At 62.3% G+C, this 55,662-nt stretch carries 54 protein-coding genes and 1 pseudogene (2 of these 55 only partly in view); 40 read left to right on the top strand and 15 right to left on the bottom strand.

Annotated features, from left to right (window positions below):
• The 6 genes from ssuE to NR164_RS04655 all read left to right on the top strand — a co-directional run.
• Positions 1–353: the 3' portion of an NADPH-dependent FMN reductase gene (ssuE, locus tag NR164_RS04680; RefSeq protein WP_017845090.1), read on the top strand. Its footprint begins 241 nt before the window's first position; the window shows 353 of its 594 coding nt (coding positions 242–594); its start codon lies off the left edge, out of view; its stop codon occupies positions 351–353.
• A gap of 93 nt (positions 354–446) precedes the next feature.
• On the top strand, positions 447–1,415 hold the full coding sequence (locus tag NR164_RS04675; RefSeq protein WP_079444896.1) for a sulfonate ABC transporter substrate-binding protein: 969 nt from the start codon (positions 447–449) through the stop codon (positions 1,413–1,415).
• Positions 1,416–1,440: 25 nt separating this feature from the next.
• On the top strand, positions 1,441–2,589 hold the full coding sequence (gene ssuD, locus NR164_RS04670) for an FMNH2-dependent alkanesulfonate monooxygenase (protein WP_046381712.1): 1,149 nt from the start codon (positions 1,441–1,443) through the stop codon (positions 2,587–2,589).
• A 9-nt stretch (positions 2,590–2,598) separates the two neighbouring features.
• On the top strand, positions 2,599–3,387 hold the full coding sequence (gene ssuC, locus NR164_RS04665) for an aliphatic sulfonate ABC transporter permease SsuC (RefSeq protein WP_046381713.1): 789 nt from the start codon (positions 2,599–2,601) through the stop codon (positions 3,385–3,387).
• Complete coding sequence (ssuB, locus tag NR164_RS04660) at positions 3,384–4,190, top strand: aliphatic sulfonates ABC transporter ATP-binding protein (protein ID WP_256822367.1); 807 nt, start codon at positions 3,384–3,386, stop codon at positions 4,188–4,190. Before ssuC ends, ssuB begins: the two co-directional genes overlap by 4 nt.
• A gap of 28 nt (positions 4,191–4,218) precedes the next feature.
• Positions 4,219–4,434 (top strand): molybdopterin-binding protein, encoded by a 216-nt coding sequence (locus NR164_RS04655; protein WP_017845085.1) that lies wholly within the window; start codon positions 4,219–4,221, stop codon positions 4,432–4,434.
• A gap of 238 nt (positions 4,435–4,672) precedes the next feature.
• Here the strand turns inward: NR164_RS04655 and NR164_RS04650 are convergent, their stop codons facing one another.
• Together NR164_RS04650 and NR164_RS04645 are read right to left on the bottom strand one after the other, a co-directional pair.
• Positions 4,673–5,314, bottom strand: a complete 642-nt coding sequence (locus NR164_RS04650) for a TetR/AcrR family transcriptional regulator (RefSeq protein WP_079444895.1) — start codon at positions 5,312–5,314, stop codon at positions 4,673–4,675.
• A 232-nt stretch (positions 5,315–5,546) separates the two neighbouring features.
• Positions 5,547–6,923 carry a glutamine synthetase family protein gene (locus NR164_RS04645; RefSeq protein ID WP_026139798.1) on the bottom strand — a complete coding sequence of 459 codons (1,377 nt, stop codon included), beginning with the start codon at positions 6,921–6,923 and terminating at the stop codon, positions 5,547–5,549.
• Positions 6,924–7,201: 278 nt separating this feature from the next.
• Here NR164_RS04645 and NR164_RS04640 point away from each other — a divergent pair, with 278 nt between their 5' ends.
• From NR164_RS04640 to NR164_RS04600, 9 genes and pseudogenes are all read left to right on the top strand, one after another.
• Complete coding sequence (locus tag NR164_RS04640; RefSeq protein WP_256822365.1) at positions 7,202–7,474, top strand: gamma-glutamyl-gamma-aminobutyrate hydrolase family protein; 273 nt, start codon at positions 7,202–7,204, stop codon at positions 7,472–7,474.
• A gap of 118 nt (positions 7,475–7,592) precedes the next feature.
• The gene (locus NR164_RS04635; RefSeq protein WP_017845082.1) at positions 7,593–8,951 is read left to right on the top strand and encodes a glutamine synthetase family protein; all 1,359 of its coding nucleotides are present in this window, start codon (positions 7,593–7,595) and stop codon (positions 8,949–8,951) included.
• A 58-nt stretch (positions 8,952–9,009) separates the two neighbouring features.
• Complete coding sequence (locus tag NR164_RS04630) at positions 9,010–10,374, top strand: aspartate aminotransferase family protein (protein WP_017845081.1); 1,365 nt, start codon at positions 9,010–9,012, stop codon at positions 10,372–10,374.
• 207 nt (positions 10,375–10,581) lie between these two features.
• The gene (locus tag NR164_RS04625; RefSeq protein ID WP_026139797.1) at positions 10,582–11,676 is read left to right on the top strand and encodes a polyamine ABC transporter substrate-binding protein; all 1,095 of its coding nucleotides are present in this window, start codon (positions 10,582–10,584) and stop codon (positions 11,674–11,676) included.
• Between the two features lie 239 nt (positions 11,677–11,915).
• The gene (locus tag NR164_RS04620; RefSeq protein ID WP_017845079.1) at positions 11,916–13,010 is read left to right on the top strand and encodes a polyamine ABC transporter substrate-binding protein; all 1,095 of its coding nucleotides are present in this window, start codon (positions 11,916–11,918) and stop codon (positions 13,008–13,010) included.
• Positions 13,011–13,076: 66 nt separating this feature from the next.
• Entirely contained in the window at positions 13,077–14,219 is a 1,143-nt protein-coding gene (locus NR164_RS04615; RefSeq protein ID WP_017845078.1) for an ABC transporter ATP-binding protein, read from the top strand.
• Positions 14,216–15,136, top strand: a complete 921-nt coding sequence (locus NR164_RS04610; RefSeq protein ID WP_046381716.1) for an ABC transporter permease subunit — start codon at positions 14,216–14,218, stop codon at positions 15,134–15,136. The genes NR164_RS04615 and NR164_RS04610 overlap by 4 nt, the downstream gene beginning before the upstream one ends.
• Positions 15,133–16,017 (top strand): ABC transporter permease subunit, encoded by an 885-nt coding sequence (locus NR164_RS04605; protein ID WP_046381717.1) that lies wholly within the window; start codon positions 15,133–15,135, stop codon positions 16,015–16,017. The genes NR164_RS04610 and NR164_RS04605 overlap by 4 nt, the downstream gene beginning before the upstream one ends.
• 136 nt (positions 16,018–16,153) lie before the next feature.
• Positions 16,154–16,255, top strand: a pseudogene (locus tag NR164_RS04600) (putrescine ABC transporter permease PotI); the annotation flags it as partial.
• 181 nt (positions 16,256–16,436) lie between these two features.
• On the opposite strand, the gene NR164_RS04595 reads toward NR164_RS04600, so the two are convergent.
• Positions 16,437–17,078 carry an HD domain-containing protein gene (locus NR164_RS04595; RefSeq protein WP_256822364.1) on the bottom strand — a complete coding sequence of 214 codons (642 nt, stop codon included), beginning with the start codon at positions 17,076–17,078 and terminating at the stop codon, positions 16,437–16,439.
• 250 nt (positions 17,079–17,328) lie between these two features.
• Between NR164_RS04595 and NR164_RS04590 the strand changes: the two genes are divergently transcribed.
• Positions 17,329–18,294 carry a GlxA family transcriptional regulator gene (locus NR164_RS04590; protein WP_108524848.1) on the top strand — a complete coding sequence of 322 codons (966 nt, stop codon included), beginning with the start codon at positions 17,329–17,331 and terminating at the stop codon, positions 18,292–18,294.
• Between the two features lie 54 nt (positions 18,295–18,348).
• Here the strand turns inward: NR164_RS04590 and NR164_RS04585 are convergent, their stop codons facing one another.
• Both NR164_RS04585 and NR164_RS04580 read right to left on the bottom strand, forming a co-directional pair.
• Positions 18,349–20,703, bottom strand: coding sequence for a penicillin acylase family protein (locus NR164_RS04585; protein WP_256822363.1), 2,355 nt, complete (start codon positions 20,701–20,703; stop codon positions 18,349–18,351).
• 31 nt (positions 20,704–20,734) lie between these two features.
• Positions 20,735–21,310: a DUF6436 domain-containing protein gene (locus NR164_RS04580; protein ID WP_046381720.1), complete on the bottom strand. Its 576-nt coding sequence runs from the start codon at positions 21,308–21,310 to the stop codon at positions 20,735–20,737.
• Between the two features lie 111 nt (positions 21,311–21,421).
• On the opposite strand from NR164_RS04580, the gene NR164_RS04575 reads away from it, so the two are divergent.
• Positions 21,422–22,363, top strand: a complete 942-nt coding sequence (locus NR164_RS04575; protein ID WP_256822362.1) for an alpha/beta hydrolase — start codon at positions 21,422–21,424, stop codon at positions 22,361–22,363.
• Positions 22,364–22,467: 104 nt separating this feature from the next.
• Here NR164_RS04575 and NR164_RS04570 read toward each other — a convergent pair whose 3' ends face one another.
• Complete coding sequence (locus NR164_RS04570) at positions 22,468–23,220, bottom strand: DUF2059 domain-containing protein (protein ID WP_017845071.1); 753 nt, start codon at positions 23,218–23,220, stop codon at positions 22,468–22,470.
• A gap of 131 nt (positions 23,221–23,351) precedes the next feature.
• Here NR164_RS04570 and NR164_RS04565 point away from each other — a divergent pair, with 131 nt between their 5' ends.
• Together NR164_RS04565 and NR164_RS04560 are read left to right on the top strand one after the other, a co-directional pair.
• Positions 23,352–23,984, top strand: coding sequence for a 2OG-Fe(II) oxygenase (locus tag NR164_RS04565; RefSeq protein ID WP_177031846.1), 633 nt, complete (start codon positions 23,352–23,354; stop codon positions 23,982–23,984).
• 2 nt (positions 23,985–23,986) lie between these two features.
• Positions 23,987–24,487, top strand: coding sequence for a DUF523 domain-containing protein (locus NR164_RS04560; RefSeq protein WP_079444887.1), 501 nt, complete (start codon positions 23,987–23,989; stop codon positions 24,485–24,487).
• A 1-nt stretch (position 24,488) separates the two neighbouring features.
• Here NR164_RS04560 and NR164_RS04555 read toward each other — a convergent pair whose 3' ends face one another.
• Positions 24,489–24,983 carry a transporter substrate-binding domain-containing protein gene (locus NR164_RS04555; protein WP_079444886.1) on the bottom strand — a complete coding sequence of 165 codons (495 nt, stop codon included), beginning with the start codon at positions 24,981–24,983 and terminating at the stop codon, positions 24,489–24,491.
• Between the two features lie 133 nt (positions 24,984–25,116).
• On the opposite strand from NR164_RS04555, the gene NR164_RS04550 reads away from it, so the two are divergent.
• Positions 25,117–25,557, top strand: a complete 441-nt coding sequence (locus tag NR164_RS04550; protein WP_046381724.1) for a DUF4399 domain-containing protein — start codon at positions 25,117–25,119, stop codon at positions 25,555–25,557.
• A gap of 67 nt (positions 25,558–25,624) precedes the next feature.
• Here the strand turns inward: NR164_RS04550 and serA are convergent, their stop codons facing one another.
• Complete coding sequence (serA, locus tag NR164_RS04545) at positions 25,625–26,854, bottom strand: phosphoglycerate dehydrogenase (RefSeq protein WP_017845066.1); 1,230 nt, start codon at positions 26,852–26,854, stop codon at positions 25,625–25,627.
• Positions 26,855–27,221: 367 nt separating this feature from the next.
• On the opposite strand from serA, the gene NR164_RS04540 reads away from it, so the two are divergent.
• The 4 genes from NR164_RS04540 (at position 27,222) to NR164_RS04525 (ending at position 31,435) form a co-directional block, all read left to right on the top strand.
• Complete coding sequence (locus NR164_RS04540) at positions 27,222–28,616, top strand: FAD-binding oxidoreductase (protein WP_046381725.1); 1,395 nt, start codon at positions 27,222–27,224, stop codon at positions 28,614–28,616.
• Between the two features lie 22 nt (positions 28,617–28,638).
• Entirely contained in the window at positions 28,639–29,304 is a 666-nt protein-coding gene (locus NR164_RS04535) for a fumarylacetoacetate hydrolase family protein (protein WP_017845064.1), read from the top strand.
• A 171-nt stretch (positions 29,305–29,475) separates the two neighbouring features.
• Positions 29,476–30,402, top strand: coding sequence for an SdiA-regulated domain-containing protein (locus NR164_RS04530; RefSeq protein WP_256822360.1), 927 nt, complete (start codon positions 29,476–29,478; stop codon positions 30,400–30,402).
• Between the two features lie 118 nt (positions 30,403–30,520).
• Complete coding sequence (locus NR164_RS04525; protein ID WP_046381727.1) at positions 30,521–31,435, top strand: SdiA-regulated domain-containing protein; 915 nt, start codon at positions 30,521–30,523, stop codon at positions 31,433–31,435.
• Between the two features lie 31 nt (positions 31,436–31,466).
• On the opposite strand, the gene rpiA is transcribed toward NR164_RS04525, so the two are convergent.
• Positions 31,467–32,138 (bottom strand): ribose-5-phosphate isomerase RpiA, encoded by a 672-nt coding sequence (rpiA, locus tag NR164_RS04520; protein ID WP_017845061.1) that lies wholly within the window; start codon positions 32,136–32,138, stop codon positions 31,467–31,469.
• 135 nt (positions 32,139–32,273) lie between these two features.
• On the opposite strand from rpiA, the gene ilvA reads away from it, so the two are divergent.
• Both ilvA and NR164_RS04510 read left to right on the top strand, forming a co-directional pair.
• Positions 32,274–33,788: a threonine ammonia-lyase, biosynthetic gene (gene ilvA / locus NR164_RS04515; protein ID WP_046381728.1), complete on the top strand. Its 1,515-nt coding sequence runs from the start codon at positions 32,274–32,276 to the stop codon at positions 33,786–33,788.
• A 41-nt stretch (positions 33,789–33,829) separates the two neighbouring features.
• A complete protein-coding gene (locus tag NR164_RS04510; protein WP_017845059.1) occupies positions 33,830–34,243 on the top strand; it encodes a DUF2269 family protein in 414 nt (137 codons plus the stop codon).
• A 111-nt stretch (positions 34,244–34,354) separates the two neighbouring features.
• Here NR164_RS04510 and NR164_RS04505 read toward each other — a convergent pair whose 3' ends face one another.
• On the bottom strand, positions 34,355–35,011 hold the full coding sequence (locus NR164_RS04505) for an HAD family phosphatase (protein WP_046381729.1): 657 nt from the start codon (positions 35,009–35,011) through the stop codon (positions 34,355–34,357).
• Positions 35,012–35,154: 143 nt separating this feature from the next.
• Here NR164_RS04505 and NR164_RS04500 point away from each other — a divergent pair, with 143 nt between their 5' ends.
• Positions 35,155–35,634, top strand: coding sequence for an RNA pyrophosphohydrolase (locus tag NR164_RS04500; RefSeq protein ID WP_026139795.1), 480 nt, complete (start codon positions 35,155–35,157; stop codon positions 35,632–35,634).
• Between the two features lie 22 nt (positions 35,635–35,656).
• Positions 35,657–37,936: a phosphoenolpyruvate--protein phosphotransferase gene (gene ptsP, locus NR164_RS04495; protein ID WP_017845056.1), complete on the top strand. Its 2,280-nt coding sequence runs from the start codon at positions 35,657–35,659 to the stop codon at positions 37,934–37,936.
• A gap of 168 nt (positions 37,937–38,104) precedes the next feature.
• Here the strand turns inward: ptsP and NR164_RS04490 are convergent, their stop codons facing one another.
• On the bottom strand, positions 38,105–38,851 hold the full coding sequence (locus tag NR164_RS04490; protein ID WP_256822357.1) for an NRDE family protein: 747 nt from the start codon (positions 38,849–38,851) through the stop codon (positions 38,105–38,107).
• Positions 38,852–38,972: 121 nt separating this feature from the next.
• On the opposite strand from NR164_RS04490, the gene NR164_RS04485 reads away from it, so the two are divergent.
• The 3 genes from NR164_RS04485 (at position 38,973) to NR164_RS04475 (ending at position 41,520) form a co-directional block, all read left to right on the top strand.
• The gene (locus NR164_RS04485; protein WP_017845054.1) at positions 38,973–39,755 is read left to right on the top strand and encodes a sulfite exporter TauE/SafE family protein; all 783 of its coding nucleotides are present in this window, start codon (positions 38,973–38,975) and stop codon (positions 39,753–39,755) included.
• Between the two features lie 66 nt (positions 39,756–39,821).
• Positions 39,822–40,634 carry a prolipoprotein diacylglyceryl transferase gene (gene lgt, locus NR164_RS04480; protein WP_057003970.1) on the top strand — a complete coding sequence of 271 codons (813 nt, stop codon included), beginning with the start codon at positions 39,822–39,824 and terminating at the stop codon, positions 40,632–40,634.
• A gap of 52 nt (positions 40,635–40,686) precedes the next feature.
• Positions 40,687–41,520, top strand: coding sequence for a thymidylate synthase (locus tag NR164_RS04475; protein WP_017845052.1), 834 nt, complete (start codon positions 40,687–40,689; stop codon positions 41,518–41,520).
• 82 nt (positions 41,521–41,602) lie between these two features.
• On the opposite strand, the gene cadR is transcribed toward NR164_RS04475, so the two are convergent.
• A complete protein-coding gene (gene cadR / locus NR164_RS04470; RefSeq protein ID WP_079444882.1) occupies positions 41,603–42,052 on the bottom strand; it encodes a Cd(II)/Pb(II)-responsive transcriptional regulator in 450 nt (149 codons plus the stop codon).
• 84 nt (positions 42,053–42,136) lie between these two features.
• Between cadR and NR164_RS04465 the strand changes: the two genes are divergently transcribed.
• From NR164_RS04465 to NR164_RS04430, 8 genes are all read left to right on the top strand, one after another.
• A complete protein-coding gene (locus NR164_RS04465) occupies positions 42,137–44,404 on the top strand; it encodes a heavy metal translocating P-type ATPase (RefSeq protein ID WP_256822355.1) in 2,268 nt (755 codons plus the stop codon).
• A 16-nt stretch (positions 44,405–44,420) separates the two neighbouring features.
• Positions 44,421–45,284, top strand: coding sequence for a LysR family transcriptional regulator (locus NR164_RS04460; RefSeq protein ID WP_017845049.1), 864 nt, complete (start codon positions 44,421–44,423; stop codon positions 45,282–45,284).
• 235 nt (positions 45,285–45,519) lie between these two features.
• On the top strand, positions 45,520–46,584 hold the full coding sequence (locus NR164_RS04455) for a putative 2-aminoethylphosphonate ABC transporter ATP-binding protein (protein WP_256822353.1): 1,065 nt from the start codon (positions 45,520–45,522) through the stop codon (positions 46,582–46,584).
• A 1-nt stretch (position 46,585) separates the two neighbouring features.
• Complete coding sequence (locus NR164_RS04450; RefSeq protein ID WP_046381734.1) at positions 46,586–48,298, top strand: putative 2-aminoethylphosphonate ABC transporter permease subunit; 1,713 nt, start codon at positions 46,586–46,588, stop codon at positions 48,296–48,298.
• Positions 48,299–48,316: 18 nt separating this feature from the next.
• Positions 48,317–49,339, top strand: coding sequence for a putative 2-aminoethylphosphonate ABC transporter substrate-binding protein (locus NR164_RS04445; protein ID WP_017845046.1), 1,023 nt, complete (start codon positions 48,317–48,319; stop codon positions 49,337–49,339).
• 136 nt (positions 49,340–49,475) lie between these two features.
• Positions 49,476–50,609 carry a TIGR03364 family FAD-dependent oxidoreductase gene (locus NR164_RS04440; RefSeq protein WP_104904288.1) on the top strand — a complete coding sequence of 378 codons (1,134 nt, stop codon included), beginning with the start codon at positions 49,476–49,478 and terminating at the stop codon, positions 50,607–50,609.
• A complete protein-coding gene (locus NR164_RS04435) occupies positions 50,609–51,163 on the top strand; it encodes a phosphonate degradation HD-domain oxygenase (RefSeq protein WP_026139794.1) in 555 nt (184 codons plus the stop codon). The genes NR164_RS04440 and NR164_RS04435 overlap by 1 nt, the downstream gene beginning before the upstream one ends.
• 93 nt (positions 51,164–51,256) lie before the next feature.
• Positions 51,257–51,799, top strand: a complete 543-nt coding sequence (locus tag NR164_RS04430; RefSeq protein ID WP_046381737.1) for a hypothetical protein — start codon at positions 51,257–51,259, stop codon at positions 51,797–51,799.
• Between the two features lie 6 nt (positions 51,800–51,805).
• Here the strand turns inward: NR164_RS04430 and NR164_RS04425 are convergent, their stop codons facing one another.
• Together NR164_RS04425 and NR164_RS04420 are read right to left on the bottom strand one after the other, a co-directional pair.
• Positions 51,806–53,173 (bottom strand): DUF3482 domain-containing protein, encoded by a 1,368-nt coding sequence (locus tag NR164_RS04425; protein ID WP_256822351.1) that lies wholly within the window; start codon positions 53,171–53,173, stop codon positions 51,806–51,808.
• Positions 53,166–54,545, bottom strand: coding sequence for a DUF2868 domain-containing protein (locus NR164_RS04420; RefSeq protein WP_046381739.1), 1,380 nt, complete (start codon positions 54,543–54,545; stop codon positions 53,166–53,168). Before NR164_RS04420 ends, NR164_RS04425 begins: the two co-directional genes overlap by 8 nt.
• 90 nt (positions 54,546–54,635) lie before the next feature.
• Between NR164_RS04420 and NR164_RS04415 the strand changes: the two genes are divergently transcribed.
• On the top strand, positions 54,636–55,148 hold the full coding sequence (locus NR164_RS04415) for a dihydrofolate reductase (protein ID WP_104904290.1): 513 nt from the start codon (positions 54,636–54,638) through the stop codon (positions 55,146–55,148).
• A 100-nt stretch (positions 55,149–55,248) separates the two neighbouring features.
• On the opposite strand, the gene NR164_RS04410 is transcribed toward NR164_RS04415, so the two are convergent.
• On the bottom strand, positions 55,249–55,662 hold the 3' end of the coding sequence (locus NR164_RS04410) for an L-cystine transporter (RefSeq protein ID WP_046487851.1). 978 nt of this gene lie beyond the right edge of the window; the window shows 414 of its 1,392 coding nt (coding positions 979–1,392); the start codon falls outside the window, past its right edge — the gene reads right to left on this strand; its stop codon occupies positions 55,249–55,251.

The following is a 55,662-nucleotide window of genomic DNA, read 5'->3' as shown; positions in this document are numbered from 1 at the left end:
TCTCGGGCGCGCTGAAAACCGTGCTCGACCTGCTGCCCGAACGCGCCCTGGCCCACAAGGTGGTATTGCCCATCGCCACCGGCGGCAGCATCGCCCACATGCTGGCGGTGGACTACGCATTGAAGCCGGTGCTGTCGGCGCTCAAAGCCCAGGAATTGCTCCACGGGATCTTTGCCGAAGACAGCCAGATCGCTTACGGCGAAGGCAGTGCCCAGGCGCAACTGGTGCCGGTCCTCGAACAACGCTTGAGCGAGGCTCTGGAAACTTTCTACGCCGCCATGGCTCGTCGCCCGAAACCGCTGGACCCGCATGTGTTGAATGAACGTTTGTTGAGTGCTCGCTGGAGCATTTAAGCCTTACCGATTCACGAAGTACTCACCTTACTCAGCCGCCAACGGCCAAGCAGGTGCAGCCTACCCCCCAATCGCATTTTTGGAGAGAGCGCCATGCTCACTGTCATCTTGCGTCGTGGTCTGGTCGCACTGTTTGCTGCGGCTGTGTCCTTCGGCGCCATTGTTCAAGCCCACGCTGCCGAAACCCTGCGGATCGGCTATCAGAAATACGGCACCCTGGTGCTGCTCAAGGCCAAGGGCACCCTGGAAAAGCGCCTGGCCGCCGACGGTGTGCAGGTGCAGTGGACCGAGTTCCCGGGCGGCCCGCAATTGCTCGAAGGCCTGAATGTCGGCTCGATCGACTTCGGCGTCACTGGCGAAACCCCGCCGGTATTCGCCCAGGCCGCCGGTGCCGATCTGCTCTACGTGGCCTACGAACCGCCGGCGCCGACCAGTGAAGCGATCCTGCTGCCGAAAGACTCGCCGATCAAATCGGTGGCCGAGCTCAAGGGCAAGAAAGTCGTGCTCAACAAGGGCTCCAACGTTCACTACCTGCTGGTGCGGGCCCTGGAAGATGCCGGCCTGAAATACACCGATGTACAGACCGTGTTCCTGCCGCCCGCCGATGCGCGTGCCGCGTTCGAGCGTGGCAGCGTAGACGCCTGGGTCATCTGGGACCCGTACCAGGCCGCCGCCGAGAAACAACTGCAAGCCCGCACCCTGCGTGACGGCAGCGGGATTGCCGACAACCACCAGTTCTACCTGGCCACCAGGCCCTACGCCGAAAAACACCCCGAAGTGATCAAGGCGCTGGTGGAAGAAGTGCGCGCGGTGGGCGAGTGGTCCAAGGCCAACCCGCAGCAAGTCACCGAACAGGTCGCGCCGCTGCTCGGCCTGCCGGCGGACATCACCCTGACCTCGGTGAAACGCCAGGGCTATGGCGCGCTGTTCCTGACCCCGGCGGTGGTCGCCGCGCAGCAGAAGATTGCCGACAGCTTCTACCAACTCAAATTGATCCCCAAACCCTTGAGCATCAAGGACGTGATCTGGACGCCACCTGCCGCCGTGGCCAGCGCGCCGTAATCCGACTTCTTCAGGAGACAACTCCATGAGCCTCACTATTTTCTGGTTCCTGCCTACCCACGGCGACGGTCATTACCTTGGCACCGCCGAAGGCGCTCGCGCCGTCGACCACGGTTATCTGCAGCAAGTGGCCCAGGCGGCCGACCGCCTTGGCTTCGGCGGGGTGCTGATCCCCACCGGGCGTTCCTGCGAAGACTCGTGGCTGGTGGCCGCTTCGCTGATCCCGGTGACCCAGCGTCTGAAATTCCTGGTCGCGCTGCGCCCCGGGATCATTTCGCCAACGGTGGCCGCGCGTCAGGCCGCGACCCTCGATCGCCTGTCCGGCGGCCGTGCGCTGTTCAACCTGGTGACCGGCGGTGACCCGGAAGAATTGGCCGGCGACGGTCTGTTCCTCACTCACGAGGAGCGCTACCAGGCCTCGGTGGAGTTCACCCGCATCTGGCGTCGCGTGCTGGAAGGCGAAACCGTGGATTACGACGGCGAACACATCAGCGTCAAAGGCGCCAAACTGCTTTATCCGCCGATCCAGCAACCGCGTCCGCCGCTGTACTTCGGCGGTTCCTCCGAAGCCGCGCAGGACCTGGCGGCCGAACAGGTGGACATGGTGTTGACCTGGGGCGAGCCACCGGCCGCGGTCGCGGAAAAAATCGAACAGGTGCGGGCCAAGGCCGCAAAACTCGGGCGCACGGTGCGCTTCGGCATTCGTCTGCATGTGATCGTGCGCGAAACCAACGATGAAGCCTGGAAAGCCGCCGACAAACTGATCTCGCACCTGGACGACGACACCATCGCCCGTGCCCAGGCCTCGCTGGCGCGCTTTGATTCGGTCGGCCAGCAGCGCATGGCGGCCTTGCATGGCGGCAGCCGCGACAACCTCGAAGTCAGCCCCAACCTGTGGGCCGGCGTCGGCCTGGTGCGCGGCGGGGCCGGCACCGCGCTGGTGGGCGATGGCCCGACGGTTGCGGCGCGGGTCAAGGAATACGCGGCGCTGGGCATCGACACCTTTATCTTCTCCGGTTATCCACACCTGGAAGAATCGTATCGCGTCGCCGAGTTGCTGTTCCCGCACCTGGATATCGAACGCCCCGAGTTGCCGAAAAGTGCCGGCTACGTGAGCCCGTTCGGCGAGATGGTCGCCAACGACATCCTTCCCAAAGCGGCGTCACAGAGCTGAGGTGGCGCCATGAATGTGGAAAAACTGAGCCATCGCGTGGCGCCTTGGGTGCTGCCGGTGTTGCTGTTGGCGGTGTGGCAGTTGTCGGTGTCGGCGGGTTGGTTGTCGACGCGGATTCTGCCGGCGCCGAGCGCGGTGATCGAGGCCGGGGTCAACCTGGTACGCAGCGGTGAAATCTGGACGCACCTGGCCATCAGCGGCTGGCGCGCGGGCCTGGGTTTTGTGATCGGTGGCAGCATCGGTCTGGCCCTGGGCTTTATCACCGGCCTGTCGACGTGGGGCGAGCGCCTGCTGGACAGCTCGGTGCAGATGATCCGCAACGTGCCGCACCTGGCGTTGATCCCGCTGGTGATCCTGTGGTTCGGCATTGACGAGACCGCGAAGATTTTCCTGGTCGCCCTCGGCACGCTGTTCCCGATCTACCTCAACACCTACCACGGCATCCGCAACGTCGACCCGGCGTTGGTGGAAATGGCGCGCAGCTACGGTTTGTCCGGCTTCAGCCTGTTCCGCCAGGTGATCCTGCCGGGCGCGCTGCCGTCGATCCTGGTGGGCGTGCGTTTTGCCCTGGGCTTCATGTGGCTGACGCTGATCGTGGCGGAAACCATTTCGGCCAGTTCCGGTATCGGTTACCTGGCGATGAACGCCCGTGAATTCCTGCAAACCGACGTGGTGGTGCTGGCCATCGTCATGTACGCGATTCTCGGCAAGCTGGCCGACCTCGCGGCGCGCGGCTTGGAGCGTGTGTGGCTGCGCTGGCATCCGGCTTATCAAGTGAATAAAGGAGGTGCGGCATGACCGCTCAACAACCTCCGCGCCTGCTGAAGGGGATTCCCCTGGCGGTGTGCAAATTGCGCAAGGCCTTTGGCGCGCGGGAAGTGCTCAAGGGCATCGACCTGCATATTCCGGCGGGCCAGTTCGTTGCCGTGGTCGGCCGCAGTGGCTGCGGTAAAAGTACCTTGCTGCGCCTGCTCGCCGGCCTCGACAAGGCCAGCAGCGGTGAGCTGCTGGCCGGCTCCGCGCCGCTTGGCGCGGCGATCGAAGACACGCGGTTGATGTTCCAGGAAGCGCGTCTGCTGCCGTGGAAAAAGATCATCGACAACGTCGGCCTCGGCCTCAAGGGCAACTGGCGTCCCAAGGCACTGGAAGCGCTCGAAGCGGTCGGCCTGGCCGAGCGTGCGAATGAGTGGCCGGCGGCCTTGTCCGGTGGCCAGAAGCAGCGTGTGGCCCTGGCGCGTGCGTTGATTCATCAGCCGCGTCTGTTGTTGCTCGATGAGCCGTTGGGCGCGCTGGATGCGTTGACCCGCATCGAGATGCAGCAACTGATCGAAAGCCTCTGGCAGAAGCATGGTTTCACCGTGTTGCTGGTAACCCACGACGTCAGCGAAGCCGTGGCCATTGCCGACCGGGTGATCCTGATCGAAGACGGCGAAATCGGCCTCGACCTGATTGTCGACCTGCCGCGTCCACGCGCCCGAGGCTCGCATCGACTGGCCGCGCTCGAAGCGCAGGTGCTCAACCGTGTGCTGTCGCTGCCCGGCACCCCGCCGGAACCCGAACCCGTTTCACCGTTGCCCACGCAATTGCGGTGGGCGCAATAACTCACTTGTCCCATGAAGGAAAAACGACATGACTATCAAAGCCATTAACGTGCGTAACCAGTTCAAAGGCACCGTCAAGGAAATCGTCGAAGGCGATGTGCTCTCGGAAATCGACGTGCAGACCGCGTCCGGGATCGTGACGTCGGTGATCACCACCCGTTCGGTCAAGGAGTTGGAGCTGGTGATCGGCAGCGAGGTGATTGCCTTCGTCAAATCCACCGAGGTGTCGATCGCCAAGTTGTGATCACTTGAGGGCGCTATCGGGAGCAAGCTCCCTCCCACATTCGAACCGGTTTCTTCAGGAAAACTCGATCACATGTGGGAGCAAGCTCCCTCCCACATTCGAACCGGTTTCTTCAGGAAAACTCGGTCACATGTGGAAGCAAGCTCCCTCCCACATTCGAACCGGTTTCTTCAGGAAAACTCGGTCACATGTGGGAGGGAGCTTGCTCCCGATGAGGCCCTGCCAGACAACACATCCATCAGACAGTGACGCCCCGCTTGGGCAAATACGCCGGCAGATAAAGCCCCACATACGCATCGAACACGCGCATGCCTTCCTCAGCCATGCGCGGCGTGATCAGCCCATGCTGATGCACCGAACGCGCATACACGCGATCACTCAATTCCAGCGCCAGCGCGAACACGTCCACATCGGTGGGCAGGGTCGGCACTTCGAAATGCCGGTTGAACACGGCCAGCATCAAGTCACCCAACTCCAGATCGTGCTGGCGGTCGGCCTGATTCACTTCGGTCAGCCCGTGCTGGGTCAGGATCAACTGGCGGGCGGCGGCGTCGTTGCTGTAGATGGTGAGCATGCGCTGTTCGACGATGTAAGACAGGTCGCGCCAATACTTGAGTGAATCATGCGCGATGGGCGCCTGGATTGCGGCGCGGAATGCCGCATGGACGTCGGCGGTCAACGCTTCCAGCAGCGCCGGCACGCTGGCGAAAAAGTGGTACACCGACGACGGCGGAATCTGTGCGCGCTCGGCCACGCTGTAGATCGACAAACCGGCCACGCCTTCGGACGCCAGCAACGTGCGGGCGGCGTCGAGGATCGCGTCGATCCGGGCCTGGCTGCGGGCGCGGGGTTTGCGAGGGGCGGCGGGGCGGGTGGTCATGGAAGTCTCCTACAAGGCAGCGGGCATTGTATGAGCAGGAGCCGGTGTTGTCTGCCAGGCCGCCATCGGGAGCAAGCTCCCTCTCACACTCGAACCGGTTTCTTCAGGAAAACTCGTTCAAATGTGGGAGGGAGCTTGCTCCCGATGGCGGCCAACTCGGTCGACCAAAAGCAACCCATAAAAAAACGCCACAGACCAAAGGCCTGCGACGTTTTTTCAGTGCAACCAGCGCTTACACGGTATGCAGGTACCAGTTGTACTCAAGGTCGGAGATGGAGTGTTCGAACTCTTCCAGCTCACTTTCCTTACAGGCGACGAAGATATCGATGTATTTAGGATCGATGTACTTGGCCATCACCTCGCTGTCGTCCAACTCGCGCAGGGCATCGCGCAAGTTGTTCGGCAGGCTTTGTTCGTTCTGCTCGTAGCTGTTGCCTTCCACTGGCGCGCCCGGTTCGATCTTGTTGGTCAGGCCGTGGTGTACGCCCGCCAGGACCGAAGCCATCAACAGGTAGGGGTTGGCATCGGCACCGGCCACGCGGTGTTCGATACGCACGGAGTCGGCCGCGCCGGTCGGCACGCGGATCGCCACGGTGCGGTTGTCCAGGCCCCAGCACGGCGAGTTCGGCACGTAGAACTGTGCGCCGAAACGACGGTAGGAGTTGACGTTGGGGCACAGGAACGCCATCTGGGCGGGTAGGGTCTCCAGCACACCGCCGATCGCGTGACGCAATGCGGCGTTCTGCTCGGGATCCTCGCTGGCAAAGATGTTCTTGCCGTCCTTGTCCAGGATCGAAATGTGTACGTGCAAACCGTTGCCTGCCTGGCCTGGGTAAGGCTTGGCCATGAAGGTGGTGTCCATCTCATGGTCGTAGGCGATGTTCTTGATCAGGCGCTTGAGCAGTACCGCGTAGTCGCAGGCCTTGATCGGGTCGGCCACGTGGTGCAGGTTCACTTCGAACTGCGCCGGGGCACTTTCCTTGACGATGGCATCAGCCGGGATGCCTTGCTCTTTGGCACCTTCCAGGATGTCCTGGAGGCAGTCGACATATTCGTCGAGGTCGTCGATCAGGTAGACCTGTGTCGAGTGCGGGCGTTTGCCGGAGATCGGCGAGCGGGGCGGTTGTGGGCGGCCGTTCACGTTCTCCTGGTCGATCAGGTAGAACTCAAGCTCGAAGGCAGCGCAGATAGTCAGACCGAGGTCGTCGAATTTGCTTACAACCTGACGCAGTACTTCGCGCGGATCGGCGAAGAAAGGTTCACCTTCAATTTCGTGCATGGTCATCAGCAGTTGCGCGGTCGGGCGCTTTTGCCAAGGTTCATTGCACAGGGTGTCGGGGATTGGATAACAGATTCGGTCAGCATCACCGATGTCCAGACCCAGGCCGGTGCTTTCCACCGTTGAGCCGTTGATATCCAGGGCAAATAAAGAGGCAGGCAAGTTAATGCCTTTCTCGTAAACCTTGTGGAGGCTGGTGCGTTCGATGCGCTTACCGCGCACCACACCATTCATATCCGCAATTAGAAGGTCTACGTACAGAACCTCAGGATGATCCTTAAGGAACGCGTTCGCTTCGTTAAGCTGAACGGCACGCGGGGGTACCGACATGATGCAACACCTTTGTTGTTAAAAATATCAATCATTGATCTTTTCAGGTTTCAGTCAACCCGAACGGCATGCCGAAGTCAAGCGAGGCCTTTTTTGCCCCAAAAAAGCGCCATGAGGGCTTTTTTGGGGCTTTTTGGGGCGGTTTTGCTCGGTTGCCCGGCTTGGGACTAGCAGGCTTGAGCGGGCCGTGTTGTATTTTTTACGGGGGTGTTGTGTAAAAAAATGAACAAGGCTAAGCTCGATTCAAACCCATAACAGCAATAATACCGGGGTGCTTCATGTCTGGCCTGCCGTTAATCGGCATCACCACCTGCGCGAAACAGGTCGGTCTGCATGCTTTTCAGATCCGTGTCGAATGTTGCGAACGCGCATTCCCATTGATGATTCCATCCCCGATAAGCCCCTTCGATCCGGCCATTATTCTTGACGGCCAGGACGCTGTTCGCGTGCCCCGTTCATTTTCTTGTACTCACCCTTTTCATGACACCGGTCCTGCCTTTTTTGCGGTTGCCGCTCATTATCCTGCACGGGAGGCAAGCCTTTTGCTTTAGGAGTGCAACGGCACCCCAAATGGCGGTTAAGCTCCCACTCTGATGAACCAGCGACGCCGATGCGTCAACCGACGCCTGACCTTTAATGAACGTCAGGAAACCCAGCCCAGAGGCATTTATGAGTAACAACCTCGACCAGCTCACCGATTGGTTGAAAGACCACAAGATCACAGAAGTCGAATGCATGATTGGCGACCTCACCGGTATCACCCGGGGCAAGATCTCGCCGACCAACAAGTTCATCGCCGAGAAAGGCATGCGCCTGCCCGAGAGCGTTCTGTTGCAGACCGTGACCGGCGACTATGTCGAAGACGACATCTATTACGAATTGCTCGACCCGGCCGACATCGACATGATCTGCCGCCCCGACCAGAACGCGGTGTTCCTGGTGCCGTGGGCCATCGAGCCTACCGCCCAGGTGATCCACGACACCTACGACAAGCAAGGCAACCCGATCGAGCTGTCGCCGCGCAACGTGCTCAAGAAAGTCCTCAAGCTCTACGCCGACAAAGGCTGGCAGCCGATCGTGGCGCCGGAGATGGAGTTCTACCTGACCAAGCGCTGCGAAGACCCGGACTTCCCGCTGCAACCGCCGATCGGCCGTTCCGGGCGCCCGGAAACCGGTCGGCAGTCGTTCTCTATAGAAGCGGCCAACGAATTCGACCCGCTGTTCGAGGACGTCTACGACTGGTGCGAACTGCAGGAGCTGGACCTCGACACCCTGATCCACGAGGACGGCACGGCGCAGATGGAAATCAACTTCCGTCACGGCGACGCGCTGTCCCTGGCCGACCAGATCCTGGTGTTCAAGCGCACCATGCGTGAAGCCGCGCTCAAGCACGACGTGGCCGCCACCTTCATGGCCAAGCCGATGACCGGCGAGCCCGGCAGCGCGATGCACCTGCACCAGAGCATCATCGACATCGCCACCGGCAAGAACGTCTTCTCCAATGAAGACGGGACCATGAGCCAACTGTTCCTCAACCACATTGGCGGCCTGCAGAAATTCATCCCCGAATTGCTGCCGCTGTTTGCCCCCAACGTGAACTCGTTCCGCCGCTTCCTGCCGGACACTTCGGCGCCGGTGAACGTGGAGTGGGGCGAAGAGAACCGCACCGTCGGCCTGCGCGTACCGGATGCCGGCCCGCAGAACCGTCGCGTGGAAAACCGCCTGCCGGGCGCAGACGCCAACCCGTACCTGGCGATCGCCGCCAGCCTGTTGTGCGGCTACATCGGCATGGTCGAAGGGCACAACCCAAGCGCGCCGGTCGTCGGCCGTGGTTACGAGCGGCGCAACCTGCGCCTGCCGTTGACCATCGAAGACGCGCTGGAACGTATGGAAAACAGCAAGACCATCGAGAAATACCTGGGTCACAAATTCATCACTGGCTACGTCGCGGTCAAGCGGGCCGAGCATGAAAACTTCAAGCGCGTGATCAGTTCGTGGGAGCGGGAGTTCCTGCTCTTCGCCGTCTGATGCGCCGGGCGCGCCCGTTGAACGGCGCGCCCTCCACTGAAAAGTCTAGGAGATTGGTATGTCCAGCAACAACCCGCAAACCCGTGAATGGCAAGCCTTGAGCAGTGATCACCACCTGGCGCCGTTCAGCGACTTCAAGCAGTTGAAAGAGAAAGGCCCACGGATCATTACTAAAGCCCACGGTGTTTACTTGTGGGACAGCGAAGGCAACAAGATCCTCGACGGCATGGCCGGCCTGTGGTGCGTGGCGATCGGTTACGGTCGCGATGAACTGGCTGACGCCGCCGCCAAGCAGATGAAAGAACTGCCGTACTACAACCTGTTCTTCCAGACCGCCCACCCGCCGGTGCTGGAACTGGCCAAGGCGATCTCCGACGTTGCACCGGCCGGCATGAACCACGTGTTCTTCACCGGTTCCGGCTCCGAAGGCAACGACACCATGTTGCGCATGGTCCGCCACTATTGGGCGATCAAGGGCCAGCCGAACAAGAAAATCATCATCAGCCGCAAGAATGGCTACCACGGCTCCACCGTGGCCGGCGCCAGCCTCGGCGGCATGACTTATATGCATGAGCAGGGCGATCTGCCGATCCCGGGCATCGTCCACATCGCCCAGCCGTACTGGTTTGGCGAAGGCGGCGACATGAGCCCCGAAGAGTTCGGTGTGTGGGCCGCCAACCAGCTGGAAGCGAAGATTCTGGAACTGGGCGTGGACAATGTCGGCGCCTTCATTGCCGAGCCGATCCAGGGCGCCGGTGGCGTGATCGTGCCGCCGGACAGCTACTGGCCGCGCATCAAGGAAATCCTCGCCAAGTACGACATCCTGTTCGTCGCCGACGAGGTGATCTGCGGTTTCGGCCGTACCGGCGAGTGGTTCGGCAGCGATTTCTACGACCTCAAGCCGGACATGATGACCATCGCCAAGGGCCTGACCTCGGGCTACATCCCGATGGGTGGCCTGATTGTGCGCGACGAGGTGGTGGCGGTGCTGAATGAAGGCGGCGATTTCAACCACGGCTTCACCTACTCCGGTCACCCGGTGGCCGCGGCGGTCGCTCTGGAAAACATCCGCATCATGCGCGATGAACAAATTATTAAGCGTGTGCATGATGAAACGGCACCGTATTTGCAGAAACGTCTGAGGGAGCTGGCTGATCATCCGTTGGTGGGTGAAGTGCGTGGTGTCGGCATGCTCGGTGCGATTGAACTGGTTCAGGACAAAGCGACGCGCAAGCGTTACGAAGGCCGCGGTGTTGGCATGATCTGCCGAACCTTCTGCTTCGAGAATGGCCTGATCATGCGCGCCGTGGGTGACACCATGATCATTTCACCGCCGCTGGTGATCAGCAAGACCGAAATCGACGAGCTGGTGACCAAGGCTCGTCATTGCCTGGACCTGACTTTGGCGGCATTGCAGGGCTAAGTGCTAGGCTCAGAACGCAGTGACTCTCGGGCGCTGCGTTCGGGCAGTTATAAAAGTGGGGGGTTAGTTGAAAGCCGGCCCCCTAACTTGCCAGACTGTAGTCCTGTTTTGCTGCCCTTCGACGGGCTGCCGAACAGCTGTATATCGATGAAGCATGCTGCGGCCCAAAAAAGAAAATTGGAGCATCACCAAATGAAGGCATTAGGTTTGAAGAACGCTGGCAAGACCCTCCTCGCGTTGTCCCTGATGGGCGCAATGGCGGGCGCGGCCCAGGCAGACGATAAAGTGCTGCACATCTATAACTGGTCCGACTACATTGCTCCGGACACCATCGCCAACTTTGAAAAAGAGTCGGGCATCAAAGTGGTGTACGACGTATTCGACAGCAACGAGACCCTTGAAGCCAAGTTGCTGGCAGGCAAGTCCGGTTACGACATCGTCGTACCGTCGAACAACTTCCTCGCCAAGCAGATCAAGGCCGGCGTCTACCAGGAGCTGGACAAGTCCAAGCTGTCCAACTACGAAAACCTGAACACGTCGCTGCTCAAGGCCGTGTCGGTCAGCGACCCGGACAACAAGCACGCTTTCCCGTACATGTGGGGTTCGATCGGCATCGGTTACAACCCGGAGAAGGTCAAGGCCGCGCTGGGTGTCGACAAGATCGATTCGTGGGACATCCTGCTCAAGCCGGAAAACATCGCCAAGCTCAAGAGCTGCGGTGTGAGCTTCCTCGATTCGCCAACCGAAATGCTGCCGATCGCGCTGCATTACCTGGGCCTGCCGACCGACAGCCAGAAGAAAGCCGACCTCAAGCAAGCTGAAGACCTGTTCCTGAAGATCCGTCCTTCGATCGGCTACTTCCACTCGTCCAAGTACATCTCCGACCTGGCCAACGGCAACATCTGCGTAGCCGTGGGTTACTCGGGTGACATCCAGCAGGCCAAATCCCGCGCGGCTGAAGCCGGTGGCAAGGTCAAAGTGGCGTATGACATTCCGAAGGAAGGCGCCGGCAGTTTCTATGACATGGTCGCCATCCCTAAAGATGCCGAAAACGTCGAAGCGGCCTACAAGTTCATGAACTACCTGCTCGAGCCGAAAGTCATGGCTGCGATCACCAACAGCGTGCGTTTCCCGAACGGTAACGAGAAAGCCACCGCATTGGTCGACAAAGACATCACCAGCGACCCAGGCATCTACCCGCCAGCGGACGTGCAAGCCAAGCTGTATGCCATTGCCGACTTGCCGGCAGCGACTCAGCGTGAAATGACCCGTAGCTGGACCAAAATCAAATCCGGTAAGTAAGCGAGGTAACCTGTAGGAGCGAGCTTGCTCGCGAAAATCGTCAACGATAACGCAGCGCCTCTGGTCGCCCGCGTTGCCTGTGAGTTCTTCGCGAGCAAGCTCGCTCCTACAAAGAGCGGCAGCCGTACAGTAATTAAATGACAGAAAGTTTTGCCGGATCGGTTTATCGAGGGTAAGTTGCGCGCCGGTTTTGTTGCCGGGCAACAACTTTGGGCCCAACTATTTAAGAGGACCTCCACTTGCCATTTTCTTTATTTCGCCAAGCCTTGCTGGTAGGTGCAGGTATCACGCTGGCTGTCAGCGTGCAGGCCGCATCGACTGTGCATGTTTATAACTGGTCGGACTACATCGGCCCCGACACCCTGGCCAACTTTGAAAAGGCCTCCGGTATCAAGCCTGTGTATGACGTGTTTGATTCCAACGAAACCCTGGAAGGCAAGTTGCTGGCCGGACGTACCGGTTACGACGTGGTGGTGCCGTCCAATCACTTCCTCGGCAAACAGATCAAGGCCGGGGCGTTCCAGAAGCTCGACAAGTCGTTGCTGACTCACTACGCCAACCTCGACCCGGCGCTGCTCAAGCGCCTGGAAAAGAACGACCCGGGCAACCAATACGCCGTGCCGTACCTGTGGGGCACCAACGGCATCGGTTACAACGTCGATAAAGTCAAAGAAGTGCTGGGCGTCGACAAGATCGACTCCTGGGCCGTGCTGTTCGAGCCGGAAAACATGAAAAAGCTTGCGACGTGCGGCGTGTCCTTCATGGACTCGGCAGATGAAATGCTGCCGGCGGTGCTCAACTATATGGGCCTGAACCCCAACAGCGAGAACCCCGAAGACTACAAGAAGGCCGAAGCGAAACTGCTGAAAGTGCGGCCTTATGTGACCTACTTCCATTCTTCCAAATACATCTCCGACCTGGCCAACGGCAACATCTGCGTGGCGGCCGGGTTCTCCGGCGATGTGTTCCAGGCCAAGGCCCGCGCAGCCGAGGCGGGCAAGGGCGTGAACATCGCCTATGCGATTCCGAAAGAAGGCGGCAACCTGTGGTTTGACGTGCTGGCGATCCCCAAGGACGCGACCAACGTTAAAGAAGCCCACGCCTTCATCAACTATTTACTGCAACCTGAGGTTATCGCTCAGGTCAGTGATTACGTCGGTTATGCCAACCCTAACCCAGGGGCGGACGCACTGATGGAGCAATCGATACGCACCGACGAAGCGGTTTACCCACCGCAGGCGGTTCTCGACCGGACATTTGTCAACTTCGAGCTACCCCCGAAAGTGCAGCGTTTAATGACCCGTAGCTGGACCAAGGTCAAGACGGGCAAGTAAGGCTCAAACTATCCTGGGTTCGCCCGCGTCGGGCGAACTGCACTCTTTTTTTTGGGAGTTTCGTAAATGGCAGTTGCCTCCGGCGCCTATAAGAAAGCCCTCGAGGGCGACCAGACACCGAAAAAGGTGCTGGTCAAAATCGACCGGGTCACGAAGAAGTTCGACGAGACGATTGCCGTGGACGATGTGTCCCTGGAAATCAAGAAAGGCGAGATCTTCGCCTTGCTCGGCGGTTCGGGTTCGGGCAAATCCACCTTGTTGCGCATGCTCGCAGGTTTCGAGCGCCCAACCGAGGGTCGCATCTACCTCGACGGTGTGGACATCACCGACATGCCGCCCTACGAGCGGCCGATCAACATGATGTTCCAGTCCTACGCGCTGTTCCCGCACATGACCGTGGCGCAGAACATCGCGTTTGGCCTGCAACAGGACAAGATCCCCAAGGCCGAAGTCGACGCCCGCGTGGCCGAGATGCTCAAGCTGGTGCAGATGAGCCAGTACGCCAAGCGCAAGCCGCACCAGTTGTCCGGTGGCCAGCGCCAGCGTGTGGCCCTGGCCCGTTCCCTGGCCAAGCGCCCGAAACTGCTGCTGCTCGATGAGCCGATGGGGGCGCTGGACAAGAAACTGCGTTCGCAGATGCAACTGGAACTGGTGGAAATCATCGAGCGCGTCGGCGTGACCTGCGTGATGGTGACCCACGACCAGGAAGAGGCCATGACCATGGCCGAGCGCATCGCGATCATGCACCTGGGCTGGATCGCGCAGATCGGCAGCCCGGTCGACATCTACGAGACGCCGACCAGCCGCCTGGTGTGCGAGTTTATCGGCAACGTCAACATCTTCGACACCCAGGTGGTCGACGACGCTGAAGGCCACGCAGTGCTCAAGTGCCCGGACCTGGACCGTGACATCTACGTCGGCTACGGCATCGCCACTTCGGTGGAAGACAAGTCGGTGACCTACGCCATCCGCCCGGAAAAACTGCTGGTCACCACCCAAATGCCGACCTGCGAGCACAACTGGTCCAGCGGCAAGGTCCACGACATCGCCTACCTCGGCGGGCACTCGGTGTTCTACGTCGAGTTGCCGAGCGGCAAGCTCGTGCAATCCTTCGTCGCCAACGCCGAACGCCGTGGCCAGCGCCCAACCTGGGGTGATCAGGTGTACGTGTGGTGGGAAGACGACAGCGGCGTGGTACTTCGCTCATGAACATGAAAAAATTCAAGCGCCAGCTGCAACGAATAACCCCCGGTGGCCGGCATGTGGTCATCGGGATCCCTTTCCTCTGGCTGTTCCTGTTCTTCATGCTGCCGTTCTTCATCGTCCTGAAGATCAGCTTTGCCGAAGCCGACGTGGCGATCCCGCCTTACACCGAGATCTACACCTTCGTTGAGCAGAAGCTGCAACTGGTGCTGAACCTGGCCAACTACGCGATGCTCGGCGACGATGAGTTGTACATCGCCGCGTACCTGGGCTCGCTGAAGATGGCGTTTTTCAGCACCCTGCTGTGCCTGGTGATCGGCTACCCGATGGCCTACGCGATTGCCAGTGCGCGCAAAGAGATGCAGACCGTCCTCGTGCTGCTGATCATGATGCCGACCTGGACCGCGATCCTGATCCGCGTGTACGCGTGGATGGGCATCCTCAGCAACAATGGCTTGCTCAACAGCTTCCTGATGTCCATCGGGCTGATCAACGAGCCGCTGCAGATCCTCAACACCAACATCGCGGTGTATATCGGCGTGGTCTATTCGTACCTGCCGTTCATGATCCTGCCGCTGTACGCCAACCTGGTGAAACACGACCAGAGCCTGCTGGAAGCTGCCTCGGACCTGGGTTCGAGCACCTTCAACAGCTTCTGGAAGATCACCGTGCCGCTGTCCAAGAACGGCATCATCGCCGGTTGCATGCTGGTCTTCATCCCGGTGGTGGGCGAGTTCGTGATCCCGGAACTGCTCGGCGGCCCGGAAACCCTGATGATCGGTAAAGTGTTGTGGCAAGAATTCTTCAACAACCGTGACTGGCCGGTGGCTTCTGCCCTGGCGGTGGTGATGCTGGCGATCCTGATCGTGCCGATCATCCTGTTCAACCGCAGCCAAGCCAAAGAGATGGAGGGCAAGATATGAAGCGCGTCAGTTTCTCAAGCTTCATGCTGGTGGCGGGGTTGTTGTTCATCTACCTGCCGATGCTGATCCTGGTGATCTACTCGTTCAACGAATCCAAGCTGGTGACGGTGTGGGGCGGTTGGTCGATCAAGTGGTACGTGGGCCTGCTGGACAACACCCAGTTGATGGGCTCGGTGGCGCGTTCCCTGGAAATCGCCTGCTACACGGCCATAGCGGCCGTGGCGCTGGGTACATTGGCGGCGTTCGTGCTGACGCGCATCAGCCAGTTCAAGGGCCGCACGCTGTTCGGCGGCCTGGTGACCGCGCCGTTGGTCATGCCCGAGGTGATCACCGGTCTGTCGCTGTTGCTGCTGTTCGTGGCGATGGCGCAGATGATCGGTTGGCCCCAGGAACGTGGCATCGTCACCATCTGGATCGCCCACACCACGTTCTGCGCGGCGTATGTGGCGGTGGTGGTGTCGGCGCGCTTGCGTGAGCTGGACCTGTCGATCGAAGAAGCGGCGATGGACCTGGGCGCGCGGCCGTGGAAGGTGTTCTTCCTGATCACCATCCCGATGATCGCGCCGTCGTTGGCGGCGGGTGGGATGATGTCCTTCGCGCTGTCCCTCGATGACCTGGTACTCGCCAGCTTCGTGTCGGGCCCGGGTTCGACCACCTTGCCGATGGAAGTCTTCTCGGCGGTGCGCCTGGGGGTCAAACCGGAGATCAACGCCGTGGCCAGCCTGATTCTGCTGGCGGTGTCGTTGGTGACTTTCCTGGTGTGGTTCTTCAGCCGACGTGCCGAAGAGATGCGCAAGAAGGCGATCCAGCAAGCGATCGAAGAAGCGGCCGCCGATGGCTGGCAGCAGCCGGACAAGCGTCGGGCGCCTGCACCGGTCTAATGGCCGACACGGTGCAAATGTGGGAGGGGGCTTGCCCCCGATAGCAGAGTGTCAGTCACTGAAGCTGTGACTGATCCACCGCCATCGGGGGCTTGCCCCCTCCCACATTTTGACCGCATTCCAGGTTGATCAGGCCGTCCACATCTGGATCACCCACACCACGTTCTGCGCGGCGTATGTGGCGGTGGTGGTGTCGGCGCGCTTGCGCGAGCTGGACCTGTCGATCGAAGAAGCGGCCAGCCGATGGCTGGCAGCAGCCGGACAAGCGTCGGGCGCCTGCGCCGGTCTAACGGCCGATACGGTGCAAATGTGGGAGGGGGCTTGCCCCCGATAGCAGAGTGTCAGTCACTGAAGCTGTGACTGATCCACTGCTATCGGGGGCAAGCCCCCTCCCACATTTTGACCGCATTCCAGGTTGATCAGGCCGTCCACGGCGACTGGCGAATCACCTCGACAAAGTTCATCGGCTTGAACCCTGGTTCCTGATCCACCAGCACATCGGTCTTCACGTTGCCGAACGTGGTCTGCGGGCGATGGCGCAAGCCGTCGGCGAACGCGCAGATGATGCATTCCTTGAACCCTTCACCGCGTGGATGTGCATGCACCACGACTTCGCGCTGCACGGGGGTAAATGCGGCGTAGTCCATGCCCAGCACGTCCATCTCGACGCCGGCGGTGACCAGCGCCACGGTCGGCCGCAGATGCTGTGGCACGCCCGGCGTGGTGTGCAGTGCGATGGACAGCCACACCTGTTCGATGTCGTCATCGCTCAGCCCATGCGGCTTGAGGAAGTCCGCCGCCGCGTTGGCGCCGTCGACTTCGAAACGCTGGTCGTCGCTGCGATGGCCTTCGACCAGGCCCAGGTCATGGAACATCGCGCCGACGTAAAGCAGCTCCGGGTTATAGGCCAGTTGCTTGCGCTCACCGCTCAACGCGCCGAACAGAAACACCCGGCGCGAGTGGTGGTAGAGCAGGTCGGATTCGATATCGCGGATGTAGTCGGTGGTGGCCCTGGCCAGGGCGCTGTCCGGGATCTTGATGCCGGCGATGCTGGTGCTCATGGTCGTTCTCCGCAAGAAAGCGCCAGGGTGGCGCCGAGGCAGCCAGTCTGGTCGCGCGCCGGGGAAGGGGCTATCGCAGCGAGGGTGCGATGTCGGCCAATGTGCTGCTACATCGTGCCAAGTGAAAGTCGGCTAGGGTGTAGCAGGCGATATCGCCCTTGAAGCCTGCGAAAATCCAAAGGTGGAAGGGCGTTTGCTCCCTCCCACAAGGGTTCTGTGTTTATCCGGTTAGGTAAAGGTGTGCCTGTTCATGAGCAAGACCGTCGGCATTCTGATTTTCCCCGGCGTCCAGTCACTGGACGTGACCGGCCCGCTGGATGTGTTCTGCGAAGCGAACCGTTTCCTGTCGCCCGACGACCAGTACCAGTTGGACGTGATCGGCCTGGACCACGGCAATATGGCCTGTTCCAACGGCCTGTCGTTGCAGGCCCATCGGCATTACCGCGAAGCGTTGCAAGCCTATGACCTGCTTCTGGTCGCCGGCGGGCCGCAGTTGCCTTTCGAGGATTTCGGCGCGCACTTCGATGATTGGCTGCGCGGGGCCGCGGCGCGGGCGCAGCGCTTCGGTTCGATTTGCAACGGCGCTTTCATACTGGCCCGCGCCGGCCTGCTCGACGGGAAAACCGTCACCACCCATTGGGGCGATGCCGCCGACCTGGCGCGGTTGTGCCCCAGCACCCGGGTCGAGGCCGACCATCTCTATATGCAGGACGGTAACCTCTACACCTCGGCCGGGGTCACGGCGGGGATCGACCTGTCGCTGTACCTGCTGGCCCAGGACCACGGGCCAGAAGTGGCGTTGAGCGTGGCCAAGCGCTTGGTGGTGTTCACCCAGCGTGCGGGCGGGCAGTCGCAGTTCAGCCCGTTCCTCACGCCCCACGCCGAAACCACCTCGGCGGTGGCGCTGGTGCAAGTGTATGTGCTGGCGAATCTGACCGGCGATCTGACCATCGCGGACCTGGCCAACGCGGCCAATATGAGTGCGCGCAACTTCTCCCGGGTGTTCGCCCGTGAAGCGCGGATCACCCCGGCGGAGTTCGTCGAGCGGGCGCGGGTGGATGCGGCGCGGGTGATGCTCGAAAGCAGCCGCGCACCGCTCAAGACCGTGGCCTATCAATGCGGGTTTCGCGATGCCCAGCACATGCGCAGCGTGTTCAACCGCCGACTGGGGGTGACGCCGCAACAGTTCCGGCTCAACTTCGCCGCGCCGGTGTAGGGGCAACACCGCAGATACAAGCCCCCTCCCACATTTTGACCGCGTTCCAGGCGGTCAGCGGGCTGGCAGCAGCTTCAGCGTACCGCGCGTATTGGCCGTGATTTCCTCGTCGCTGAAATGCGCCTGCTCATAGCCGCCCTCGATATACGTTTCCGCCTGGTCCCCATAGTGCTTGTCGAACGGCACACCGCTTTGCCCCACCGGGTTGATGGTCAGCGCGTGGGGCACGTCGGCGAAGTCGATCAGGCGCCGGGTCGACGGGCCGTAGGTCACCGGCCATGGTGCCGGGCCGATATTGGCTGACTGGTTGTTCGGCACTTCGTGGCTGCCCGGCGCGGGGAAGGGGCCGACGTTGACGAGCCGGTCCAGCGGTTTCTGCGAGCCCAGCGGGTGGCCGTGGGTCAGCGTATGGGCCTTGCCCCACTGCCATTGGCCCGGGTCATCGCCGAAGGTCGCCTTGAGGTGCGCGAGGCTGTTGTCCCAGGCGAGCTTGACGGTGTCGGCACGCTTGCCGTTCCACCAGGGCGAATCCGGGCTCGCGGCCAGGCGGGGCAACGCCGCATCGATCACCCGCGTGCTGAGCAGGGTCTTGAACATGGCGTCGCCGAGTTTCGGGTGGAAGGCCGCGTCAGCCAGGTTGAACAGGAACTGGTTGAACAGCGTGGCGCTGGTGGAGTCCAGCGGATAATCGCCTTTCCAGGCCGCCAGTTGCTCCACCAGTTGCAACTGCGCCGGGTCCTTGACCACCTCGCGCAGCACCGGCAACAGCGGTGCCAGCAGGCGCGGGCCGAAGGCGGTGGTGGTGCCCAGTTGCAGGGCCTGGCTGTTGTTCACGTCCCACTTCACGCGCTTGTCGCTCAACTGCGCGTTCAACTGCTGGCCACGGTCGGCGAGGTTGTAATAGCCGGGGATCTCCATGCCGCTGGGCGACACCGGCTGCGCATTGGCCGACACCAGATAGCCACGCGCCGGGTTTTCTTCCTGGGGGTTGGCGCTGAACGGGTAGAAGCCCAGCTTGTCGGCCTGGGCCGTGCTGCCGTCGAGGATAAACCCGGGGTTGACGCCGGCCGGGCGGATCGGCAACTGCGCCGCCGCCCACCAGCCGATATCTCCCTGGGCATTCGCCCACACAATGTTCAGCCCCGGCGCCGACACCTTGGCCGCCGCGGCACGGGCCTTGGCCAGGGTGTCGGCGCGGTTGAGCTGGTAGAACCCTTCGAGGATCGGGTTCTGGGTGTCGAGGAACGCCCACCACATCGCGATCGGCGTCTTGCCGGCGTTCTCGCCGAGCACGTCATTGATGATCGGGCCGTGGGGCGATTGACGCAGGGTCAAGGTGACCGGTGCCTGGCCCTTGACCGCGATCTGTTGCTCGCTGCGGGTCATGTCGACCCATTGGCCGTGGTACCAGACCTGGTTGGCGTTGTCCGGATTGACCTGCTCGGCGATCAGGTCGAGGTCGTCGTTCTGGAACATGGTCAGGCTCCAGCCGAAATCCAGGTTGTGCCCCAGGAACGCCACCGGCACCAGTGCGTTGTGATAGCCGTACAACTCAAAGCCCGGCGCCGACAGCTGCGCCTCGTACCACACCGACGGCACTGAGAAGCGGATATGCGGGTCACCCGCCAGCAACGGCTTGCCGCTCTGGGTGCGGCTGCCGCTGATCGCCCAGGCGTTGCTGCCTTCGAACTGCGGCAAGCCGTTGTCGGCCAGGGCCTGTTCACTCAGGGCCGCGATGGCGCCGAGGTTTTGCCAGTCGCTGGCGGCCAGGTTGAGCGCGCCCTTGGGTTGCCAGGCGAGGTCGAACACGTTCAGGTAATCGCTGCCCAACTGGTCGCGTACATAGGTCAGCAATGGTTCGGTACGAAACGCCGCAGCAAAGCTGTAGGCCATATACCCGGCGACGCTGATGGTGTCCTCGGCGGTAAACGGCCGCTTGGGGATGCCCAGCACATCGAACTCCATCGGGCTGGCGTGGTTGTCCTGATACTGGTTGATCCCGTCCAGATAGGCTTGCAGGGCCTTCCAGTGCGCCGATTCGTGGTCCAACTGCGCCACATAAGTGGCGGAGCGCTCGCGAATGCGCAGGCTGCGGAACAGTTTGTCGGTGTCCAGCAGCTTGGGGCCGAGCACTTCGGCCAATTCGCCGCGCGCCAGGCGTCGCATGATTTCCATCTGGAACAGCCGGTCCTGGGCATGCACATAGCCCAGGGCGCGGTACAGGTCGGTCTCGTTCTCGGCGCGGATATGCGGCACGCCACGCTCGTCGTAGCGCACCGTGACCGAGCCTTGCAGGTTCGCCAGCGTCACGGCGCCCTGGCGGGTGGGTTGCTTGCTGTAGACGTACCAGCCGGCACCGACGGCGATCAGCGCCAGCAGCACCGCGAGAACCTGCAAGAGGCGCTTCATGAACATTCCTTACCAAGAGTGGGGCGACGGGCTACGAACCGGTTGGCCACGAACAATAGCAGCCCACCGCCAGGGTGTGAGTGGCATTCACTGCGCGGCCTGCTGCAAGGGCCTTGAGGATCGGCTCGATAAAACTGTTGCTGGCGTTGCACGTCAGCCCTTCGCTGTAGGGCCCGAAATACGCGAGCTTGCCGCTGCGGTCCCAGATCGCCACGGCCGGGGTCGCGGGTATCTGATCGGCGCCGGGCAGGCTGCTGAGGATTTTCATCTGGCGCAGGTTGTCGGGCAACTGGCCGTGGCTGCCGGGTTTCTGCAGGGCGTAGAACTCGACGCCCTGGGGCGCGTAGTGCTCGATCAATTCGCCGAGGTGCTGCTGGTTGCCGACGTTGCACGGGCAGGCCGGGTCCCAGAAATGCACGAGGCGGATTGGGCCGGGGCCGGCGAGGTCGTCGGGCAGGCGTAGGGCGTCGCCGGAAAACACCGCCGTGTGTTCGCTGAAGGCACGCAGGTAGCGGCCTTGGAACCAGTCATACGCCGCCCATAACACGCCGGCGCAGAGGATCAGCAGCAGGCTGGCGAACAGGGTGGTGCGGTAGGGCTGTCGCATTCAGATCAATCCTCGAAGGACGCGTAGCTTGCCATGCTTGCCCCGACAGATGAATATCGCAGCTCGATATTCCTCTGCGCAGCGCGTGAAGCCCCAAGTCTGGAACCTCTTATGCCCGTCACCTTTGACCCCGATCACCTGCGCGACAGCTTGCGGCCCCTGGTGGATGCGCAGCCGCTCAGCGCCGAGGCGCGGGTCTATCAGCGCTTCTATGGGCTGGATCTGCGCGCGCGCCAGGTGCCGGCGGTGAGCCGCCTTGGCCGGTTCGAGGTCGATGGGTTCGCGGTGGTCGTCCAGGTGTGGTGGCCGCCGGTGCCGGTGGCGACGATGTTCATGTTCCACGGGTTCTACGACCATATGGGGCTGTACCGCCACGTCGTCGACTGGGCGCTGGACCAGGGTTTCGTGGTGATCGCCTGCGACCTGCCGGGCCATGGCTTGTCCAGCGGCGCGCGGGCCAGTATCGATGATTTTGCGGTGTACCAGGACGTGGTGCAGGCGCTGTTCGCCCAGGCCGAAGCGCTGCACCTGCCACGGCCCTGGCATCTGTTCGGGCAAAGCACCGGCGGCGCGGTGGTGGTGGATCACTTGCTCAACCATGGCGCCGACAGCCCGGCCCAGGGTAAGACTTTTCTGCTTTCACCCTTGGTGCGTCCGCGTGGGTGGGGCTGGTCGCAGGTCAGCTATTACCTGCTGCGGCCGTTCGTCAAAGGCATCGCCCGACGGTTCAGCGAAAACACCAATGACCCGGCCTTCAAGCCGTTCCTCGAAGCCGACCCCTTGCAGCCGCGCCAATTGCCGACCGCCTGGGTCGGGGCACTGGCGCGCTGGATCAGGCAAATCGAAGCCGCACCGCGCAGCCCGCGGCGGCCGCTGATTGTGCAGGGCGAAGAGGATATGACGGTGGATTGGCAGCACAACCTGCAGGTGCTGCGGGGCAAGTTCGATCAGCCGGAGGTGTTGATGCTCAAGCGTGGCCGGCATCACTTGGCCAATGAGATCCCGGAGATTCGCCAGGAATACTTCAAGTACCTCACCGACCACCTGAAATAACGCGGACCAAATGTGGGAGGGGGCTTGCCCCCGATAGCAGGGTGTCAGTCAGCACATCTGATACTGACCCACCGCTATCGGGGGCAAGCCCCCTCCCACATTTCCTACTGCGCCAGGCTTGAGGTGCTTTGACCGACCGCCAGCCCTGCGCGCACGGCCGCAAGCGCCGCCTGGTAATACGCCTTACCCTGCGGCGACTCGGCAAACGTAGCGAATTCTTCCAGCTCCGGGTCGGACAAATCCCGATAGACGTACAGCAACGTGTTGTTCAGGTCATTGCCGATCTGTTGCATCAGCCGTTCGCGTTGTCCATCCAGCATGCCCTGGGCCTGGCCGCCGCCCAACAGGCCGGGGATCATCTGGCTCAAGCTGTCGGCAGCCACGCCGGCGATCGCCAAGCTGACTTCGGCGCCGGCTTCGCGGGCGGGCAGGGCCTGGGCCAGGTGGCCGATGATCAGGCTGCGGGTGGCGTCGGCTTCGATGTGCGGCAGGCCTTGGGCATTTTTTGCCAGCTGGTCGCGGCGGGTGGCCAGCAGTTCGGCAGCGACAATCTTGCGCCCCAGCGGCGACTGGAAAAACGCCAGGGCCGGTGCCGGGTCCGCCAGGTGCTTGCGCAGTTGGGCTTCGGCGCGCCGGTCCACGGCCTGGGCGGCGAAGCGCTTGTTGCTGTTGTCGACCAGCGCCTGGTACACCGCTGGCGGCAGGCTGTTGCGGTAGCGTTGCTGGGCGGCACTGAGGGCGTCATTGAAATGCGCGCGTTGTTCGGCCCAGCCGGCGACCTTGTACAACTGGTCATGGCCGTCTGCCCAAGCGGGCAAAACGCAGAACATCAGCAAGGAAAAAAACAAACGACGCATATGGACTCCTGTCAGTCGGCCACTATTGTCCGTGTCGGGCGTAGGATTTGTCGAGAAGTCCTATCAGTCACCTGACTAAAGTGCGTTCAGACGCTCAGCGGCTCTGTCGGATTCACAGGCGTATGGATACTATGCGCGCCATGCAAATATCCCACGATCACCCATTGCTGCAACGCATTGTCGACGACCTGGCCGAAAAGGGCTGGTCGCAGCAAAACAGCTTCCTGCCCCAGGCTCTGACCCTGGAACTGGCGGCTGAGTGCCGTAAACGTGCGGCTGAAGGTGAACTGGCCCCGGCGGCGGTCGGGCGCGGGCCGGCCCAGGAGATTCGCGAGGGTATTCGTGGCGACCATATCCAGTGGCTGGAGGAGGGCGACGCCGTCGTCTGCGACCGCTATATGGCGGTGATGGACAGCCTGCGCCTGGCGATAAACCGCAGCTTGTTCCTCGGCCTGGAAGATTTCGAAAGCCATTTCGCGATGTACCCGCCGGGGGCGTTTTACCTCAGGCACCTGGACCGGTTTCGCGACGACGACCGGCGCACGGTCTCGGCGGTGATCTACTTGAACGACGAGTGGCTGCCGGAACACGGCGGCCAGTTGCGCATGTACCTCAAGGACGGCGTCGAACTCGACGTGGTGCCCAGCGGGGGTTGCCTGGTGGTGTTCCTGTCCGGCGAAGTGCCCCACGAAGTGCTGCCTGCTACCCGCGAGCGCCTGTCGCTGACCGGCTGGTTTCGTCGGCGCGGTAACGAGCCGTTTTAAGCATGGAAAAAATTCTCGTCAGCCGCTGTCTGCTCGGGCACAAAGTGCGCTACGACGGCGGTGCCAGCGGGCCGTTCGATCAACTGGCGGCATGGCAGGCCGAGGGCCGCGTGGTTGCGATCTGCCCGGAAGTGGCGGGCGGTTTGCCCACGCCCAGGCCTTCCGCCGAGATTCCGGGCGGGCAGGGTATCGACGTGTGGGAGGGCCGCGCCCAGGTGCTGACCGCCGCGGGCGAGGACTTCAGCGCCGCCTTCCTCGACGGCGCCCGCCAGGCGTTGGCGCTGGTGCAGCGCCACAATATCCGTATCGCCGTGCTCAAGGCCAATAGCCCGTCCTGTGGCAATGTGCTGACCTATGACGGCACTTTCAGCGGTGTGAAGGTGAGCGGCGAGGGTGTCACGGCGGCGCTGCTCAAGCGCCATGGGGTGTTGGTGTTCAGTGAGTTGGAGTTGCTTGAGGCGGCGCAAGCCCTGGCCCGTCTCCCAAGCCCTCCCACATTTTGATTTACTGTGCTTTGGCTTCCGCCGTGTCGCTTTCGAGCCACTTCTGCCCCAGCGCCTTCAACCGGCCATCGGCTTTCACCCGTTGCAGCGCATTGTCCAGGCTCGCCTTGAACGCCGGGTTGCCCTTCTGGAACGGAATGGCCAGCGCCGGCTTGTCGCGATAAGGCTCACTGAAATCGAACTGATCCTGCAACTCGGCAGTCATAGCGATATGGTTGATGGCCACATCGTACTTGCCGCTTGCCACGCCGGGCAGCATGTCACTGTCGTCGGTGGTGATGAACGAGGGGCGCACATCCATCTCTTTGGCCAGTTGTTCACCGAGTTCCACTTCAAAACCGGTGAGTTTCTCGCCGTCCTTGAAGTTGAAGGGCGGGGTATTGGCCTCGAGGGCGATGCGCAGTTCACCGCGGTCAAACACATCATCGATCAATTCGGCGTGAGCCAAGGGGCTCATCAGAGGAAGCAGCAGTAACAGGCCAGGCGAAAAGCGCATGGTCACTCCTAAATAATTCGAATGTGCGAGGCGCGGTTCAGCATCGCTTTGTTATGGTGTTGAGTGCCTTGGACAGCAATTAGTCGCTAAGTTGTCATAACCCTACAAATTTCATAGAAAAGTGGAGAAGCGAATGAAAGCCCTTTTGTCTCGTGTAACGATTGCCGGCGTACTATTGGGTGCTTCGATGTTGGTGACCGCCGCAGACGGCATCCCTCGCAGCGCGCCACCTGAAAATGCCAAAGTGTTTATCGTTTCGCCGAAAGACGGCGCCACCGTCGATAAAACCTTCACCGTCAAATTCGGCATGGAAGGTCTGAAACTGGCCCCGGCCACCGACCAGACCCCAGGCACCGGCCACCATCACCTGCTGGTCGACCAGAAGGCGCTGCCCGACGCCAGCGTGCCGATCCCGGCCACCGACAGCGTAATCCACTTCGGCAAGGCCCAGACCGAAACCGAGCTGACCCTGACCCCTGGCAAGCACACCTTGCAACTGGTCGCCGGCGATAAACTGCACATGCAGTTCAACCCGACTGTAGCGTCGAAAGTGATCACGGTTAACGTCAAGTAAGATTTGTTCAGACAAAAAAATGGGAGACCCCTGCGGGCCTCCCATTTTTCGTAGGGCGTTTGGAGCGTTAGAACAACACGCGGCAACGAATCGTGCCGTTGATGTGTTGCAGCTTCTGTTGCGCCAGGTCCGAGTACTCGGCGTCGACGTCGATCACCACGTAGCCGACCTTCTCGTTGGTCTGCAGGAACTGACCGGAAATGTTGATGCCGTTTTCCGCGAAGACCTTGTTGATCTCCATCATCACACCCGGGATGTTCTGGTGGATGTGCAGCAGACGGTGCTTGCCAGGGTGAGCCGGCAGGGCCACTTCCGGGAAGTTGACCGAGGACACCGACGTACCGTTGTCGCTGTACTTGACCAGCTTTTCCGAGACTTCCAGGCCAATGTTGGCCTGGGCTTCAGCGGTGGAGCCGCCGATGTGCGGGGTCAGGATCACGTTGTCCAGGCCACGCAGCGGGCTTTCGAAGATGTCGTCGTTGGAGCGTGGCTCCACCGGGAACACGTCGATGGCGGCGCCGATCAGGTGCTTGTCCTTGATCGCGTCGGCCAGGGCGTCCAACTCGACCACGGTGCCGCGGGCGGCGTTGATCAGGATGCCGCCTTTCTTGATCGCGCGGATTTCCTTCTCGCCGATCATCCACTGGGTCTCAGCGGTTTCCGGCACGTGCAGGGTGACGATGTCGGACATGCCCAGCAGCTCGGTCAGGCTCGACACTTGCGTGGCGTTACCCAGTGGCAGCTTGGTCAGGGTGTCATAGAAGAACACCTGCATGCCCAGGCTTTCGGCCAGGACCGACAGTTGAGTGCCGATCGAACCGTAACCGATGATCCCCAGCTTCTTGCCGCGGATTTCGAAGGAGTTGGCTGCGCTCTTGATCCAGCCGCCACGGTGGCAGGAGGCATTCTTCTCCGGAATGCCGCGCAGCAGCAGGATGGCCTCGGCCAGCACCAGCTCCGCGACGGAACGGGTGTTGGAGTACGGTGCGTTGAACACCGCGATGCCGCGCTCGCGCGCTGCGTTAAGGTCGACCTGGTTGGTGCCGATGCAGAAACAGCCGACCGCCACGAGTTTCTTGGCGTGATCGAAGACCTCTTCGGTCAGTTGAGTGCGGGAGCGAATGCCGATGAAGTGCGCGTCGGCGATCTTTTCCTTGAGCTGGGCTTCCGGCAGAGAACTGGTGATGTACTCAATGCTGGTATACCCGGCGGCTTTCAGAACTTCGACAGCCGATGGGTGGACGCCTTCCAGAAGAAGGAACTTGATCTTGCTCTTATCGAGAGAAGTCTTGCTCATCTGCGTAAACCTGTATCCCGGAGAAAAATGGCAGGGAATCGGATCGCCGGATGTGTCCTGATTCACCAATACTGTTCCCGTTTGACGGCGTCTGTTGCCGTCATGCTGCGTTGCCGCTCCTCCCCATAGCCCCAGCTATGAGTCGTCGCGGCGCCTTGCCTGACGACAACAGCCACTCGTCAAACAGAAACGTATTGGTAAATCAGGGCACAGAGCTGACCCGGACGGCAGGAAAGCCGTCACCGCAGAACGCCCTTGGGCTCTGTCCTACGGGGGCGGTATGCTAGCATACGCGCCCCGCTAAACACCTATTCCTGCGACGTGAAGCGTTCTCAGGATGACCATGAATTGTTCGAGAGTTCTGTCGATGACCCATCCTGCCCTGATTGATGAGCTAAAGACCCTGGTTGAGCCCGGCAAAGTGCTGACCGACGCCGACTCCCTGGAGGCTTACGGCAAGGATTGGACCAAGCACTTCGCCCCGGCCCCGACTGCCATCGTATTCCCCAAGACGGTTGAACAGGTGCAGGCCATCGTGCGCTGGGCCAATGAGCACAAGGTCGCGCTGGTGCCGTCCGGTGGGCGTACCGGCCTGTCGGCTGCCGCCGTTGCGGCCAATGGTGAAGTGGTCGTCTCGTTCGACTATATGAACCAGATCCTCGAGGTGAACCTCACCGACCGCACCGCCAAGTGCCAGCCGGGCGTGGTCACCAAGCAATTGCAGAACGTCGCCGAAGAGCACGGCCTGTACTACCCGGTGGACTTCGCTTCGTCCGGTTCGAGCCAGATTGGCGGCAATATCGGCACCAATGCCGGCGGGATCAAGGTCATTCGCTACGGTATGACCCGTAACTGGGTCGCCGGCATGAAGGTCGTCACCGGCAAAGGCGACGTGCTGGAACTGAACCGCGACCTGATCAAGAATGCCACCGGCTACGACATGCGCCAGCTGTTCATCGGCGCCGAAGGCACCCTGGGTTTTGTCGTGGAAGCCACCATGCGCCTGGACCGTGCGCCGAAAAACCTCACCGCGATGGTGCTCGGCACCACCGACTTCGACGCGATCATGCCGGTGTTGCACGCATTCCAGAGCAAGCTGGACCTGACCGCTTTTGAGTTTTTCTCTGACAAGGCCCTGGCCAAAGTCCTCGGCCGTGGTGACGTGCCGGCGCCGTTCGAGACCGAGTGCCCGTTCTACGCACTGCTGGAATTCGAAGCCACCACCGAAGAAGTCGCCAACCACGCCCTGGAAACCTTCGAGCACTGCGTCGAGCAGGGCTGGGTGCTGGACGGCGTGATGAGCCAGAGCGAAACCCAGCTGCACAACCTGTGGAAACTGCGCGAGTACATCTCCGAGACCATTTCCCACTGGACGCCGTACAAGAACGACATTTCGGTCACGGTGTCGAAAGTGCCGGCATTCTTGAAGGAAATTGACGCGATCGTCGGCGAACACTACCCCGACTTCGAAATCGTCTGGTTCGGCCATATCGGCGACGGCAACCTGCACCTGAACATCCTCAAGCCGGAAAACCTGAGCAAGGATGAGTTCTTCGCCAAGTGCGCCACCGTGAACAAGTGGGTGTTCGAAACCGTGGCGAAGTACAACGGCTCGATCTCCGCCGAACACGGCGTGGGCATGACCAAGCGCGACTACCTGACCTACAGCCGCTCGCCGGTTGAAATCGAATACATGAAGGCCGTGAAAGCGGTGTTTGACCCGAACGGGATCATGAACCCCGGCAAGATCTTCGCTGTTTAACCGCCCCTGAAGGAGTCGTTCCATGAGCTACCAGCACAAGTATGTCGACGGCACCAACATCCACTTCCCGGTGGGTAAAGTGGTGTGTATTGGGCGCAACTACGCCGAACATGCCAAGGAACTGGATAACCCGGTACCGACCGAGCCGTTGCTGTTCATCAAGCCGGGCAGCTGCGTTGTGGCGCTGGAAGGCGGTTTCAGCATCCCGACCGAACGCGGTTCGGTGCATTACGAAGCGGAAATTGCGGTGCTGATCGGCAAACCCCTGTCGACCAAGCCCAGCCGCGAAGAAGTGCTCGATGCCATCTCCGGCTTCGCCCCGGCCCTGGACCTGACCCTGCGCGACAAGCAGGCCGAATTGAAAGCCAAGGGCTTGCCGTGGGAAATCGCCAAGTCCTTCGACGGCGCGGCGGTGATCGCGCCGTTCGTGGTCGGCAGCACCTTCCCGGACCTGACCGATATCGGCATTCGCCTGAGCATCAACGGCGAAGTGCGCCAGAATGGCAACAGCGCGGCCATGCTCAACCCAATCATCCCGATGATCCAGTACATGGCCGGCTGCTTCTCGCTGCAGGCCGGCGACGTGATCCTCACCGGCACCCCCGCTGGCGTTGGGCCGTTGAATGTCGGTGACAAGCTGGTGCTGGAACTGTCCGGTGTGACCCGCTTCGAAAGCAGCGTTCGCTAACTTCGGCACAACCCTGTGGCGAGCGAACAAGCTCGCTCGCCACAGGTCCCGCACCCGTTTCGGTTGTTTGCATTTTTTTCACACCCCATCCGGATAATCTTCAGCCTCTAGCGCGCGGGCCGGTTATTCCTGTGCTTTCACCTAACGCTGACTTTCCGGAAAAAGCGCCCAATGGCCGTGTCCCTGCCTACCTTTACCCCCAAGCCACGCTCTCGTTTTGCTCTGCGCTGGTATTCCTGGCTGCTTCTGGTTGGGGCGATCGTGTATGGCGTTGCCTGGGCCATGCATTGGGACGATCGCGGTGTGTTGTGGGTCGTGGAGCGTTTTGAAAGCCCGGCCAAACGCCAAGCGAGCGTGTGGCTCCCGGATTACCGCGCCGTCATCGACGCCAAGCTGCTGCCCGGTATGGAGAAGGACGAGGCCTCGGACCTGTCCTACAACCCGCAGACGAAAACCCTGTTTTCCGTCATGGGCAAAAATCCATTCCTCGTCGAGTTGACCCTGCAAGGCGATGTGCTGCGCAAGATGCCCCTTAACGGTTGGAACAACCCGGAAGGTGTGACGGTGATGGAAAACGGCCTGATGGCCGTGGTCGATGAACGCCAGCACAGCCTGACCATCGTCAAGGTCGACGCCAGCACCACGGCGTTGAACAAGGCCGACTTCCCGAGTTACGACCTGGGCCCGTCCAAAGACCAGAACAAAGCTTTTGAAGGCGTCACCTGGGACAAGCGCAACCAGCAGTTCGTGCTCGGCGAAGAACGCCCGCCGGCGCTGTTCACCTGGAAAAGCGACGGCAGCCAGACCCTGGTCGGTGACAAGCAAAAGCTCGCCAATACAAAGCTCGACATGCGCAACCTCTCGGCGCTGGCCATCGATCCGCGCACCGGGCACCTGCTGGCGCTGTCGGCCGAGTCCCACCTGCTGCTGGAACTGGATGAAAAGGGCGAGCCAGTCAGCTTCATGACCTTGCTCGGCGGCTTCAACGGCCTCAAGAACACGATCTCGCGTGCCGAAGGCGTGACCCTGGACGAGAACGGCAACCTCTACATGGTCAGTGAGCCGAACCTGTTCTATCGTTTCGAAAAACAGAAATAACAACCGATTACGTCGGATATTTCTCTATCCGCGGCATACGCCACACACCGGGCGCGTTTAAGTTTAAATTCAGGCGGGCGTGATATTCATTCGCCATTTTTGACTTTGAGCCCGCCCGATGCGTCGACTTGCCCGCCCCAAACCGGCTTTTTTCATACTGGTGCTGATCGCCTTGATGGGCGCGGGCGTTGTCGCACAACAGTTTCGTCTGTTCGAACGGGCCTGGTTCAATTGGCAGGTGTGGGGCCAGCCTGTTGACGAACGCGCCATTGGCCTGGCGGATTACCGGGTCAGCGTCGAGGGCCAGGTGATCGAAGGCCTGGAAGACGACGTCTCCGCGCTGACCTACGACCCGGTGCGTAAAAGCCTGTTTACCGTCACCAACAAAAACGCCGAGCTGGTCGAGCTGTCCCTCGCTGGCAAGATCCTGCGACGGATTCCCCTGGTCGGCTTCGGGGATGCCGAGGCCGTGGAATTTATCAGCGACAACATCTATGTCATCAGCGATGAGCGCCAACAGCGCCTGATCAAGGTGCATGTGGACGACGATACGCAGTTCCTCGACGCCGCCGATGCGGAGCAGATGACCCTGGGTGTGCATGTGGGGGGCAACAAGGGGTTTGAAGGGCTTGCCTACGACTCGGTGGGCAAGCGCCTGTTCGTGGCGAAGGAACGCGACCCGATGGTGATCTATGAGGTTCACGGGTTTCCCCATTTCAAACCGGAAAAAACCTACTCGGTCCACGTCATCAACAACCCCAAGCGCGATGCCGGGCTGTTCGTGCGCGACCTGTCGAGCCTGCAATACGACGAACGCAGCGGCCATTTACTGGCGCTGTCGGATGAATCGTTCCTGGTGTTGGAGCTGGATATCGACGGTCGCCCGTTAAGCAGTTTGTCGCTGCTTAACGGGCGCCATGGCCTGAATGCGCGGGTGCCGCAGGCCGAAGGGATCGCCATGGATGACGTGGGTACGTTGTACCTGGTCAGCGAGCCGAACCTGTTCTACGTGTTCAAGAAACCAGAATCCTGAACACACCGCCGACCCCACATTCGGTTGTGCATCAGGCCTTGAGGGTTTTCACGCCTTCCGCGGTGCCCAGCAGCAGCACGTCAGCCGGGCGTGCGGCGAACAGGCCGTTGGTGACCACGCCGACGATGGCGTTGATCTGCGTCTCAAGCTCCACCGGGTTGGTGATCTGCATGTTGTACACGTCGAGGATGATGTTGCCGTTGTCGGTCAACACGCCTTCGCGGTACACCGGGTCGCCGCCCAGCTTCACCAGCTCGCGGGCCACGTGGCTGCGGGCCATCGGGATCACTTCCACCGGCAGCGGGAAGGCGCCGAGTACCGGCACCAGTTTGCTGGCGTCGGCGATGCAGATAAAGGTCTTGGCCACGGCCGCGACGATCTTCTCGCGGGTCAGGGCCGCGCCACCGCCCTTGATCAGGTTCAGGTGCGCGTCGCTTTCATCGGCGCCGTCGACGTAGAACTCCAGGTCGCTGACGGTATTGAGCTCGTACACCGGAATGCCATGGCCCTTGAGGCGCGCGGCGGTGGCTTCGGAGCTGGCCACGGCGCCATCGAACGCGCCCTTGTGCTTGGCCAGCGCATCGATGAAGCAGTTGGCGGTGGAGCCGGTGCCGACGCCGACGATGCTCTTGTCATCGAGTTTAGGAAGGATTAAATCGACGGCGGCCTGGGCCACTGCCTGTTTGAGTTGATCCTGGGTCATGCGGGCTCCGGAACGGGCGGGGAGTAGAGAGGGCGCGAGTATAACCCATCAAAACCTTTGGATTCGTGTGGTCGCCCGGCCAAACGCTGAGTTAGACTCGTCGACCCTGCCCACTCCGCCCAGTGATGCCTGCCGATGCTTGAACAGTACGTCAAAAAGATCCTCACCTCGCGCGTTTACGACGTTGCCATAGAAACCCCGTTGCAGGCCGCCCGCCAGCTCTCCGAGCGGCTGGGCAACAAGGTCTTGCTCAAGCGGGAAGACTTGCAGCCGGTGTTCTCGTTCAAGATTCGCGGCGCGTACAACAAGCTGACCCAGTTGACGGCCGATGAGCGCGCGCGCGGCGTGGTCACCGCTTCGGCGGGCAACCATGCCCAGGGCCTGGCCCTGGCGGCCAAGGTGCTGGGGGTCAAGGCCACTATCGTGATGCCCAAGACCACCCCGGAAATCAAGGTCGAAGGCGTGCGTTCCCGTGGCGGCAAAGTGGTGCTGCACGGTGATTCGTTCCCGGAAGCCCTGGCCTACTCGCTGAAACTGGTCGACGAAAAAGGCTACGTCTACATTCACCCCTACGACGACCCGCACACCATTGCCGGGCAGGGGACCGTGGCGATGGAGATCCTGCGCCAGCACCCTGGGCCGCTGGACGCGATCTTTGTGCCGGTCGGCGGCGGCGGGCTGATCGCCGGTATCGCGGCGTATGTGAAATACCTGCGTCCGGAGATCAAGATCATCGGCGTCGAGCCGGACGACTCCAACTGCCTGCAGGCCGCCATGGCCGCTGGCGAGCGCGTGGTGCTGCCAACCGTGGGGATTTTTGCCGATGGCGTGGCGGTGGCGCAGATCGGCCAGTACACCTTCGACATCTGCAAAGACTATGTGGACGAAGTGATCACCGTCAGCACCGATGAAATCTGTGCGGCGATCAAGGACATCTATGACGACACCCGCTCCATCACCGAGCCAGCGGGCGCCCTGGGTGTGGCGGGCATCAAGAAATACGTCGAGAGCCGTGGCGTCAGCGGGCAAACCCTGGTGGCCATCGACTCCGGCGCCAACGTCAACTTCGACCGCCTGCGCCATGTGGCCGAGCGCGCCGAGCTGGGTGAAGGCCGCGAAGCCATCATCGCCGTGACCATCCCCGAGAAGCCGGGCAGCTTCAAGGCGTTCTGCGAGGCCGTGGGCAAGCGCCAGATCACCGAATTCAACTATCGCTACCACTCCGGCCGCGAGGCGCACATTTTCGTCGGTGTGCAGACCCATCCGGAAAACGATCCGCGCAGCGCATTGATCGCCAGCCTGACCAGCCAGGGTTTCCCGGTGCTCGACCTGACCGAGAACGAACTGGCCAAGTTGCACATCCGCCATATGGTCGGCGGGCACGCGGCGAAGGTCAGCGATGAAGTGGTGTTTCGCTTCGAATTCCCGGAGCGGCCGGGCGCCTTGTTCAACTTTCTTAACAAATTAGGCGGGCGCTGGAACATCTCGATGTTCCACTATCGCAACCACGGCGCAGCCGACGGCCGCGTGGTCGCCGGCCTGCAAGTCCCGGCGGACGAGCGCCATCTGGTATCGGCAGCCCTTGAAGCCATCGGCTACCCGTACTGGGATGAAAGCGATAACCCGGCTTACAAACTGTTCCTCGGTTGAGCGACTACGCTGATTGGGGCGGCCTTTAAGGAAGACGACACATGGAAACCCTGACCACCCTCAAAGTTATCCACATGGCGGCGACCGTGTTGCTGCTGCTCAGCGGCCTCGGCCTGGCGCTGCTGGCCTGGCGCAAACGCAGTGCCGGCCCGGCGATCACCGTGCAGCGCCCGTGGGCGTTCGTATGGTTGTTGATGGGGATCTGCCTGATCAGCATGCCGTTTACCGGCTGGTGGCTGGTGCATCTGGTCGGCTGGCCGCTGGGGCAGACCTGGATCCTGGGTTCCAGCCTGCTCTACACCGTCGCGGCGCTGTGCTGGTTCTGGCTGGTGGCGCGGCTCAATCGCTTGCGCAAGGGCGAGGGCGGTAGCCTGAATTTCACCTTGGCATTGGCGGTGGTCAGCCTGGTGGGGTTTGTGGCGATTGCGGGGTTGATGGGGGCCAAGCCGGTTTAAGGCTTGGGACCGAGTTGTCTGCATCGGGAGCAAGCTCCCTCCCACATTTAACCGCGTACATCCGTTGAAATGCAGTTAAATGTGGGAGGGGGCTTGCCCCCGATAGGGCCATCAGCTCCGCAGCGTAATCACCGGCCAGCCGCGTTTTTCAGCCTCAGCCCGCAGATTCGGGTCCGGGTCTACCGCGATCGGATACGTCACCTGCTCCAGCAGCGGCAAGTCATTCATCGAATCGCTGTAGAAGTAGCTGTCTTCCAGGCTGTGCCCGGTTTCTTCCAGCCAACGGTTCAGGCGCGTCACCTTGCCTTCGCGAAAGCACGGCACATCGGTGCTGCGCCCGGTGTAGCGGCCGTCTTCCATCTCGCATTCGGTGGCGATCAGGGCGTCTACGCCCAGGCGTGCGGCAATTGGCGCGGTGACGAAGCGGTTGGTCGCGGTGATGATCACCAGCTTGTCGCCAGCGGCGCGGTGCTTGGCCAGCAGTTCAAATGCCTGCGGCAGCATGATCGGCTCGATGCAGTCGCGCATGTAGTCGTTGTGCCATGCCTCCAATTGGGCCATTTCGGTGCGGCCGAGGATTTCCAGGCAAAAATTCAGGTAGGCCGCGTTATCCAGCTGGCCGGCCAGGTAGTCCTGATAGAATTCGTCGTTGCGTGCCTTGTAGGTCACCGGGTCGAGAAATCCGCGTTCACAGAGGTAATCGCCCCAGGCGTGATCGCTGTCACCCCCCAGAAGCGTGTTGTCCAAGTCGAATAAAGCCAGGCGCATTACAGTTACCCGCTGAAAAGTCTGTAAAAAGGCGTCCAGAATACGGTCTTTTCACAAGACTGCACATAAGCTAAGAAGCCTCGTTGCCGCTGGAACAACCTTTGTGGAACAATGCGACGACATGCGTTTGCGAGGTTGTTGCCGTGATCGACCCCGATGGTTTCCGTCCTAATGTCGGGATTATTCTTACGAATGATTCCGGACAGGTCCTATGGGCTCGCCGAATCAACCAAGATGCCTGGCAGTTTCCTCAAGGTGGGATCAACCCTGACGAAACCCCTGAAGACGCCTTGTACCGCGAGTTGAACGAAGAAGTCGGCCTTGAGCGCGAAGATGTGCAAATTTTGGCCTGTACCCGTGGCTGGTTGCGTTATCGTTTGCCGCAACGCCTGGTGCGTACCCACAGCCAACCGCTGTGTATCGGCCAGAAGCAGAAATGGTTTCTCCTGCGCCTGATCTCCAACGAGCAGCGGGTGCGGATGGATTTGACCGGTAAACCGGAGTTCGATGGCTGGCGTTGGGTCAGTTATTGGTATCCGTTGGGCCAGGTGGTGACATTCAAGCGCGAGGTTTATCGTCGCGCTCTCAAAGAGCTTGCCCCGCGCCTTTTAACGCGCGACTGACGACGGAGTTCGACCCCGAGCCATGCTCAATACGCTGCGCAAGATCGTCCAGGAAGTTAACTCCGCCAAGGATCTCAAGGCGGCGTTGGGGATTATTGTGTTGCGCGTCAAGGAAGCCATGGGCAGCCAGGTCTGCTCGGTTTACCTGCTGGACCCCGAGACCAACCGTTTTGTGCTGATGGCGACCGAGGGCTTGAACAAGCGCTCCATCGGCAAGGTCAGCATGGCGCCCAATGAAGGTCTGGTGGGCTTGGTAGGGACGCGTGAAGAACCCCTGAACCTTGAAAACGCGGCTGATCACCCGCGTTATCGCTACTTTGCCGAAACCGGCGAAGAGCGCTACGCCTCGTTCCTCGGCGCGCCGATCATTCACCACCGCCGCGTTGTCGGCGTGTTGGTCATCCAGCAGAAAGAACGCCGCCAGTTCGACGAAGGCGAAGAAGCCTTCCTCGTGACCATGAGCGCGCAATTGGCCGGGGTGATCGCCCACGCCGAAGCCACCGGCTCGATTCGCGGCCTGGGGCGCCAGGGCAAGGGCATCCAGGAAGCCAAGTTCGTCGGCGTACCGGGCTCGCCAGGTGCGGCCGTCGGTACGGCCGTGGTCATGTTGCCGCCGGCCGACCTCGATGTGGTGCCGGACAAGACCGTCAGCGACATCGACGCCGAAATCAAACTGTTCAAGACCGCCCTGGAAGGCGTGCGCGCCGACATGCGCAACCTGTCGAACAAGCTCGCCACCCAACTGCGCCCCGAAGAGCGAGCGCTGTTCGAGGTGTACCAGATGATGCTGGATGACGCGTCGCTGGGCAGCGAAGTCAAAAACGTGATCAAGACCGGCCAGTGGGCCCAGGGCGCGCTGCGCCAGGTGGTCTCCGATCACGTCAACCGTTTCGAATTGATGGACGACGCCTACCTGCGCGAGCGCGCCTCGGATGTGCGCGACCTCGGTCGCCGTCTGCTCGCTTACTTGCAGGAAGACCGTTCCACCAACCTGGTCTACCCCGACAACACCATCCTGATCAGTGAAGAACTGACCGCCACCATGCTCGGCGAAGTGCCGGAAGGCAAACTGGTGGGCCTGATCTCGGTGCTCGGTTCGGGCAACTCCCACGTCGCGATCCTGGCCCGGGCCATGGGTATTCCGACGGTGATGGGCCTGGTGGACCTGCCGTATTCCAAGGTCGACGGCATCGAAATGATCGTCGACGGCAACCGTGGCGAGGTGTTCACCAACCCCAGCGAAGTGATGCGCAAGCAGTACGCCGAGGTGGTGGAAGAGGAACGCCAGCTGTCCCAGGGCCTCGACGCCTTGCGCGAACTGCCCTGCGTGACCCTCGACGGGCATCGCGTGCCGCTGCTGGTCAACACCGGCCTGCTCGCCGATGTGGCCCGCGCGCAACAACGCGGCGCCGAAGGGGTGGGGCTGTACCGCACCGAAGTGCCGTTCATGATCAACCAGCGCTTTCCGAGCGAGAAGGAGCAGCTGGCGATTTATCGCGAGCAACTGTCCGCCTTCCATCCGTTGCCGGTGACGATGCGCAGCCTGGACATTGGCGGCGATAAGTCACTGTCGTATTTCCCGATCAAGGAAGACAACCCCTTCCTCGGCTGGCGCGGGATTCGCGTCACCCTCGACCACCCGGAAATTTTCCTCGTACAAACCCGCGCCATGCTCAAGGCCAGCGAAGGCCTGAACAACCTGCGCATCCTGCTGCCGATGATCTCCGGCACCCATGAGCTGGAAGAAGCCCTGCACCTGATCCACCGCGCCTGGGGCGAGGTGCGCGACGAAGGCGCCGACGTACCGATGCCGCCGATCGGCGTGATGATCGAAATTCCGGCGGCGGTGTACCAGGCCAAGGAACTGGCGCGGCAGGTCGACTTCCTGTCGGTGGGCTCCAACGACCTGACCCAATACCTGCTGGCCGTGGACCGCAACAACCCACGGGTGGCCGACCTCTACGACTACCTGCACCCGGCGGTGCTGCAAGCGCTGCAACATGTGGTGCGCGACGCCCATGCCGAAGGCAAGCCGGTGAGCATCTGCGGGGAAATGGCCGGCGATCCGGCGGCAGCGGTGCTGTTGATGGCGATGGGCTTTGACAGCCTGTCGATGAACGCCACCAACTTGCCGAAGGTGAAGTGGCTGCTGCGCCAGGTCAACCTGAGCATGGCCAAGGAACTGCTGGCCGAGCTGATGACCATCGACAACCCGCAAGTTATCCACAGCTCGCTGCAACTGGCGCTGAAGAACCTGGGGTTGACGCGGATGATCAACCCGGCCTCTGCCAAGACCCTCTAAAACCTGGCGCCGATCAAAAATGTGGGAGGGGCGGTGCGACGATTCGACTTGCCCCCGATTACGGAGTGTCAGTCAGCACACGAGCTTGCTCGCGAAAAACCTGAGGGTACTGCGTGCATTCAGGGGGGCGCGCGTCATCGTTGACGTTTTTCGCGAGCAAGCTCGCTCCTACAGGTTGAGTTCGACTTCGCCGAGCCGCCCACCGTGCGGCCCAAAACTGCGCTCCACTATCTGCCGCGTGCCGTCCGCATTCACAATCAGCGCTGTACTCGCCCGTGTCCCATAACTGGGGCTGGCGATAAATACGCTTGATAGCAAACTCTCGGTCGCCAAGCCCACGCCGGTGTCCGGCAAGTCGGCAAACGGCGCGGTTTGCGGGTCGCTCAAGATATCCAGCAAGGTTTCCGGCTGCGGGTTCTCCAGTACCTCGCCCAGCGCCGCCTTGGCCTTGAGCAATTTCGGCCATGGCGTGTCGAGCCCTGCATTGGAAAGGCCGTACACCCCGGCGGGCAGTTGCGTAGGCACGCTGTCGCGGGCGTTGTAATGCCACAGTTCATCCCGCGTGCCCACCAGCAGGTTGAACCCGGCATATTCAATCGAACGGCCGTTGATCTCCGCCAAATACTGCTCAAGCGGCAGCGAACCGCTGAGAAACCGCGCCACCAATTCCCCACGCGACTTGCGGGCCGGCGGTTGATGCGGGTCGCGGATATTGGTCAGGGCGGCAAACCGTCCGTCGGCGTTCACCCCCAGCCAGGTGCCGCCCGCTTCCTGGTCGCGGCCGGCATAGACGGCAGGCGCATCCGGCCATTGGGCCAGCGGCAGGCTGGGGCGGGCGTAGAACTCGTCACGGTTGGCCGCGACGATCAGCGGTTGGGCATGGCCCGGCCGCCAGGCGAAAACAATCAGGCACATCAGGCGATCCCCCTTTGTGTGTTTGGCCACTCTACCTACACTGGCGCGGGCGTTCCATCGTATCCAGTTGGGTCGCATGCCTTCCATCCGTTAACATGCCGGACTTGGTTTGGGGGCTCCCATGGAATTTCTGCTGTATTTACTGCTGGGCGCCTGTGCCGGGGTGCTCGCCGGGCTGTTTGGCGTGGGCGGCGGGATCATTATCGTGCCGGTGCTGGTGTTCAGTTTCACCTTGCAGGGCTTCGACCCGCAGGTGCTGACCCACCTGGCCGTGGGCACGTCCCTGGCGACGATCATCTTCACCTCGATCAATGCCGTGCGTGAGCACCACCGACGGGGCGCAGTGCGCTGGCCGATCTTTGTGTGGATGACCGTGGGCATCCTGATCGGCGCCGGTTTTGGCGCGCTGACGGCGGAGGCGATTTCCGGCCCCCACTTGCAGAAGATCATCGGCGTGTTCGCGCTGATCATCGCCGTGCAGTTGGCCCTGGAGGTCAAGCCCAAGGCCAGTCGAACGGTGCCGGGCAAGCTCGGTCTGACCCTGGCGGGCACGGTGATCGGCTGGGCCTCGGCGATTTTCGGGATTGGCGGCGGTTCGCTGACCGTACCGTTTCTGACCTGGCGCAGCGTGCCGATGCAGCAAGCGGTGGCCACTTCGTCGGCCTGCGGGCTGCCGATTGCGCTGGCCAGTGCATTAAGTTTCATGATTCTGGGCTGGCATGACCCGCTGCTGCCCGCTCATAGTCTAGGGTTCGTGTATTTGCCGGCGCTGCTGGGCATTGCCCTGACCAGCATGGTGTTTGCCCGCTTCGGCGCGCGCCTGGCGCACCGTTTGTCGCCGCGCTTGCTAAAACGCCTGTTTGCCGGGCTGCTGTTTTGCGTGGGTTTGAATTTCTTGCTGTAACGCAGCCTTAATCGCGCCCGGGCATGGTCCCGGTCGCCATAACGAATGATTTAACGAGGAGTCGCAATGCTGCCTTACCCGCAGATCGACCCGGTGGCCCTGGCCATCGGTCCGCTGAAAATCCACTGGTACGGGTTGATGTACCTGATCGGCATCGGCGGCGCCTGGCTGCTGGCTTCCCGGCGCCTGAACCGTTTCGACCCGACCTGGACCAAGGAGAAACTCTCCGACATGGTGTTCTGGTTGTCGATGGGGGTCATCGTCGGCGGACGCCTGGGGTATGTGCTGTTTTACGACTTGCCCGCCTACATCGCCAACCCGACGCTGATCTTCGAGGTATGGAAGGGCGGCATGGCCTTCCACGGTGGGTTTATCGGCGTGATGCTCGCCGCCTGGTGGTTTGGCCGTCGCAACGGCAAGTCGTTCTTCGAGCTGATGGACTTCGTTGCGCCGCTGGTGCCGATCGGTCTGGGCGCCGGGCGTATCGGTAACTTCATCAATGCCGAACTGTGGGGCAAGCCGACCGACGTGCCGTGGGCCATGGTGTTCCCGCCGTTCAGCGACCCGGCGCAATTGCCGCGCCATCCGTCGCAGCTGTACCAGTTCGCCCTGGAAGGTGTGGCACTGTTCCTCATTCTGTACATTTTCTCGCGCAAGCCACGGCCGACCATGGCTGTGTCGGGTATGTTCGCGTTGTTCTACGGCATCTTCCGTTTTGTCGTCGAGTTCGTGCGCGTCCCGGATGCGCAACTGGGCTACCTGGCGTTCGGTTGGGTGACCATGGGCCAGATCCTCAGTCTGCCGATGATCATCGTCGGCCTGGGCCTGCTGTGGTGGGCGTACAACCGTCCGCAACCGTTGAAGAACACCGCGCTTTGAATTCGAATGCCGAGGCCTGCGAGGTCTCGGCTGCACCGATACGGGTAATGACATGAAGCAATATCTCGAACTACTGAACGACGTCGTGACCAATGGCCTGACCAAGGGCGACCGCACCGGCACCGGCACCAAGGCTGTGTTTGCCCGTCAGTATCGGCATAACTTGGCCGACGGCTTCCCGCTGCTGACCACCAAGAAGCTTCACTTCAAAAGCATCGCCAACGAATTGATCTGGATGTTGAGCGGCAACACCAACATCAAGTGGTTGAACGAGAACGGCGTGCGTATCTGGGACGAGTGGGCCACCGAAGACGGTGATCTGGGCCCGGTGTACGGCGAGCAGTGGACCGCCTGGCCGACCAAGGACGGCGGCACGATCAATCAGATCGACTACATGGTCGAGACGCTGAAGACCAACCCCAACAGCCGCCGCATCCTGTTCCACGGCTGGAACGTCGAGTACCTGCCGGACGAGACCAAGAGCCCCCAGGAAAACGCGCGCAACGGCAAGCAGGCCCTGCCGCCGTGCCACCTGCTGTACCAGGCGTTCGTGCATGATGGCCATCTGTCGATGCAGTTGTATATCCGCAGCTCCGACGTATTCCTCGGCCTGCCGTACAACACCGCCGCGCTGGCGCTGCTGACCCACATGCTGGCCCAGCAGTGCGACCTGATCCCCCACGAGATCATCGTCACCACCGGCGACACCCACGCCTACAGCAACCACATGGAACAGATCCAGACCCAACTGGCGCGCACGCCGAAGAAGCTGCCGGAATTGGTGATCAAGCGTAAGCCTGCGTCGATCTATGACTACAAGTTCGAAGACTTCGAAATCGTCGGTTACGACGCCGACCCAAGCATCAAGGCCGACGTCGCCATCTAAAGCCTGCCTCAGTCTAAAGGTGTGGGCTTGTGTGGGAGGGAGCAAGCCCCCTCCCACACTTTGATTCGGTTATCAGGCTGAATTAATGTCCATGGCTTCTGCCCACATGCGAAGGCTCAGCCTCGCTGGCGGCGACACTGCCGCTGACCTCCAGCCGCTGCAATATCCCGCACTGATCCAGCTCCGGCCCGCTGCCACAGCGCTGGCGCAGGTCGATCAGTTGCTCCTGCAATGCCAACAGGCCGTCGATCCGCGCTTTGACATGGTGGATATGCTCGTCGATCAGCGCATTCACGTTTTCGCATTGGTCCTGCGGGCTGTCTCGTAAGCCCAGCAGGCTGCGGATTTCTTCCAGGGTCATGTCCAGGCTGCGGCAGTTGCGGATAAACACCAACCGCTCGGTGTGCGCCTGGGTGTACACGCGGTAGTTGGCCTCGGTGCGTGCCGGTGGTGGCAGCAAGCCTTCCTTCTCGTAATAACGGATGGTTTCCACCGGGCAGTCGGTCAGCCTGGCCAATTCGCCGATCTTCATCGCAACAATCTCCAAATGGGTGCTTGACCCTATAGTGGCTACAGGGTCTTTACTTGGCAACAGGCACCTTACGGACGCGACCAGATGAGCGACTCCCATCACACCCCGCACACCCCGCACACGCACGATCACGCGCATGACCACGCTCATGCGCCGAAAAAACTGACACCGGTGCATGACCACGGCCACGCCGGTGCCTGCTGCTCCGGCACGCCAGCCCCGGCGTTGGTGCAACTGAGCGCCGCGCCAAGCGCCGATTCGCGCTTGAGCACCTTCCGCATCGAAGCCATGGACTGCCCCACCGAGCAGACCCTGATCCAGAACAAACTGGGCAAGCTTGCCGGTGTGCAGCAGCTGGAATTCAACCTGATCAACCGCATCCTCGGTGTCACCCATGACCTGCCGAGCACCGCGCCGATCATCGACGCCATCAAGTCCCTGGGCATGCAGGCCGATCCGATCGAAGAGGGCACCCCGGCTGCCGCACCGCCGGCGAAGAAACACTGGTGGCCGTTGGCGTTGTCCGGCGTCGGCGCCCTGGCCGCCGAAGTGATCCACTTCACCAACGCGGCCCCGACCTGGGTGATCGCCCTGGTGGCGCTGGTCTCGATCCTCAGCGGCGGCCTGACCACCTATAAAAAGGGCTGGATCGCCCTGAAAAACCTCAACCTGAACATCAACGCGCTGATGAGCATCGCCGTGACCGGCGCGATCCTGATCGGCCAATGGCCGGAAGCGGCGATGGTGATGTTCCTGTTCACCGTGGCCGAATTGATCGAAGCCAAGTCCCTCGACCGCGCGCGCAATGCCATCAGCGGCTTGATGCAGATGACCCCGGAACGGGCCACAGTGCGCCAGGCCGACGGCAGTTGGGCCGAACGGGAAGTGAACAGTGTGGAATTGGGCGCCATCGTGCGGGTTCGCCCCGGCGAGCGCATCGGCCTGGACGGCGAAGTCACCGCCGGCCAGTCGACCATCGACCAGGCGCCGATCACCGGCGAAAGCCTGCCGATTGAAAAAACCGTGGGCGATAAAGTCTTCGCCGGCACCATCAACCAGGCCGGTTCCCTGGAATACGCAGTCACGGCGGCCGCCAGCAACTCGACCCTGGCGCGGATCATCCACGCCGTGGAACAGGCTCAGGGCGCCCGCGCGCCGACCCAGCGTTTTGTCGACCGTTTTGCGAAGATCTACACCCCGGCGGTGTTTCTGTTTGCCCTGGGCGTGGCGCTGATCCCGCCGCTGTTCATGGCTGGCGTCTGGTTCGACTGGATCTACCGCGCCCTGGTGCTGCTGGTGGTCGCATGCCCGTGCGCCTTGGTGATCTCCACCCCGGTGACCATCGTCAGCGGCCTGGCCGCAGCGGCGCGCAAAGGCATCCTGATCAAGGGCGGCGTGTACCTGGAGGGCGGTTACAAGCTCGACTACCTGGCCCTCGACAAGACCGGCACCATCACCCACGGCAAACCGGTGCAAACCGACTACCTGGCACTGTTCCCGAATGTCGAAGACAGTGCGCCGGCGTTGGCCGCCGCCCTCGCCGGGCGTTCCGACCACCCGGTATCGCTGGCCATCGCCAACGCGGCGGTGGATAAAAACCTGCCGCGCCATGCTGTGGATAACTTCACTGCCCTGACCGGTCGCGGTGTGCGCGGTGATATCAACGGCGCAACCTACCACCTGGGCAACCACCGCCTGGTGGAAGAACTCGGCCTGTGCTCGCCCGCGCTGGAAGACAAACTCTTCGCCCTGGAGAAACAAGGCAAGTCCGTGGTGCTGCTGCTCGACAAATCCGGCCCGCTGGCGCTGTTCGCCGTGGCCGACACGGTCAAGGACAGCAGCCGCGAAGCGATCCAGCAGTTGCACGAGCTGGGCATCAAAACCCTGATGCTCACCGGCGATAACACCCACACTGCCCAGGCGATTGCGGCCCAGGTTGGCATCGACCAGGCCCAGGGCGACCTGTTGCCCACCGACAAACTGCTAGCCATCGAAGCCCTTTACGGCCAAGGCCGGCGCGTGGGCATGGTCGGCGACGGCATCAACGACGCCCCGGCGTTGGCCCGCGCCGAGATCGGTTTTGCCATGGCCGCGGCAGGCACCGACACTGCCATCGAAACTGCCGACGTGGCCTTGATGGACGATGATTTGCGCAAGATTCCGGCTTTCATTCGGTTGTCGCGGCAAACCTCGAGTATCCTCAAGCAGAACATCGCCCTGGCGCTGGTGATCAAGGCGGTCTTCCTTGCGGTCACCTTCCTGGGCATGGCCACCATGTGGATGGCGGTGTTCGCCGACATGGGCGTAAGCCTGCTGGTGGTGTTCAATGGCCTGCGCCTGCTGCGCAAATAAATGATGTGAGGGTGGTGTGCTGAGTGCCGAGTTGAAGGCGTTTTTTATGGTCGCCCGCCTGGGCAGCATCACCCAGGCGGCGAAAAAACTCGGCCTGAGCCAGCCCACCGTCACCACGCAGATCCGCAACCTGGAAAGCCAGTACGGCGTCGAGCTGTTCTATCGCGGGGGCCGCCGCCTGACGGTCAGCGACGAAGGCGCGCGCCTGCTGCCGATGGTCAAGACGCTGTTGCAGCAGGAAGCGGATATCGAGTTTTTCCTGCGTAACAGTGGCCAGGTCCAGGGCGCATTGCGGATTGCTGCGACGGCGCCGTATTACATCCTCGACCTGGTCAAAGCCTTCCGCGAGCGTTTGCCCCAGGTGGAAGTGTCGGTGGAAATCGGCAACTCCCAACAGGTGCTCGAAGCCCTGGATGATTACCGCGTCGACGTCGCCGCGTCCTCGCAACTGCTGGAAGACCCGCGCCTGATTCGCCGTGTGCTGGGCACCGATCCGCTGGTGCTGGCGGTGCATCGGAACCACCCGTTGGCGACGCTCGATCATGTGCCGTTGACCGCGCTGGCCGGGCATACGCTGTTGATGCGTGAAGCCGGCTCCACCACGCGACGCCTGACGGAACAGCTGCTGCAGGGCGCCGGCGTGAGTTACGGGCCGCTGCTGGAAATCGGCAGCCGCGAGTCGATTCGTGAAGCGGTGCTGCGCAATATCGGCATCAGCATCATCGCCCGCCAGGAAGTGCCCCATGACCCGCAACTGCGAGTGCTGACCATCGAGAACGCGCCGCAGATCGCTGAGTACCTCTACTGCCTCAAGGAAAGAAAAGGCGCTCGCCTGCCAGCTGCTTTTCTCGGGTTGGCGCAGGAAATGTCGCCGATCTGAAATCCGGTGGTGGCCTTGAGGGCGCTATCGGGGGCAAGCCCCCTCCCACACTTGACCGAGTTCCAACATGAGAATGCGGTCAAAATGTGGGAGGGGGCCGCCCCCGATAGCGCCAGACCTGGCACCCCCCTACCCAAATCCACCAATACCACTATCGCCACGTTTTGCCTTTCTGCCACATCAGGGACGCATTGCCTGCCTAGCATGGCCCTCATCTGTTTGATGAGGTGCCTCCATGAACACAGCCCTGACCCAACCCGGCGCGCCAATGAAGGTGCGCGGTATCCAGAAACGCTTCGGCGCCTTTACCGCGCTGGACAACGTGTCCCTGGACGTCGCCGCCGGCGAGCTGGTGTGCCTGCTGGGCCCGTCCGGTTGCGGCAAGACCACGCTGCTGCGCTGCATCGCCGGCCTCGAGCGCCAGGACAGTGGGGAGCTTTATCTGGGTGAGCGGGATGTTTCCCTGCTGTCGCCGCAGGCGCGGGACTACGGAATTTTGTTCCAGTCCTACGCGTTGTTCCCCAACCTCAGCGTTGAAGCGAATATCGGCTACGGCCTCACCGGCAGCGGTCGCGATGAAGTGCGCAAGCGTGTCGGTCAGATGCTCGAACTGGTCGGCCTGCTCGGCAGCGAAAAGAAATACCCCGGCCAACTCTCCGGCGGCCAGCAACAACGGGTCGCCCTGGCCCGCGCCTTGGCACCGGCACCCTCGCTGTTGCTGCTCGATGAGCCGATGTCGGCCCTCGACGCCCGCGTCCGTGAGCACCTGTGTACCGAACTGCGCCAACTGCAACGGCGCCTGGGCGTCACCACGCTGATGGTTACCCACAATCAGGACGAAGCCATGTTGATGGCCGACCGCATTGCCGTGATGAACAACGGCAAGGTCGAGCAATACGCCACGCCCCAAGAGATTTACGACCACCCGGCCACACCGTTCGTGGCGGAGTTCGTCGGCCAGGGCAATTGGCTGCCGTTCAGCCGCAGCAGCGCGAGCCATGCGCAGGTCGGCGGGATGCACATGCGCCTGGCCGATGATGCTGGCGCGGCCACCTCCGGGCGCTTGTTCTGCCGCCCGGAAGCGATCAGCGTCAACCCGCTGGTGCATGAAGAGAACCTGTTTGCGGCCAAGGTCCGCGAGATCACCTTTCTCGGCAACCGTTGCCGCATGAGCTTTGAACTGGCGCAACTGCCCGGTCATCCGCTGCTGGCCGAACTGGCTCCGGAAGCCATGCCGCGCCTGGGGGCCCAGGACATCTGGGTCGCGTTGCCGCCGCGCAGCCTGCAGGTGTTTGCCTGACATGGGTGCGCTGATGACGCTGCCCATTGCACGCCGGGTGTCCCGCGCCGAGTTGGGCGACCGCCTTTTCGTGCTGGGTGGCAAATGGCTATGGCTGTGCCTGCTGGGCATCGCGGTGTTGTTGCCACTGTTGGCGATCTTCTGGCGCGGCTTCAGCAGCGAAGCCGGGCAGGGCGGCGGGCTGGTGGCGGCGCGGGAACTGGTCAGCAGCGCCAACTTCCACTGGCTGCTTGGGAATAGCCTGAAAGTCTCCCTCAGCGTGGCGGTCATTGTCGTACCGCTGGCGTATCTGTTTGCCTACGCGCTGCAACGCACACTGATCCCGGCCAAGGCGCTCTGGCGCGGGCTATCGCTGCTGCCCTTGATGGCGCCGTCGATGCTGCCGGGGATCGCGCTGGTCTATCTGTTCGGCAACCAGGGCCTGCTGCGCGGTTTGTTGTCGGAGAATATCTACGGCTTCTGGGGCATTGTCCTCGGTGAGGTGATCTACACCTTCCCACACGCCTTGATGATCCTGTTGTCGGCGCTTTCCCTGGCGGATGCGCGCTTGTTCGATGCCGCCTCGAGCATGGGCGCCAGCCCGGCCCGGGCATTTCGCAGCATCACTTGGCCGGCCACGCGCCAGGCGGTGTTCGCCGCGTTTTGCCTGGTGTTCACCCTGACCATCACCGACTTTGGCGTACCGGTGGTGGTCGGCGGCGATTATCAGGTGCTGGCGCTGGAAGCCTACAAGGCCGTGGTCGGCCAGCAACAGTTCGGGCGCGGGGCGTTGATCGGCATGGTGTTGCTGCTGCCGGCGCTGTTCAGCTTTGGCGTCGATACCTGGCTGCGTCGGCGTCAGGGCGATGCCATGGGCGGCCGTGCCCAGGTGTTCCAGCCGGCCCCGTCGCGGCGGCGCGATGCCTGTTACCTGGCCATCGTGCTGCTGATCTGCGCGGTGTTGCTGCTAGTGTTCGGCATGGCGGTGTACTCGTCGCTGGTGAAGTTCTGGCCCTACAACCTGTCGCTGTCGCTCAACCACTACCAGTTCGAAGACACAGCCGGCGGCGGCTGGCTGGCGTACCGCAACAGCCTGACCCTGGCGCTGTGTACGGCGTTGATCGGCAGCGTGCTGATCTTCACCGGCGCGTACCTGATGGAAAAAACCCAGGGCCAGAAGGGCCTCAACCTGGCGCTGCGCATGCTCAGCTTCGTGCCGATGGCCGTGCCGGGCCTGGTGCTGGGCCTGGGCTACGTCTTCTTCTTCAACCTCAGCGGCAACCCGCTGCATGTGTTCTACGGCACCATGACGCTGCTGGTGGTGTGTACCATCGCTCATTATTTGACCACCGCGCAGATGACCGCCACCACCGCGCTGCGCCAGTTGGACGCGGAGTTCGAAGCCGCCGCGCTGTCGCTCAAGGCGCCGCTGTACCGCCACTACCTGCGCGTCACCGTGCCGATCTGCCTGCCGGCGCTGCTGGACATCGTGCGCTACCTGTTTGTGTCGGCGATGACCACTGTCTCGGCGGCGATCTTCCTCTACAGCCCCGACACCATCCTCGCCGCCGTCGCCGTGTTGAACATGGACGACGCCGGCAATGTGGGCGGCGCGGCGGCCATGTCCACTTTGATCCTGTTCACTTCGGCCGGCGTCTCGCTGTTGCTGGCGTGGGCCTCACGTGGCGCGTTGCGCCGCTCCCAAGCCTGGCGCCAGACCGCGCCGGGCCAATAACCCTGAAGGAGGTATGCCATGTTCAAGCCCCTCGCGTTGGTCGCTGCCGTACTCACTGCATTCAGCCTGAATGCCTTCGCCAAGACTGAATTGACCGTGTACACGGCCCTCGAAGCCGAGCAATTGAAGACCTATAAACAGGCCTTCGAGCAGGCCAACCCCGACATCGAAATCAAATGGGTGCGTGACTCCACCGGCATCATCACCGCCAAGCTGCTCGCGGAAAAAGACCGCCCGCAAGCCGATGTGGTCTGGGGCCTGGCCGCGTCGAGCCTGGCGATCCTCGACCAGCAAGGCATGCTCGAAAGTTACGCGCCCAAGGGCCTGGACAAGATCGGCAAACACTACCGTGACGCCGCCAACCCGCCTGCGTGGGTCGGCATGGACGTCTGGGCCGCGACGATCTGCTTCAACACCGTCGAAGCCGAGAAGCAGGGCCTGAGCAAACCGGTGAGCTGGCAAGACCTGACCAAGCCTGAGTACAAGGGCAAGATCGTGATGCCCAACCCGGCGTCCTCGGGCACCGGTTTCCTGGATGTGAGCGCCTGGCTGCAGACCTTCGGCGAGAAGCAGGGCTGGCAGTACATGGACGACCTGCACCAGAACATCGGCCAGTACGTCCACTCCGGTTCCAAGCCGTGCAAGCTGGCGGCTTCGGGTGAATTCCCGATCGGTATTTCCTTCGAATACCCGGCCGTGCAGCTGAAGCGCCAGGGCGCGCCGCTGGACATCATCCTGCCGAAAGAAGGCCTGGGCTGGGACATCGAAGCGACGGCGGTGATCAAAGGCAGCGCCCACGCCGACGCGGCGAAGAAACTCGCCGACTTCTCCGCCAGCACCGCCGCGATGGACCTGTACAAGGACAACTTCGCCGTGCTCGCCCAGCCGGGCATCGCCAAGCCGCAGACCGAATTGCCGGCGGACTACGAGCAGCGGCTGATCAAGAACGACTTCACCTGGGCCTCGAAAAACCGCGACAGCATTCTGACTGAATGGCGCAAGCGCTATGACGGCAAGTCGGAGAAGGTAGCGGGTCAGTAAATACTCCGTTTGGGCTGATGGCCTCTTCGGGGGCAAGCCCCCTCCCACATGTTGACCGCATTCTCATGTTGGAACTCGGTCAAGTGTGGGAGGGGGCTTGCCCCCGATAGCGGTCTTGAAAACAGGACATCACTAAATGACACACCACAGCGACCTGCTGATCATCGGCGCCGGCATCCTCGGCCTGTCCCACGCCTACGCAGCAGCCAAGCGCGGGCTCAAGGTCAAGGTGTTCGAGCGCAGCGCCACGCCATTGGGCGCCTCGGTACGCAACTTCGGCCAGGCCCTGGTCACCGGCCAACCGCCAGGCCCGATGCTCGACCTGGCGCGGCAAAGCCGCGATATCTGGGGCGAATGGGCGCGGCTGGCCGGCTTGCAGCTCAAGCGCAACGGCTCGTATCTGTTCGCCCGCAGTGAAGCCGAAGAACACCTGCTGGAAGCCTTCTGCGCCGGCCGCGCCCAGGCGTATGGCTATAACGTCGAACTGCTGCAGGGCGCAGCGTTGCGAGATCTGTACGGCGGCCAATTCCGTCATCACCGCGCAGCGTTGCACGGCAAGGACGATCAGCAGCTGTATTCGCGCGAGGCGATCCCGGCGCTGATCGATTACCTGCGCGAGGAACTGCAGGTGGAGTTTCACTTTTCGACCCTGGTGCGCGACGTCGAGCCCGGTCAGTTGCACAGCACGGCGGGCAGTTTTCGTGGCGCGCAGATCGTGGTCTGCTCGGGCCACGACTACCAAACCCTGCTGGCCGAAGCGATTGCCGAACTCGACCCGCATATCTGCCGCCTGCAAATGCTGCGCGCGCGGCCGGCGGTCAACCTGAACCTGCAACACGCCTTGCTCACCGGCCTCAGTTGCGTGCATTACGGCGCGTTTGCCGACCTGCCGGAAGCGGCGGCGGTGCAGGCGCAGATCCTGCGCGAAGCGCCGTACCTGCATGAGCACGGGATTCACTTGCTGATCAGCCCGACGCCCCATGGCGAACTGATCATCGGCGACTCCCACGACTACGGCCGCGATGCGTCGCCGTTCAACGCCGAGCAGGTCGATGACTGGATGCTCGAACTGGCCGAGCAGACCCTGGGTTGCAAGGTCCAGGTGGTCGAGCGTTGGCAGGGCGTCTACGGCGCACGCGGGCCGGTGCCGTTCTCGTTCCTGCGCGTGGCGCCCGGCGTCAGCGCCGCGTTGATGCATACCGGCGTGGGCATGAGCGTGGGGCCGGCGCTGGGCGAGCGCAATATCAGCGCACTGTGGGGGGCGGCATGATGAATCCGCAGCAGGTGATTGCCGAGGTCTTTGGCCTGTACGAGCAACACGGCACGGCGGATTACATCGGCGAGGCGGTGTCGCAGCTCGAACACATGTCCCAGGCCGCGCAGTGGGCCATGGCCGAAGGCTTCGACGATGAAGTGGTGCTGGCCGCGTTTTTCCACGATATCGGCCATCTTTGCGGCCAGGGCGGTGCGAACATGGGCGGCTATGGCGTGGTCAGCCATGAGCGGCTGGGCGCCGATTACCTGCGCCGCGTCGGTTTCAGCGAGCGCCTGGCGCGGCTGGTGGAATATCACGTCGAGGCCAAGCGCTACCTGACCTTCAGCCAGCCGGACTACTACGCCCGGTTGAGCGAAGCCAGCCGCCGCACGCTGGCGTATCAAGGCGGGGCAATGACGCCTGACGAAGCGCGGGCGTTCGAGCAAGACCCGCTCTACGCCATCAGCCTGCGTCTGCGCCACTGGGACGAACAGGCCAAGCAAGCGCAGGTGCCGGTGCTCGATCTGCAGGTACTCAAGGCCAAGGCCGCGCGGCTACTGGTTGCGTAGATTGGCCTTACGCCAAACGCAGATGCGCCGCCTAGAGCCCCTGAGGTCGGATCACTAAGGTGGCTTGCTTCTTCAATCCAAGGAGCAACGCTGATGCGCTACTTAAAAGTGACGGCCCAGGACATGAGCGGCAACGGTCGGGCGGACACAGTCATCCTGCACTTCTATGAGCAGCAGGCTGGCTGTCCCGATGAACTGATCCACGAGATCTTCGCCGTGGACATGAGCGCGGACGGCCGGGTCGACCTGCAATGGGCGGACGATCTGAACCCGGTCACCCGCCCTTGTCGGCTGGAAAAACAGCGGGTGGACACCTTCGCCGACTGCTTTTTGAAGTTGAACTGGTTCAATCGGCGCAGCCACTGGCAGCGCACGTTGACGCTGTACGTCGATCATTACGCCAAGGCCGGCACGCCCAACGCGGTCAAGCTGGAATTCCAAGAGCGCACGGCGCCGCAGTGCAAGGGCTCGCTGATCTACAAGGCCGCCGCCTATGACGGCGATGGCGACGGGGTGCTGGAATCGTTTACCAACAGTGACATCGACCGCGATGGTATTGCGGACAAGGCCGATAAAGAGCTGATCCGCACGTTGTGTACGACCTTTCTGGGCTTTGAGTGGTACGCGCGTCAATAAGCGGGGTCAGGCTTCATCGAGCCGGGCGGCCAGGGCTTCGACCTGCTCCTGGCGCTCGGCCTGGCTCAATTTGGCGTGGGGGTTGAGGGACGACCACTGCGGGTGGGCGCGGGCCTTGTGCAGGGCGTCGGGCAGTTTGCCTTCGCGCCAGGTCTTGTCCTGCGGCGTGTCGACCTTGATGCTGTGCATCGCCGCATGACCGCGCAGGTTCAGGGCCTTGAGCAATTGGCGTTGGCGCAGGGCCAGCAGGCGCAGCACGCTGTCGTCGACGGTCAGCTCGCGCTGGCCCTTGATTTTGCCCAGCAGTCGCCCGCCATAGCTGCGCGCGGTTTGCAGCGCGCCACCGGCAATGGCGCCCGCCAGCGCGGCGGCGCCAAGGGTCAACCCACCCACCAGCAGGTCGACCCCGGCACCGGCGGCCGCGCCGGCGGCAATCCCGCCGCCGACGCGCACGCCGAGTTGCTTGAGGGTTTCCGGGTTGAACAGGTCATCGCCCCAGCGCCCGTCGAGCAGCGGCAAGTCGCTGGCGGCGGCGTCCTGCGGGCGGAAGCCGAACAGCTTGAGCAAGGCTTCCACGCAACGCTGCTCGCGCTGGCGCACGGCCTTGCGCAAATCGCCGATGGCTTGCGGTTCCTCTTCAGTGACCACGCTGCGCCGGCACGCGGCGCAGTCGATCAGCAGTTCGGCGATCAGCCGCGCGGCGCTTTGCTGGCGGGCCTGGCGTTGGGCGTGCTGGTCGAGGATCAGCCGTTCCAGTTGGGGCCGGGCGTTTTCCAGCAGCAGGGCGAGGCTTTCATACAGGCGGCGTTCGCCGTCTTCCGGCGGCGCGACGCTGTCGAACCGCACCAATGCGTGCAGGCCGAGGCGGGCCAGGGCTTCGCGCCAGTCCGGTTCGCGATGATCGTTGCTGCTGACGAAGTTGAGCACGGGCAATAACGGTTTGCCGCAACTGGCCAGCACTTGCAGTTCGTCGCGGTACTTGGCCAGCACCGGCTCGCGGGCGTCGATCACATACAGGCCGGCGTCGGAGGCCAGCAGTTGGCGCAGCACCTTGGCTTCCTGTTCGAAACGCTGGCGGGCTTCGCTGCCTTCCAGGAAACGCGCCAGGCGTGCCGGGCCGTCGAGGCGTTCGCCGGGGCGATCGAGGCGTTCCAGATAGTCGAGCAGGGCGATGGCGTCTTCCAGGCCGGGGGTGTCGTAGAGTTCCAGCAGGGCTTCGCCCTCGACCGACAAGCGCGCGCCTTCGACATGCCGCGTGGTGCTGGGGCGATGGGAGACTTCGCCGAAACCGACATCGCGGGTCAGGGTGCGCAGCAGCGAGGTCTTGCCGACATTGGTATGGCCGACCACGGCGAGTTTCAGGGGTCTAGTCATGGCCGCTCTCCAGCCAGTTCAACGGCGCGCAATCGGCGAAGGGCAGTTCCAGTTGTTGCAGCGCCGCGTGCCAATCGCCCAGGCGCTCGGCGTCCAGCGCCTGGCCGGGTGGCGCTTGCAGCAGCCACACGCGGGTGGCGCTGGCGCTGCGCGCCAGTTCGGCGATCAGCGCCAGGCTGCCCCGGTCGGGCGAGCGGCGCGGGTCGCAGGCGATGGCCAGGCGCGCGGGCGGGAAGCGGGTCAGTTGTTCCAGCAGTTTGTGGCGTGATTCGCGGCTGTCGAGGATGCCGGCGTTCTGCACGTTGCCCGGCAGCTTCGGCGGCCATGGGTGCTGGTCGTCGAGTTCGATGGCGACCACCAGCGCGCCGTCACTGTGCAGTTCGCTGACGCCGCCGCTGACCGCGTGCAACTGCTCCGGTGCCGCATCGTTGACCCCAAGCCGCTCGCTGCTCGGCATCAGGCGTTCGCGCAGTTGGCTGTAGCCGGGCAGGTTGAGGTCCAGGCGCAGGGCGGCGCGTCCGCGTTTCCAGCGCCACAGGCACAGCAGGGCGAGGATCAACCGCGGCAACAGGCCGTAGATCAGCAGCACGCCCACCAGCCAGGCGGCCCAGGCCTGGCGGGCGCTGTCGATGTTCAGGGCGGAATCGCCGCTGGCGCGAATCATCTCCACCGTGGGGACGTTGAAACCAAGCAGGGCGGGCAGGGCGCCGAGGGCTTGGGTCACGGCGACGAAGGTATCGGCGCCGAGGATGGTGGTTTCCCACACAAAACCGTAGCGCCGGGTGGCGAGCAGCGTCAGCAGGATCGCCAGCGCGCTGAGCAACGCGAGTAACCACAGGCTGTTGACCAGCACCCCGACGGCCCAGCGATTGAGCTTCTGGCGCTGCAATAGCAGCAGCAACGCCGGCGCCAGTTGCGCGGCTTTGGCGTCACGCGCGAATTTTTCGCTGAGCCACAACCACAGCCGGCCAAGGCTGGCGCTGTGTTCTCCGGCAAACAGCAGGCCCAATGCCCAACTGATCAGCAGGATCAGGTTCAAGCCGAGCAGGCTGCCCAGCGCCCAGAACACATTCACCGGGGTCAAGCCGTTACCCAGCGCAGCAAAGGCCAGGCCCGCACCACTGATCACCGCGACTATCGCCAGCAGTATCAGGGCCAAACGCGCACCTTGCAGCCAGCGGATGAGGGCGGTTGTCAGCCCATCGCGCTCGGCCAGGTGCAGGGCGCGCTGTTGAATGCGCGTCGGCAGGTCGCCACCGGCCGTGCGGGCCAGGCGATTGGCTTGCTGATCTTCTAGCGGGCCGGCGTGTTCTTCGCGCAGGCGCACGGTTTCCGTCAGCCAGAGTGTTTGCAGGGGGGTCAGTGCAGTCACGCGCCGTCCTGTTGTGTCAGTGAGCCTGGAGCATAACCGCTGTGCAGCCGGTTGGGGTACGCTTCGCGTGGCTCTGGTATTCTCGTCGCCATGAAAAAAACTCTCCCTCTAAGCCTGATCGCAGCCCTCGGTGAAAACCGTGTGATCGGCGTCGACAACAGCATGCCCTGGCATTTGCCGGGGGATTTCAAATATTTCAAGGCCACCACCCTGGGCAAGCCGATCATCATGGGGCGCAAGACCTGGGACTCCCTGGGCCGACCGCTGCCGGGGCGCTTGAACATTGTGGTCAGTCGTCAGACCGACCTGGCGCTGGAAGGTGCGGAAGTTTTTCCGTCGCTTGAAGCGGCGGTGGAACGCGCGCAGGCGTGGGCGCTTGAGCAAGGCGTGGATGAGCTGATGTTGATCGGCGGCGCGCAGCTTTATGCGCAGGGGCTGGAACAGGCGGATCGCCTGTACCTGACGCGGGTGGCGCTGAGCCCGGAAGGGGATGCGTGGTTTCCGGCGTTTGATGAGAACCAGTGGAAGTTGGTTTCCAATCTGCAGAACCCAGCCGAAGGTGACAAGCCGGCTTACAACTTCGAAGTCTGGGAAAAAGCCTAAAAGCATCGGGGGCAAGCCCCCTCCCACATTTGACCGAGTGAATGCGATCAAGTGTGGGAGGGGCGGTGCGACGATTCGACTTGCCCCCGATAGCGGTCTATCAGGCCTGCGCCAACTCCGCATGCTCATCCGCATTCAGCCGTTCTTTATCCGTCTGCTGCATGATCTGGCTGGTAATCGCCCCCGCTGTCATCGAACCGTTCACGTTCAACGCGGTACGGCCCATGTCGATCAGCGGCTCCACGGAAATCAGCAGCGCCACCAGTGACACCGGCAAGCCCATCGCCGGCAGTACGATCAGCGCGGCAAACGTCGCCCCGCCGCCCACGCCGGCAACGCCCGCCGAACTCAAGGTCACAATCGCCACCAGGGTCGCGATCCACAGCGGGTCCAACGGGTTGATGCCGACCGTCGGCGCGACCATCACCGCCAGCATTGCCGGGTAGAGACCGGCGCAACCGTTCTGGCCGATGGTCGCGCCGAACGAGGCGGCGAAACCCGCGATGGCGTGCGG

The sequence above is a fragment of the Pseudomonas sp. Pse79 genome, from assembly GCF_024519615.1.
Classification (GTDB): domain Bacteria; phylum Pseudomonadota; class Gammaproteobacteria; order Pseudomonadales; family Pseudomonadaceae; genus Aquipseudomonas; species Aquipseudomonas veronii.
This window is presented reverse-complemented; position numbering and strand designations above follow the sequence as displayed.

Excerpts from the sequence above, each read along its gene's own strand:
- NR164_RS04675 (WP_079444896.1), top strand. The coding sequence starts at position 447 with ATGCTCACTGTCATCTTGCGTCGTGGTCTGGTCGCACTGTTTGCTGCG.
- ssuD (WP_046381712.1), top strand. The coding sequence starts at position 1,441 with ATGAGCCTCACTATTTTCTGGTTCCTGCCTACCCACGGCGACGGTCAT.
- ssuC (WP_046381713.1), top strand. The coding sequence starts at position 2,599 with ATGAATGTGGAAAAACTGAGCCATCGCGTGGCGCCTTGGGTGCTGCCG.
- ssuB (WP_256822367.1), top strand. The coding sequence starts at position 3,384 with ATGACCGCTCAACAACCTCCGCGCCTGCTGAAGGGGATTCCCCTGGCG.
- NR164_RS04655 (WP_017845085.1), top strand. The coding sequence starts at position 4,219 with ATGACTATCAAAGCCATTAACGTGCGTAACCAGTTCAAAGGCACCGTC.
- NR164_RS04650 (WP_079444895.1), bottom strand. The coding sequence starts at position 5,314 with ATGACCACCCGCCCCGCCGCCCCTCGCAAACCCCGCGCCCGCAGCCAG.
- NR164_RS04645 (WP_026139798.1), bottom strand. The coding sequence starts at position 6,923 with ATGTCGGTACCCCCGCGTGCCGTTCAGCTTAACGAAGCGAACGCGTTC.
- NR164_RS04640 (WP_256822365.1), top strand. The coding sequence starts at position 7,202 with ATGTCTGGCCTGCCGTTAATCGGCATCACCACCTGCGCGAAACAGGTC.
- NR164_RS04635 (WP_017845082.1), top strand. The coding sequence starts at position 7,593 with ATGAGTAACAACCTCGACCAGCTCACCGATTGGTTGAAAGACCACAAG.
- NR164_RS04630 (WP_017845081.1), top strand. The coding sequence starts at position 9,010 with ATGTCCAGCAACAACCCGCAAACCCGTGAATGGCAAGCCTTGAGCAGT.
- NR164_RS04615 (WP_017845078.1), top strand. The coding sequence starts at position 13,077 with ATGGCAGTTGCCTCCGGCGCCTATAAGAAAGCCCTCGAGGGCGACCAG.
- NR164_RS04610 (WP_046381716.1), top strand. The coding sequence starts at position 14,216 with ATGAACATGAAAAAATTCAAGCGCCAGCTGCAACGAATAACCCCCGGT.
- NR164_RS04605 (WP_046381717.1), top strand. The coding sequence starts at position 15,133 with ATGAAGCGCGTCAGTTTCTCAAGCTTCATGCTGGTGGCGGGGTTGTTG.
- NR164_RS04595 (WP_256822364.1), bottom strand. The coding sequence starts at position 17,078 with ATGAGCACCAGCATCGCCGGCATCAAGATCCCGGACAGCGCCCTGGCC.
- NR164_RS04590 (WP_108524848.1), top strand. The coding sequence starts at position 17,329 with ATGAGCAAGACCGTCGGCATTCTGATTTTCCCCGGCGTCCAGTCACTG.
- NR164_RS04585 (WP_256822363.1), bottom strand. The coding sequence starts at position 20,703 with ATGAAGCGCCTCTTGCAGGTTCTCGCGGTGCTGCTGGCGCTGATCGCC.
- NR164_RS04580 (WP_046381720.1), bottom strand. The coding sequence starts at position 21,310 with ATGCGACAGCCCTACCGCACCACCCTGTTCGCCAGCCTGCTGCTGATC.
- NR164_RS04575 (WP_256822362.1), top strand. The coding sequence starts at position 21,422 with ATGCCCGTCACCTTTGACCCCGATCACCTGCGCGACAGCTTGCGGCCC.
- NR164_RS04570 (WP_017845071.1), bottom strand. The coding sequence starts at position 23,220 with ATGCGTCGTTTGTTTTTTTCCTTGCTGATGTTCTGCGTTTTGCCCGCT.
- NR164_RS04565 (WP_177031846.1), top strand. The coding sequence starts at position 23,352 with ATGCGCGCCATGCAAATATCCCACGATCACCCATTGCTGCAACGCATT.
- NR164_RS04560 (WP_079444887.1), top strand. The coding sequence starts at position 23,987 with ATGGAAAAAATTCTCGTCAGCCGCTGTCTGCTCGGGCACAAAGTGCGC.
- NR164_RS04555 (WP_079444886.1), bottom strand. The coding sequence starts at position 24,983 with ATGCGCTTTTCGCCTGGCCTGTTACTGCTGCTTCCTCTGATGAGCCCC.
- NR164_RS04550 (WP_046381724.1), top strand. The coding sequence starts at position 25,117 with ATGAAAGCCCTTTTGTCTCGTGTAACGATTGCCGGCGTACTATTGGGT.
- serA (WP_017845066.1), bottom strand. The coding sequence starts at position 26,854 with ATGAGCAAGACTTCTCTCGATAAGAGCAAGATCAAGTTCCTTCTTCTG.
- NR164_RS04540 (WP_046381725.1), top strand. The coding sequence starts at position 27,222 with ATGACCCATCCTGCCCTGATTGATGAGCTAAAGACCCTGGTTGAGCCC.
- NR164_RS04535 (WP_017845064.1), top strand. The coding sequence starts at position 28,639 with ATGAGCTACCAGCACAAGTATGTCGACGGCACCAACATCCACTTCCCG.
- NR164_RS04530 (WP_256822360.1), top strand. The coding sequence starts at position 29,476 with ATGGCCGTGTCCCTGCCTACCTTTACCCCCAAGCCACGCTCTCGTTTT.
- NR164_RS04525 (WP_046381727.1), top strand. The coding sequence starts at position 30,521 with ATGCGTCGACTTGCCCGCCCCAAACCGGCTTTTTTCATACTGGTGCTG.
- rpiA (WP_017845061.1), bottom strand. The coding sequence starts at position 32,138 with ATGACCCAGGATCAACTCAAACAGGCAGTGGCCCAGGCCGCCGTCGAT.
- ilvA (WP_046381728.1), top strand. The coding sequence starts at position 32,274 with ATGCTTGAACAGTACGTCAAAAAGATCCTCACCTCGCGCGTTTACGAC.
- NR164_RS04510 (WP_017845059.1), top strand. The coding sequence starts at position 33,830 with ATGGAAACCCTGACCACCCTCAAAGTTATCCACATGGCGGCGACCGTG.
- NR164_RS04505 (WP_046381729.1), bottom strand. The coding sequence starts at position 35,011 with ATGCGCCTGGCTTTATTCGACTTGGACAACACGCTTCTGGGGGGTGAC.
- ptsP (WP_017845056.1), top strand. The coding sequence starts at position 35,657 with ATGCTCAATACGCTGCGCAAGATCGTCCAGGAAGTTAACTCCGCCAAG.
- NR164_RS04490 (WP_256822357.1), bottom strand. The coding sequence starts at position 38,851 with ATGTGCCTGATTGTTTTCGCCTGGCGGCCGGGCCATGCCCAACCGCTG.
- NR164_RS04485 (WP_017845054.1), top strand. The coding sequence starts at position 38,973 with ATGGAATTTCTGCTGTATTTACTGCTGGGCGCCTGTGCCGGGGTGCTC.
- lgt (WP_057003970.1), top strand. The coding sequence starts at position 39,822 with ATGCTGCCTTACCCGCAGATCGACCCGGTGGCCCTGGCCATCGGTCCG.
- NR164_RS04475 (WP_017845052.1), top strand. The coding sequence starts at position 40,687 with ATGAAGCAATATCTCGAACTACTGAACGACGTCGTGACCAATGGCCTG.
- cadR (WP_079444882.1), bottom strand. The coding sequence starts at position 42,052 with ATGAAGATCGGCGAATTGGCCAGGCTGACCGACTGCCCGGTGGAAACC.
- NR164_RS04465 (WP_256822355.1), top strand. The coding sequence starts at position 42,137 with ATGAGCGACTCCCATCACACCCCGCACACCCCGCACACGCACGATCAC.
- NR164_RS04455 (WP_256822353.1), top strand. The coding sequence starts at position 45,520 with ATGAACACAGCCCTGACCCAACCCGGCGCGCCAATGAAGGTGCGCGGT.
- NR164_RS04450 (WP_046381734.1), top strand. The coding sequence starts at position 46,586 with ATGGGTGCGCTGATGACGCTGCCCATTGCACGCCGGGTGTCCCGCGCC.
- NR164_RS04445 (WP_017845046.1), top strand. The coding sequence starts at position 48,317 with ATGTTCAAGCCCCTCGCGTTGGTCGCTGCCGTACTCACTGCATTCAGC.
- NR164_RS04440 (WP_104904288.1), top strand. The coding sequence starts at position 49,476 with ATGACACACCACAGCGACCTGCTGATCATCGGCGCCGGCATCCTCGGC.
- NR164_RS04435 (WP_026139794.1), top strand. The coding sequence starts at position 50,609 with ATGAATCCGCAGCAGGTGATTGCCGAGGTCTTTGGCCTGTACGAGCAA.
- NR164_RS04430 (WP_046381737.1), top strand. The coding sequence starts at position 51,257 with ATGCGCTACTTAAAAGTGACGGCCCAGGACATGAGCGGCAACGGTCGG.
- NR164_RS04425 (WP_256822351.1), bottom strand. The coding sequence starts at position 53,173 with ATGACTAGACCCCTGAAACTCGCCGTGGTCGGCCATACCAATGTCGGC.
- NR164_RS04415 (WP_104904290.1), top strand. The coding sequence starts at position 54,636 with ATGAAAAAAACTCTCCCTCTAAGCCTGATCGCAGCCCTCGGTGAAAAC.